General features: G+C 64.9%; 54 protein-coding genes (1 of these 54 only partly in view). 22 read left to right on the top strand and 32 right to left on the bottom strand.

Features of this window, described 5'->3' with window-relative positions:
* The first annotated feature begins 73 nt into the window (after window positions 1-73).
* Window positions 74-385: a hypothetical protein gene (locus AC5Y5O_RS26430; protein WP_005115655.1), complete on the top strand. Its 312-nt coding sequence runs from the start codon at window positions 74-76 to the stop codon at window positions 383-385.
* On the opposite strand, the gene AC5Y5O_RS26435 is transcribed toward AC5Y5O_RS26430, so the two are convergent.
* The 10 genes from AC5Y5O_RS26435 to AC5Y5O_RS26480 form a co-directional block, all read right to left on the bottom strand.
* Window positions 382-603: a hypothetical protein gene (locus AC5Y5O_RS26435; protein ID WP_005113639.1), complete on the bottom strand. Its 222-nt coding sequence runs from the start codon at window positions 601-603 to the stop codon at window positions 382-384. The genes AC5Y5O_RS26430 and AC5Y5O_RS26435 overlap by 4 nt on opposite strands.
* 408 nt (window positions 604-1,011) lie before the next feature.
* Window positions 1,012-1,470, bottom strand: coding sequence for a hypothetical protein (locus AC5Y5O_RS26440; protein ID WP_005113640.1), 459 nt, complete (start codon window positions 1,468-1,470; stop codon window positions 1,012-1,014).
* A gap of 31 nt (window positions 1,471-1,501) precedes the next feature.
* Window positions 1,502-2,380 carry a sce7726 family protein gene (locus tag AC5Y5O_RS26445; protein WP_005113641.1) on the bottom strand — a complete coding sequence of 293 codons (879 nt, stop codon included), beginning with the start codon at window positions 2,378-2,380 and terminating at the stop codon, window positions 1,502-1,504.
* Window positions 2,381-2,408: 28 nt separating this feature from the next.
* The gene (locus AC5Y5O_RS26450; protein ID WP_005113642.1) at window positions 2,409-3,134 is read right to left on the bottom strand and encodes a DUF5131 family protein; all 726 of its coding nucleotides are present in this window, start codon (window positions 3,132-3,134) and stop codon (window positions 2,409-2,411) included.
* Window positions 3,131-3,487 carry a hypothetical protein gene (locus AC5Y5O_RS26455; RefSeq protein WP_005113643.1) on the bottom strand — a complete coding sequence of 119 codons (357 nt, stop codon included), beginning with the start codon at window positions 3,485-3,487 and terminating at the stop codon, window positions 3,131-3,133. The genes AC5Y5O_RS26450 and AC5Y5O_RS26455 overlap by 4 nt, the downstream gene beginning before the upstream one ends.
* Window positions 3,484-3,762, bottom strand: a complete 279-nt coding sequence (locus tag AC5Y5O_RS26460; protein ID WP_232530484.1) for a hypothetical protein — start codon at window positions 3,760-3,762, stop codon at window positions 3,484-3,486. The genes AC5Y5O_RS26455 and AC5Y5O_RS26460 overlap by 4 nt, the downstream gene beginning before the upstream one ends.
* A gap of 147 nt (window positions 3,763-3,909) precedes the next feature.
* Window positions 3,910-5,340, bottom strand: a complete 1,431-nt coding sequence (locus tag AC5Y5O_RS26465; protein WP_005113645.1) for a coiled-coil domain-containing protein — start codon at window positions 5,338-5,340, stop codon at window positions 3,910-3,912.
* Window positions 5,337-5,993, bottom strand: a complete 657-nt coding sequence (locus AC5Y5O_RS26470) for a hypothetical protein (protein WP_050547105.1) — start codon at window positions 5,991-5,993, stop codon at window positions 5,337-5,339. The genes AC5Y5O_RS26465 and AC5Y5O_RS26470 overlap by 4 nt, the downstream gene beginning before the upstream one ends.
* A 31-nt stretch (window positions 5,994-6,024) precedes the next feature.
* Complete coding sequence (gene whiA / locus AC5Y5O_RS26475) at window positions 6,025-7,017, bottom strand: DNA-binding protein WhiA (RefSeq protein ID WP_232530493.1); 993 nt, start codon at window positions 7,015-7,017, stop codon at window positions 6,025-6,027.
* 2 nt (window positions 7,018-7,019) lie between these two features.
* Window positions 7,020-7,565, bottom strand: coding sequence for a hypothetical protein (locus AC5Y5O_RS26480; protein WP_005113647.1), 546 nt, complete (start codon window positions 7,563-7,565; stop codon window positions 7,020-7,022).
* Window positions 7,566-7,651: 86 nt separating this feature from the next.
* Here AC5Y5O_RS26480 and AC5Y5O_RS26485 point away from each other — a divergent pair, with 86 nt between their 5' ends.
* Entirely contained in the window at window positions 7,652-7,981 is a 330-nt protein-coding gene (locus AC5Y5O_RS26485; protein ID WP_232530483.1) for a hypothetical protein, read from the top strand.
* 290 nt (window positions 7,982-8,271) lie between these two features.
* Here the strand turns inward: AC5Y5O_RS26485 and AC5Y5O_RS26490 are convergent, their stop codons facing one another.
* Complete coding sequence (locus AC5Y5O_RS26490) at window positions 8,272-8,925, bottom strand: hypothetical protein (RefSeq protein WP_005113652.1); 654 nt, start codon at window positions 8,923-8,925, stop codon at window positions 8,272-8,274.
* Entirely contained in the window at window positions 8,922-9,686 is a 765-nt protein-coding gene (locus tag AC5Y5O_RS26495) for a hypothetical protein (protein ID WP_232530482.1), read from the bottom strand. Before AC5Y5O_RS26495 ends, AC5Y5O_RS26490 begins: the two co-directional genes overlap by 4 nt.
* A gap of 145 nt (window positions 9,687-9,831) precedes the next feature.
* Between AC5Y5O_RS26495 and AC5Y5O_RS26500 the strand changes: the two genes are divergently transcribed.
* The 5 genes from AC5Y5O_RS26500 (at window position 9,832) to AC5Y5O_RS26520 (ending at window position 13,501) form a co-directional block, all read left to right on the top strand.
* The gene (locus AC5Y5O_RS26500) at window positions 9,832-10,902 is read left to right on the top strand and encodes an ArdC-like ssDNA-binding domain-containing protein (protein ID WP_005113654.1); all 1,071 of its coding nucleotides are present in this window, start codon (window positions 9,832-9,834) and stop codon (window positions 10,900-10,902) included.
* A 21-nt stretch (window positions 10,903-10,923) separates the two neighbouring features.
* Entirely contained in the window at window positions 10,924-11,073 is a 150-nt protein-coding gene (locus AC5Y5O_RS26505; protein ID WP_005113655.1) for a hypothetical protein, read from the top strand.
* Entirely contained in the window at window positions 11,054-11,659 is a 606-nt protein-coding gene (locus tag AC5Y5O_RS26510) for a hypothetical protein (RefSeq protein ID WP_005115658.1), read from the top strand. Before AC5Y5O_RS26505 ends, AC5Y5O_RS26510 begins: the two co-directional genes overlap by 20 nt.
* Window positions 11,656-12,573, top strand: coding sequence for a hypothetical protein (locus AC5Y5O_RS26515; RefSeq protein ID WP_005113657.1), 918 nt, complete (start codon window positions 11,656-11,658; stop codon window positions 12,571-12,573). Before AC5Y5O_RS26510 ends, AC5Y5O_RS26515 begins: the two co-directional genes overlap by 4 nt.
* A gap of 94 nt (window positions 12,574-12,667) precedes the next feature.
* Window positions 12,668-13,501 carry a hypothetical protein gene (locus tag AC5Y5O_RS26520; protein WP_232530480.1) on the top strand — a complete coding sequence of 278 codons (834 nt, stop codon included), beginning with the start codon at window positions 12,668-12,670 and terminating at the stop codon, window positions 13,499-13,501.
* Window positions 13,502-13,520: 19 nt separating this feature from the next.
* Here AC5Y5O_RS26520 and AC5Y5O_RS26525 read toward each other — a convergent pair whose 3' ends face one another.
* The 3 genes from AC5Y5O_RS26525 to AC5Y5O_RS26535 all read right to left on the bottom strand — a co-directional run bounded on the left by AC5Y5O_RS26525 (window position 13,521) and on the right by AC5Y5O_RS26535 (window position 14,817).
* On the bottom strand, window positions 13,521-13,757 hold the full coding sequence (locus AC5Y5O_RS26525) for a helix-turn-helix domain-containing protein (RefSeq protein WP_005113659.1): 237 nt from the start codon (window positions 13,755-13,757) through the stop codon (window positions 13,521-13,523).
* Between the two features lie 182 nt (window positions 13,758-13,939).
* The gene (locus AC5Y5O_RS26530) at window positions 13,940-14,581 is read right to left on the bottom strand and encodes an Rv1815 family serine proteinase (RefSeq protein ID WP_232530479.1); all 642 of its coding nucleotides are present in this window, start codon (window positions 14,579-14,581) and stop codon (window positions 13,940-13,942) included.
* A 56-nt stretch (window positions 14,582-14,637) separates the two neighbouring features.
* On the bottom strand, window positions 14,638-14,817 hold the full coding sequence (locus tag AC5Y5O_RS26535; protein ID WP_005113661.1) for a hypothetical protein: 180 nt from the start codon (window positions 14,815-14,817) through the stop codon (window positions 14,638-14,640).
* A 409-nt stretch (window positions 14,818-15,226) separates the two neighbouring features.
* Here AC5Y5O_RS26535 and AC5Y5O_RS26540 point away from each other — a divergent pair, with 409 nt between their 5' ends.
* Complete coding sequence (locus tag AC5Y5O_RS26540) at window positions 15,227-17,083, top strand: ATP-binding protein (protein WP_101930862.1); 1,857 nt, start codon at window positions 15,227-15,229, stop codon at window positions 17,081-17,083.
* A 474-nt stretch (window positions 17,084-17,557) separates the two neighbouring features.
* Here the strand turns inward: AC5Y5O_RS26540 and AC5Y5O_RS26545 are convergent, their stop codons facing one another.
* From AC5Y5O_RS26545 to AC5Y5O_RS26625, 17 genes are all read right to left on the bottom strand, one after another.
* Complete coding sequence (locus AC5Y5O_RS26545) at window positions 17,558-18,421, bottom strand: ParA family protein (protein ID WP_005113665.1); 864 nt, start codon at window positions 18,419-18,421, stop codon at window positions 17,558-17,560.
* 697 nt (window positions 18,422-19,118) lie between these two features.
* On the bottom strand, window positions 19,119-20,705 hold the full coding sequence (locus tag AC5Y5O_RS26550) for a ParB/RepB/Spo0J family partition protein (RefSeq protein WP_005115660.1): 1,587 nt from the start codon (window positions 20,703-20,705) through the stop codon (window positions 19,119-19,121).
* A gap of 266 nt (window positions 20,706-20,971) precedes the next feature.
* A complete protein-coding gene (locus AC5Y5O_RS26555) occupies window positions 20,972-22,210 on the bottom strand; it encodes a C40 family peptidase (RefSeq protein WP_005113671.1) in 1,239 nt (412 codons plus the stop codon).
* A gap of 3 nt (window positions 22,211-22,213) precedes the next feature.
* Complete coding sequence (locus tag AC5Y5O_RS26560) at window positions 22,214-23,494, bottom strand: hypothetical protein (RefSeq protein ID WP_005113673.1); 1,281 nt, start codon at window positions 23,492-23,494, stop codon at window positions 22,214-22,216.
* Entirely contained in the window at window positions 23,484-24,917 is a 1,434-nt protein-coding gene (locus AC5Y5O_RS26565; protein ID WP_005113675.1) for a hypothetical protein, read from the bottom strand. The genes AC5Y5O_RS26560 and AC5Y5O_RS26565 overlap by 11 nt, the downstream gene beginning before the upstream one ends.
* A gap of 83 nt (window positions 24,918-25,000) precedes the next feature.
* Window positions 25,001-27,271 (bottom strand): type IV secretory system conjugative DNA transfer family protein, encoded by a 2,271-nt coding sequence (locus tag AC5Y5O_RS26570; protein ID WP_005113676.1) that lies wholly within the window; start codon window positions 27,269-27,271, stop codon window positions 25,001-25,003.
* On the bottom strand, window positions 27,268-27,480 hold the full coding sequence (locus AC5Y5O_RS26575; protein ID WP_242602968.1) for a hypothetical protein: 213 nt from the start codon (window positions 27,478-27,480) through the stop codon (window positions 27,268-27,270). The genes AC5Y5O_RS26570 and AC5Y5O_RS26575 overlap by 4 nt, the downstream gene beginning before the upstream one ends.
* 107 nt (window positions 27,481-27,587) lie before the next feature.
* A complete protein-coding gene (locus tag AC5Y5O_RS26580) occupies window positions 27,588-28,832 on the bottom strand; it encodes a hypothetical protein (RefSeq protein WP_242602969.1) in 1,245 nt (414 codons plus the stop codon).
* 39 nt (window positions 28,833-28,871) lie between these two features.
* Entirely contained in the window at window positions 28,872-29,681 is an 810-nt protein-coding gene (locus AC5Y5O_RS26585) for an ESX secretion-associated protein EspG (protein ID WP_005113681.1), read from the bottom strand.
* Between the two features lie 38 nt (window positions 29,682-29,719).
* Window positions 29,720-31,144: a C40 family peptidase gene (locus AC5Y5O_RS26590; protein ID WP_005113683.1), complete on the bottom strand. Its 1,425-nt coding sequence runs from the start codon at window positions 31,142-31,144 to the stop codon at window positions 29,720-29,722.
* Entirely contained in the window at window positions 31,141-32,364 is a 1,224-nt protein-coding gene (locus AC5Y5O_RS26595) for a hypothetical protein (protein ID WP_005114892.1), read from the bottom strand. The genes AC5Y5O_RS26590 and AC5Y5O_RS26595 overlap by 4 nt, the downstream gene beginning before the upstream one ends.
* Window positions 32,365-32,367: 3 nt before the next feature.
* On the bottom strand, window positions 32,368-34,488 hold the full coding sequence (locus tag AC5Y5O_RS26600) for a hypothetical protein (RefSeq protein ID WP_005114891.1): 2,121 nt from the start codon (window positions 34,486-34,488) through the stop codon (window positions 32,368-32,370).
* Window positions 34,485-37,046, bottom strand: coding sequence for an ATP-binding protein (locus tag AC5Y5O_RS26605; RefSeq protein WP_005113687.1), 2,562 nt, complete (start codon window positions 37,044-37,046; stop codon window positions 34,485-34,487). The genes AC5Y5O_RS26600 and AC5Y5O_RS26605 overlap by 4 nt, the downstream gene beginning before the upstream one ends.
* Entirely contained in the window at window positions 37,043-37,495 is a 453-nt protein-coding gene (locus AC5Y5O_RS26610) for a hypothetical protein (protein ID WP_005113688.1), read from the bottom strand. Before AC5Y5O_RS26610 ends, AC5Y5O_RS26605 begins: the two co-directional genes overlap by 4 nt.
* A gap of 27 nt (window positions 37,496-37,522) precedes the next feature.
* Window positions 37,523-37,774, bottom strand: coding sequence for a hypothetical protein (locus tag AC5Y5O_RS26615; protein WP_005113689.1), 252 nt, complete (start codon window positions 37,772-37,774; stop codon window positions 37,523-37,525).
* Window positions 37,775-37,834: 60 nt separating this feature from the next.
* On the bottom strand, window positions 37,835-38,728 hold the full coding sequence (locus AC5Y5O_RS26620; RefSeq protein ID WP_005113690.1) for a conjugal transfer protein: 894 nt from the start codon (window positions 38,726-38,728) through the stop codon (window positions 37,835-37,837).
* 764 nt (window positions 38,729-39,492) lie between these two features.
* Window positions 39,493-40,662, bottom strand: a complete 1,170-nt coding sequence (locus AC5Y5O_RS26625; RefSeq protein WP_005113691.1) for a hypothetical protein — start codon at window positions 40,660-40,662, stop codon at window positions 39,493-39,495.
* A gap of 256 nt (window positions 40,663-40,918) precedes the next feature.
* Between AC5Y5O_RS26625 and AC5Y5O_RS26630 the strand changes: the two genes are divergently transcribed.
* From AC5Y5O_RS26630 to AC5Y5O_RS26695, 14 genes are all read left to right on the top strand, one after another.
* Window positions 40,919-41,227 (top strand): type VII secretion target, encoded by a 309-nt coding sequence (locus AC5Y5O_RS26630; protein ID WP_005113692.1) that lies wholly within the window; start codon window positions 40,919-40,921, stop codon window positions 41,225-41,227.
* Between the two features lie 101 nt (window positions 41,228-41,328).
* Window positions 41,329-42,033, top strand: coding sequence for a helix-turn-helix domain-containing protein (locus tag AC5Y5O_RS26635; RefSeq protein ID WP_005115661.1), 705 nt, complete (start codon window positions 41,329-41,331; stop codon window positions 42,031-42,033).
* 344 nt (window positions 42,034-42,377) lie between these two features.
* A complete protein-coding gene (locus tag AC5Y5O_RS26640; RefSeq protein ID WP_005115662.1) occupies window positions 42,378-43,043 on the top strand; it encodes a WhiB family transcriptional regulator in 666 nt (221 codons plus the stop codon).
* A gap of 376 nt (window positions 43,044-43,419) precedes the next feature.
* Window positions 43,420-43,995, top strand: a complete 576-nt coding sequence (locus AC5Y5O_RS26645; protein WP_005113696.1) for a transcription elongation factor NusA — start codon at window positions 43,420-43,422, stop codon at window positions 43,993-43,995.
* A 322-nt stretch (window positions 43,996-44,317) separates the two neighbouring features.
* Entirely contained in the window at window positions 44,318-44,944 is a 627-nt protein-coding gene (locus AC5Y5O_RS26650) for a DUF1643 domain-containing protein (RefSeq protein WP_005125309.1), read from the top strand.
* Between the two features lie 28 nt (window positions 44,945-44,972).
* Window positions 44,973-45,896 (top strand): NUMOD4 domain-containing protein, encoded by a 924-nt coding sequence (locus AC5Y5O_RS26655; RefSeq protein ID WP_005113698.1) that lies wholly within the window; start codon window positions 44,973-44,975, stop codon window positions 45,894-45,896.
* A gap of 307 nt (window positions 45,897-46,203) precedes the next feature.
* Window positions 46,204-49,263, top strand: coding sequence for a DEAD/DEAH box helicase (locus AC5Y5O_RS26660; RefSeq protein WP_101930900.1), 3,060 nt, complete (start codon window positions 46,204-46,206; stop codon window positions 49,261-49,263).
* Window positions 49,260-50,339 carry an alpha/beta fold hydrolase gene (locus AC5Y5O_RS26665; RefSeq protein WP_101930894.1) on the top strand — a complete coding sequence of 360 codons (1,080 nt, stop codon included), beginning with the start codon at window positions 49,260-49,262 and terminating at the stop codon, window positions 50,337-50,339. Before AC5Y5O_RS26660 ends, AC5Y5O_RS26665 begins: the two co-directional genes overlap by 4 nt.
* A gap of 521 nt (window positions 50,340-50,860) precedes the next feature.
* Complete coding sequence (locus tag AC5Y5O_RS26670) at window positions 50,861-52,042, top strand: hypothetical protein (protein ID WP_180844028.1); 1,182 nt, start codon at window positions 50,861-50,863, stop codon at window positions 52,040-52,042.
* A 23-nt stretch (window positions 52,043-52,065) separates the two neighbouring features.
* A complete protein-coding gene (gene dnaB, locus AC5Y5O_RS26675) occupies window positions 52,066-53,436 on the top strand; it encodes a replicative DNA helicase (RefSeq protein WP_416046325.1) in 1,371 nt (456 codons plus the stop codon).
* A gap of 116 nt (window positions 53,437-53,552) precedes the next feature.
* Entirely contained in the window at window positions 53,553-54,314 is a 762-nt protein-coding gene (locus AC5Y5O_RS26680) for an HNH endonuclease family protein (protein ID WP_101930892.1), read from the top strand.
* 81 nt (window positions 54,315-54,395) lie between these two features.
* A complete protein-coding gene (locus AC5Y5O_RS26685; protein WP_101930891.1) occupies window positions 54,396-54,695 on the top strand; it encodes a hypothetical protein in 300 nt (99 codons plus the stop codon).
* On the top strand, window positions 54,692-56,587 hold the full coding sequence (locus AC5Y5O_RS26690; protein ID WP_101930890.1) for a hypothetical protein: 1,896 nt from the start codon (window positions 54,692-54,694) through the stop codon (window positions 56,585-56,587). The genes AC5Y5O_RS26685 and AC5Y5O_RS26690 overlap by 4 nt, the downstream gene beginning before the upstream one ends.
* A 2-nt stretch (window positions 56,588-56,589) precedes the next feature.
* On the top strand, window positions 56,590-57,249 hold the 5' portion of the coding sequence (locus tag AC5Y5O_RS26695; protein WP_101930889.1) for a hypothetical protein. The gene runs 69 nt beyond the window's last position; only the first 660 of its 729 coding nucleotides appear in the window; its start codon is at window positions 56,590-56,592; the stop codon falls past the right edge of the window.

Raw genomic sequence — 57,249 nt, forward strand, 5'->3', positions numbered from 1 at the left:
GGCGAAGATCAGCGCCTACCGATGAGCATAGCGTCCCGGCAGCGTTATCATCTGTTACCCAAGGAGGTTTCACGTGACTGCGGTCAGACAAGTGCAGGTCCACCATGTCGAACGGCACGCCAGCCGTGCGATCACACGGCGCTTGGGCCACCTTTATGCACCGGCGATCATCGCGGTAGTACGCGACTGCACACACCCAGGTTCGGTGATCCTGCATGTCAACTCCGGTGGCAATGCCCTAGCGGCAGAACGTGAGCTCCGGTTTCGCGGATACCGGGTCGACCACACCGAGTACGACCCCTTCGCGGACGGCCATTACGGCGTTCAGCTGCGGGTAAGCCCCAACGTTCCGCCCGCGGCGCAACCAAGCCCAATCGCTGGCTAGGGCGCGGCGACCCAGACCAGCGGGTAGTAGCCGTCCTGATCCTTGATCGGCGACACACCAACTACGAGGCCACAACTCGGGCCCAACGCCGGGTCGTCAGCGAGCACGATGTTCAAGTAGCCGGCCTGCTTTTCCGCGCTTGCGCGTTTGACATAGCCGAAGCCGCCGCCGACCGGGTCGCCCAGCCGAGGCGGGTTCAATGGAGGCGATACAGCCACCTTCCGCTCCTTATCTCTCAGTATCATTGGCGGGTTTAGTCCGGTAGTAGCGCAACGTCGGAACCCGCGGGCGTCCGATACACGCGTCCCGGCTCGAACGTGAATTGGGTGTAGGCCGGCACTCGACGATACGACGTGTGACACCGGGTTCCTCGTAGTTCCACCACGAGAATCCCGCAACAGGCGGGGGCGGACCGGCGGACAGCGTCTGCGGAAAGTCGCGGAACTCGCCGTGGCGGCATCTGTAGCGGCCGACGACCGGATCCACCGTCCAGTAGTTCGGCGGGTCCACGATTGACCACCTTGATTGCCGGGTCGTCGCATTTCGGCGATTCACACCGGCTGGCGCACCGCATGCACTCGATCAGCTGCTTCGACGAAATTTTCACTACTGCCATCGATCGCGTCCTACGTGCCGGCGTGTCCGCGTCGTTGCCGACGGCGGCGGGTGAGGTCTACAGCGCCTTCGACGCCATCGAGGTAGCCGTCGAACTCCGCTCGGTGTGCCTCCACGAGCGCTGCGATCGCGCGCAGCTCGTTGTTGGCTCGCACGGCCTCGGGGTCGGTCGGTGCGGCGTTGTGGCCGCTGTAGCCACGCACCCGGGTGAGTTCGCGGACAAGGACTGCGGCCGGGTTGGTGCGCCACCTGCTGGTATGCCGGGCGGTGGTCCAGCAGGTCATGCACACGGTGAAGCCAGTGCGTTGCTGGCCGTGGATGCGGATCCGTTCGTGGAGCTCGTCGGGTGTGATGACGCTGGCGACCTCGACGGCCAGGCGGCCGCATTCGGTGTAGCGGGCGTACGGGCGCCAGGGCACGACGTCGCGGGCGACATGATCTCGACGCTCCTGTATGAACTGCTCGGCCATCGCGTTGTCCTCTATCGTTCTCGGGCTGGGGTTACGCCGCCCAGCCGTGTGTGGTGTTGGCCAGTTGAGCCACCGGCTTCTGCAGGAGTTGCCCTAAGCGTTGCCACGCAACTGCAGAGAGGGTCAGGCCGGCGGCCGCGGCCGCCAAGGATGCAGGCAGTGCGGCGGCGGCGGCGGCCGCTCGTTGGCGCGCGTCACGGTGTCGGAGTTCAGTGACGAATTCCTGGTAGGCGGCGTCGAGGGGAAGGCTCGTGAAGAGTTCGGCGGTGCGCCGGTACAGCAGTGCGGAGGGGACATCGACCGTGTATCCAAGCCGCCGATGGAGCACGGCGAGCCGTTCACTTTGGCGAAGTACCCGGAACAGGGATACCGGGTCGAGTCGCGAATGTCCGCCGGAGGCGGGTCGTACCGTCGTCAAGGTGAGCGAGTCCTCGTCGAGGGCCCGCACGCCGACGTGCGCTGGCAGCGCATCGAGCACCCGGGCGGCTTTGGCTTCCGATGTCACGACATGGACGAATTCGAAACATCGTGAGTAGCTGAGCACTTGGAGCTCCAGGCGCGTGAAGCTGTCCAGGTCGGTTTTGATTTCGAACGCTGACGCGGCTTCGCCGGCCACCACGACGTCGGCGATGGAGAGGAAGACAGGTAAGCCCGTCATGGCGTGGGCGGACGGTTCGGTGGCTATCGCCTGTTTGATCACGGCCGATTTGTATACGTATTCGCAACGGTAGTTGCTGGCGAGTTGTTCGTGGGCGGCTTCGAACGCGAGGCGCAGTGGCACATCAGCGTCGACGAGTTCGGCGATCGGCACGATGCGCTCCTTCGCCCACAAGGCCGGGTGTGGCTTGGAAAGCTCGCGCACTACACGTGTCGAGAATGCCGAGGCCAGTTCGCGGGCCGTGGCGGTCATTGGATCTGCCCGCTCGCCACCACATGCCTCATCGGTGGGTGTGATGGATGTCGACGGGGATGTCGATTTCCTCGCCCTGGCTGTGGAGGTAGTTGATCCATGTCTCGTTGATGGGGCGGCTGTCGTCGATGGTCATGGTGACCAGGTCCAGTGGCGGCTGGGTGCAGGTGTGGGCCGTGGTCCAGCCGCGGCATGCCGGGCATCCTGCTGCACTCATCCAGGGCGCGAGGTCGACGGGTGTGGCTTGGTCGACGACGGCGAATCGTATCGCTGCGGGGGTGTCGAGCAGGGGCGGGATGTGTTGGTCGGCGTCGTGCTGGTTGGTAATGAGGACGCCGAGCCAGATGTGGCGGGGCGGGGTGCCGGCGCGGCGGCGCGCTTCGCGGGCGGCGGGGCTGCTTCGTCGAGTTGGTATCGGGTGATTGTCGAATGCGTCGGCGTAGTCGCGTTTGTGTTGTTCGCGATCGACGATGATGGTGCGCAGTCGAGTGGGGCGTGTGGTGATGACTTCGAAGACGTGTTTGTCCGCGGTTTCAGTTTCTTGGAAGAAGGTGTGGGCCAACCATTCCGGCGCGTCGGGATCCAGGAGCGTGTCGATGTCGACACGGACGCGGTGTGGTTGGCGCCATTCGGGGACATGGGGCCACCAGGTGATCGGGTCACCTTGATAATCCAGTTGCCACAGTGTGGTTCTCGTCGGCCAGTGCGTACCTGGCCGGTGCGGCAGGTGGTGGATGGTGGGCGTCAGGCTCACTGTGTGGACTCCATGGTGTCGGCGGCGTGGGCGGCGGCCAGCAGAGCGGTGGCGTCGTCGCGGGCGTCGTCGGGATGGTCCCAGGTTTGGAAGGTGTCGGAGTGGATGTGGCCGGGGGTGGCGTAGTACACGGTGTTGGCGCCGGAGTACGCGGTGTGGGCGCTTCCTTCGTTGTCGCGCAGTGGTGGAGGGAGTTTGACGAACGCGTAGCCGTGCTCGGCGAGGGCGGCGAACGCTTCGTCGGCGATCCGATGGTTGCGAGTGCCGTCTTGTCCGGTGTCGGCCTCGGGCATGTAGGTGGCCAGAATGTCGGCGACAATGGCTTGTGCGGTGCGGTTTTCGGTGTCGGTCATCGGTTAGGCTCTTTCTCTACTGCGGCGTTGAATGCCGTGTCGGTTTGATCGGCACTGTTGAGCTGCCATCGTGCGGCGCCGCCGGGTGGCCGTTCGGTTTGGGTGATGACGCCGATGCGTGCTAGGGCTCGAAGTTGGGGTCCGACGTAGGCGTGGTGTTCAAAGTTGTTGTATCCGGCGCGGTTACAGATCTCGGCGGTGGACAGGCTTGTGTCGGGGCAGGCGCGTAGGACGGCCAGGATACGTTTGCGCATGGTCGCTGTGCGGGTGCTCACCAGGGCCACACGACCTCCCAGTGGTGTGACTGCGTGGGGTGTGCGTTCACGTTGACCACGGTTTCGATCGTGGTTCGGGCTGTGAAGGGTTTCAAGAGGACCGCGCGGGCCCTCACCTGTGTCGGTGCAGCAGTTCTCGATGTAGCTTCAGCGCAGGGCTTGTATCCACGGGTTGGCGAGCATCGTCGAGACCGCCTCTATGATCGCGCCGTCCGGGCTCGACGAATCGTGGCCTCTGTGCAGCTTCGTGGCTGCCTCTATGCGCTGCAAGAACGCCTGATACGCGGCGCCGGCGGCACGGGCGTACGAGGCGGATGCCTCCATATGGGATTGATCGGTGAACCGCGCGGGCAGCTCAGCCAACTCGGATGACAGGGTCTTTGCCTGCTCCTGCACCCTCCATGTGAGGCTACGCACGAACTCTGCATCTGGCGGTGGTTGGGATCCAACGTCGGCCATACCGATCTCCAGCACGTAATCGATCTGATAGAGCGAGTCCAACGTGTCCTCAATGGTCCTGATTTCCGCGCGGACCTCTACCGGCGCAATGGGAATCGTGAGAATCCTTGGATCAGGGACTGTCGCCATCATCCGCGCAACATCGGCTTGTGCCTGCCGCATCACATCCTCAGCATGAGCACGCGCACTTTCGACCTCGGCTTGCGCGGCACGTCGCGCAGCAGCGACCTCAGCTTCTGCGGCTTGCCGCGCGGCGGCCACCTCACCACTGGCCTGGCCACGGACGGCCGCTATTTCAGCGGCTGTATCGGAGCGTAGCTGCTCACACTCGTTGCGTAGCCGCGCTACGGCTTCTTCTCCTGCCGCACGCTCCGCCGCCCGCTCTGCCATACGTTGCTCGGCGCGCTCATCCGCAGCACGGGCTTGCTCCCTCGCGGCGGCAACTTTGGCCTCGGCCTCGGCACGAACGGTGTCCAGCTGGCTCTGAAGCTCCTGCAGCGCTCTTTCTGCGGCCCTCCGCTCCGCAGTTCGCTCAGCTGTTCGCTGCTCGGCGCGCTCATCGGCGGCGCGGGCACGTTCCTGCCATGCCGCCGCCTCAGCGGCAGCATCGGAGCGAATCTGTTCAATCTCGTTGGCCGCTTCGATGCGAACTTGTTCAGTTTCGGCGCTCGCCAGTTGCACTGCGCGTAGATCAGCGGCCCGCTCACGGGACCGTCGTTGGTCCTTTTCCGCCGACTCGGCCTTGACTGCACGGACGCGTTCGCGCGCGTCGGTGGCGATGCGGGCTGACTCATCAGCCTCGGCCCGCGCCATAGCGGCCGCCGCTTCGGCATCCAGCCGGCCCTGGTGGGCGTCGTGCGCCCGCCGCTCGGCCTCGCGGCTTCGTTGGTCAGCCTCGACGAGCTGCATTACCGGAGATGGCCTCTTGTTGGCCGGCCCGTGGCGTTCGCGGTGTTGGACGAGTTCGCCCTCGGTCATCGCTGCTACTGCGACCGTTTCTGGCCGTGGGCGCAAACCCAGCCGCGTCGACGCCTCGATCGACTCCGCCGCCGCGCGCTTTGCCAACCTGGCCCATTTGTCGACGTCGAGATCCTCGATGTGCTGTCGCGTAGTGGTCATCGTCGCCGCCTCCTGCCCGCGGCTTGTTCGTCTGCGGCTGAGTGTGTTGCTGCGGTCGCCGGTTCTGGGGCAACGGCGGCGCTGGTATTTGATGCGGACTCGGGCCGGTTCCCTGGTGCACTCACCTCACCGGGGTCGGGTGTTGCTGCTTGTGTGTCTGGCGGGATCGAGTTGTCAGGTCCGTCTTTTCGTGTCGCCGCGCCTGCAAGCCTGGAAAGTGGGCCACTCTGCTGCATCAGCACCAGTAAGAGCTGCTCCTGATAGGTCGCCACCGTTTTGGCGAGGGCGTCATCGCCGAGTTGCTCAGCGTCATGAAGCAGTCCTCGCAAGAGCTCCAAGGTCACTTCCGGTCCAAGACCCAGGGTCGCGCCTTCGCTGGCTGCAGGCTCTAGCGAGGCGGTCTCCAGCACATGCCACCACCGCTCCCAGCAACGCGCCACCGACACCGCCCGCTGCGCATCCTCACGCAATTCCACGTGGTGACGTTCCCTCTGATCATGGTCAGCCTGGGCTCGCTTCCCGGCGCGACGTGAACCGTAGAGCACAGCGCACAACACGATAACCGCAGCGACTACTGCCGCGACGCCGCCAAAGCCGGCAGAGAGGATGAAGTCCCGCGCCGGCGGCAGATCCTGCAAACTGATTGCTAGCACTCGGTCAGTCTCCCATCAGGTGTCGTCGCGATCATGAAGGACGTTTGAGGAGATCAGGAAAGTGATCGAAGGTAAGGGCGTCGGTAGTGTCGGGTATTCCCGCGCGATGGGCGGCGTGGTCGGCGAGCCGGATGAGTCGACGGATTCGTCCGGCCACTGTGTCTTTGCTGATCGGCGGTTCGGCCAGCTGAGCCAGTTTATCGAGGGAGACCTCGGGGTGGGCGATACGCAGTTGTCCTGCGTCGGCGAGTAGAGCTGGTGCGCTGGGACCGAGGATCTGCAAGGCGCGCTGCGCCCGCGCGACGGCCTCGGCTGCGGCTTGACTGGAGCGGCGGCGATTAGCGTTATTGAAGTTGGCGAGGTGTTCCCCGGCGATACTGGCACGCGCAGGGCGCGCGGTGCGTGCGTCCCAGATCAGTCGGGTCCGGTGTGCGCCCATCCGGGATAGCAGTTCGCTGATGTCGTTGTCACGGATGGTGACGCGGTCCCGTTGCTGAATGATGCGCATCTTGGCGTGGACGCCGAGTTTGCGTGCGGCGCCGACGAGGGCGAGGGCGGCTTCGGGGCCGGGGCAATGGACTTCGAGGGCGGTGGTGCGGCCGTTGTCGACGAGGATGCCTCGGGCCTGAAAGGCGCCGCGCCACACAGATTCCGCGTCGGCGACCGTTCCGCTGACGATGTGCGGGGGCATGCCCCTCACGGGTGCACCGCGGCGGTCCAACAACCCGGTCCGCAGGGCCAACGGTTCGGCGTCTTTGCCGACATAGATGAGGTAGCCGGCGGCGGGCCGGGAGGCGCTGGCCGCAAGAACGCGCAGGATGGCGTGGCAGCCGTAGAGCTCTTGGATGTTGGACTGCAAGCGATGGGCGGTGCTGGCGAGGTCGAGCTCGGCGGCGATGACGAGGTGGTTGCCGGCGATGCGGAGGCTTTCGGTATAGCGCAACATGGCGGCGACTTCGGCCTTGCGGGCGTTGGTGTTGTCGACGTGGACACGGCTCAGCTCGTCTTTGGTGTCGGTGGTGATGCTCACGGTGCGGTCCGCCGTTTCTTGGGGAGTTGGTGCCACATGCTGATCGCGGTGGCGACGGTTCGGGTCGCGAAAAGCGTTGGCGTTGGAGAGAAGAGAGGCTTCGCCGACTTTGCGCGGTCGGTTCTTGTGCGGTCGGCTGGCCCGACGAGCAGATGTGGTGCCGGCCTGGCGGCGATGACGATCCCGGTGCCCAGCAGCGCGGGTAGCAGCAGGGCTAGGCCGGCGACTGGATGTCCCGCGGCGGCGACGATGAGTCCGGCCAGGAGCGCGGCGGCGACGGCGCCGCCGGTGATAGGCCAGCTGGCTGCTCGGATACCGCTTCGGTGTGCCCGCAGCCGCCATTCGGCGGCGATCGCGTCCGGGTCGATGATGCTCGGGGAGGCTAGCTGACCGGCGGTGGCGGTGCACCATTCGGCGAACTCGTTGGCTGTGTCGCGGGCGCGCGGATGGCGCTCGGCCCAGATGTGGGCCAGGTGCGCGTCCTGGCTAATCCAGTGATGCAGTTGCGTCCTGGTCGGGGTAAGGCTGGCTCGGGTTGCCATGCTCCGACGGTATGGGCCGATATTGGTGGTTTTCCAGAGGACCGCGGCAAGGTTCGGAGCTATTGAATCCGCCTATTCTGTGGTGTATGACGAGCGAGTCGATGGGGATCGTGGAGGCAGGTTCGTTGGAGCCGGCGCCCCCGTGCCCCCATCCTGCGGCGGCGTATTTCGCCGAACAGCTCAAGACCCTGATGGGCCAGTACCGCGTTCGCACGCCGGCAGGAAAGCCACGCAAGCTCACACCGCTGCGGCTGCAGCAGATGCTTTCCGCCCAATATCCGGGTTGGCGGCGGTCGCAGTCTCAGATGTATCGGCTCTACCGGGCCGAGAGCCTTCCGTACCTCGACGACATCTGTGTGATCGCCGAATTCTTCGGGGTGTCGCCGCGGTTGTTCGTCTGCGACCGAGCGCTGTAGCCCGTGGGGAGCGTTACAGACCAAATATTGGTCCGTTGGGCCGCACCAGCATCCTGGGATGCCAGCGCGGCGGAGATTCTGCTGTTCGGCGTCGCTTGGCGACGACATTCGCGATCAGATCGCTTATCTCGATTTGCCTTGGCGCGGTTGCGAACTCGCTGACGGGTTTGTCGCGATTGGTTCCGTTGTTCGCTTTATGCTGCTGACCGCGGAGGACTTGGAGCGGTCGTTTCTTGCGCTGGACGGCGCTCCGCTGATGGCAGCTGGCCGGTACCGACGGTGAACGCGTGTTACCGCCAGTAGCTGGGCAGCTGCTCGACGCTTTCGCGGTAGCTGGGTTCCAAGGTCATGAGGTCGAGTTGGTAGGAGCGTCGCTGCTTGTCGGGCCACTGGTGAACTCGTTCGAGCAGCCAGTCGTACCAGTCGACGTCGAGGCCGGCAGCGGCCATGCCGGCCCGGTAGGAGGCGGTGGCCAGGTCACGGTCGATGGCGGTTCCGATGATGGAGGTGGCGAGATTGATGCCGGTTTGGGTCCGAAGCCGCTGTTCTGTCTCGTCAGTGTCGGTCAGGCACTGCTTGATCGCCTCGAACCAAGCGTCGAGGGCGGCTCGCCAGCCCACGCCGCGGTCTGGTTCCCAGTCCGCGGGCGGGAGGTTGGCCAGTTCGGTAGCGGCGTCGACGCGGGCCTCGTGTTGCGCTGCTGGTAGGCCGTCGGGTGCGGCCAGGGTGCTGATGAGGTTGTCTCGCCAGGTGGGAGTGAGGGTGCCGTCGCGCGCGGAGAGCAGGTGCGCGCGCAGCAGGGTCAGACGCGTGATGTTGCGCTGGAATTCGGTGATCGCCGTGGTGGTCTGTGCCAGGCGGCCGGCGATGTCGACGTTCCACGTGGGTTGGGGCTCGTCGCCGGTGTCCTCGTCGTCGGCGTCGGGGCGCGGTGTTGTGGTCATCGCAGGGTGAACGCTTCTGCGGCGGCTGCACTGTAGGGCGGGAGGATGGCGTGGGCACGGCGAAGCGCTGTGACGATGCGGGCAAATGTCACGTCATGGTCGTCGCGGCGTCGAGGATGGCTGGTGTCGAATTGGGTGTCCTCGGGGGTGAGGCCGAGCAGGCTCGGCGCCAGGGCGCCGCGTTCGCCTGCGGCGCTGATGAACTCGATGCGATAGCGGCCTTGGTGGTCCCAGCTGGTGGGGCGGCCGTCAACGACGGTGGGTGTGCCCTTCCACCGCTGCGGTGAGTAGATGATGAGTTTCTCGCCGGTGCGCTGATGGACGAATTCGGCGCCGTCTGTGTCGAGGGTGGTCACGGGCAGAGGGTATTCGATGTCGTCGATGTTGTTGGCGATGATGACATCGCGGCTGCTGGTGATCGTCTCCGATTCGATCCACATGCTTGCGGCGTAGCGGGCGGCGTGCCACAGCAGCTCGGGTTGCGATCGGGCCGCTGGGGTGGCGGCGCCCTGGGTGTAGGGCGGTAGCTGGCGGACGGCTTTGGCGTACGTACGCAGTTCTGCTCTGGGGTGGCCGAGCTCCCGGGCGATGTAGTGGTCGCTGAAGCCGAGTTGACGCATCGTCAGGAACGCCAGGCCAATCACGTCGCGTTCGCTCTGTTCGGCTTCCAGCCGGTTGTGGCGGGCGTGGGCGACCGCTGTGGTGACCGCGTGGACGGCGGTCAGGAGATGACGCGGGACGTCTTCGCTGACAGTGGTCACATTCTGACGGTATGCGCGCAGATTGAGGTTTTCCACAGGACATCCGGGTCGCTCCGGCGAGAGGGAGTCCTCTTGAAGACGGCTCTTGAGCTGGCTGATGCTGGGGATCATCCCTCTTGTGAGCCAGGTGAAGGAGACGTGGCCAATGTGTCGGTCAGAACGTGACCCGGATGGTCCGCGCCGGTGCCCCGGCGATGCGCGTGCGGCTTATCACCGCACCGCGGTGGCGGTGCTGGATTTGGAGCATGCCGAAGCCGAGTTGATGCAGGAATTGGCCGCGATCGACACCGACGCCGGCGGCTCAAGTGGTGGCGTCTCCCGGCCGGTGGTGAGCTTCCCCGACAAGGAGACGCGCACCGAGGACATTCGGCGGGAGATCGACACGGCGATCAACGAGCTGAACACCGGTGAGAACTGGCGGCAATGGTTGGAATTCTCGGGAAAGTTTCACAAGTACTCGCTGAACAACCAGCTGTTGATCTATATGCAGAAGCCGGAAGCAACTCAGGTCGCCGGTTTCAACAAGTGGAAAGAGCTAGGACGCTCAGTCACTAAGGGCGAGAAGGCAATCTGGATTTTCGCTCCTATGGTCCGCAAGGTCCGCGTCGAGGATGCCAATGGCAACCCGGTGTTGGACTCCAGGGGCAAACCTCGGTACGAGCAGAAAGTCACCGGGTTTAAGACGGTGCCCGTGTTCGACGTGTCCTCCACCGACGGCGAGCCGCTCCCCCAGCCTCCCGTCGTGGAGGTCGACCGGATGTCGGGTTCGGCACCCGAGGGAATGCACGAGGATCTCACCGCACAGATCGAGGGACACGGATACCGCGTGGTGTACGAAGACCTCGGCGACGGACCTGGGATTCCCGACGGGCGCACCGTCCCGGACTTGAAGACCGTCACCATCAACACCCACTACAGCCACGCCCACCAAGGGCTGGTGCTTGCCCATGAACTCGCCCATATTGAGTGCGGCCACACCGAGCAGACCGACAAGTACCACACCGGTGCCGGCGGCGAGCGCTCCACGATGGAGGTGGAAGCGCAAAGCGTCTCCTACGTTGTCGGTCGCAGATGGGGGCTGACCGACAACGCGTCGTTCTCCTACATCGACGGCTGGGCCCACGGCGACAAGGAGAAGATACGTAAGACCGCTGAGTCCGTGATCAAAGCCACCGACCGAATCATGGCCCGCTCCAAGCTCTTACAGACCACATAACAATCTGAAGGGAAGTACATCATGCCTGCACGCATTCAGGTCGAGGTAACCGATCCGACCGACGGCGTGACTCACGTCTTCGAAGGATCCGACGACGCCGCCGTCGACCGACAGATCGACGCGTTCTTCGCCGTCGACGACGCTGAGCGACGTGAACGTGACGACCGCTGACTCGATCGCCGATAAGCGCCGGGCTCTGGCGTCGGTGCGCAAGCGTCTTGCGGCAGCCCGGAATCGGCTACGCCAAACACATATCGAGTACACGTCCACCCCGGACGGGGCCTGCGAAACCTATCGCCGATTCGAGCTGGCCGACGGCGAGGAGCGCGCCGCGCTGCGACAGATCTACTTGGCCGGTCTGTCCATGGCCGACCATGAATACCAGCGCCGCGCCGAGCTGGGCCACGCCAACGACTCGGACGGACCCCTGGAGGCCTTGCCGCTGGGCAGCCCGCAGGATCCACTGGTTGGGGTGCTCGTGGAACACCGGGTCATGGGCTGGGTGCGCAGCGGGCCCGCTGCCCTAGCGTCAGGGAAGGTCACTGTCGGCTTGATCCGGGTGCTTGCCGACGGAACATCACGCCGGCGGATCCGACTACGCTGCGCAGTTCACAGCGAGCTCGGCGTGTTCACCGAGACCCTTGCCACGGTGGTTCGGCAGGCCTTGGCGGATCCTCTCACACGCGAACGGCTCGACGAATTCCTCGGTGCGGCAGCAAGTCCAGCGATAGCCGCCGCGGCTCAGGTGCCGAAATGAACGTGACAGTCTGCGCCGTGACGGCGGCCGATGTGGAGACAGCGCAGGAGCGTGCAGCTCGCCGCGTCGATGAGTTGGCGCGGGCGGTCAGCGGCGTTCTGGAGGTTCTTGCGGCGATCTATCGTGACGAAGACTGGCGTTACCTTCGCGATCGTTGCGGGGAGCCGTACCGGGATTTCGTCGGGTTCGTCCGCGATAAGCTCGGCGGCTCCGAATCGAATGCCAGGCGTTACCGCCAGGGTGTGGAGACGTTGGTGGCGCCACTGCGGGAAATCACCGGTGCCGATGTTCGTATCCCGGTAACACCGAATGATGTTGCCGTTCTGGGCGTGTCCGGTGCCTCACGAGTGGTTGAAGCGGCCCCGGGACGGTTGGAAGGTGTCGGTAGCGCTGAGGAGCGCACCGCGGCGCTGCGCGAACTGATTGACACGGTGATCAATGAACGGCGTCGTCGTGACATCGCAGCCGACGTCGTTGTCGACGTCTCACCCTCCGATCCCGCGCCTGAGGCCTTACCGTCGGCGGCTGCCGACGAGCCTGCAGGCGGCGCTGCGACCGGTCCTGCAACCGTCGCTGGCCAAGGCGTCCACGTCTCCCGCGGCGAGGCCGCCGGAGGAGGCCTTGAGGGCCTCGGCGTCGGCGAGCATCCGCCCGATCGCCACGAGCCGACAGGCTCCGCGCCCAGCGTTGATGTGAGGGCCGCACGATTGCCCGCTGCGGCGCCCGCCGGGGCCCGCCGTGATACGCCCGACGTTGACGCGCTGCGCGCCGCGCTGGACGTGGTCTTGCGACTCGACCCGGCGCTGGCTGCCGACGGATTGGGAGCATCCGGCGACGTGTCCACCGCGGCGCGCGATTGCGCGACGGCTGCTCAGCGCTTGGCGCGGCTGAGTAATCTGCTCAACGTGCTGTAGCCGGGGCGCAAACGGCTGGGGAAGGCAACTAATGGCGGGTTCGAAGCCTGATGCGCAGGTTGGCCGCGCCGCCGCCTTGAAGGAGGGTAGCCGCGTGACGACGCCTGAACCCGCGGTACCTGCGGCACCTGACACCGCGGGTATGCCGCTGCGACGCGTCGTCGACGAGAATCCGCCCACCGACCCGATTCCTGTCGTCACTGAGGAGATGACGGCCCAGGTCGAGGCTTGCCCTGCACCGCCGCCTCATGAGGCGCCTACTGGCCGCCATGAGCCGATCGACCCGCCAGTCGATGCGTCCCCACCGGTGGCGGAGTCGTGGTCGGACCCCATCAACGCCAGCTTGGTTGTTGCACCCTCACGACGCCGACCCAGGGCTCCGATCGCCGCCGTCGCGGCAGGAACGGCGGCGCTGCTGGTGGTCGCCGCCGCGGCGTGGTGGATTCTGACCCCAGCCGACTCCCAGACGAACACGGCGCCTGAGCCCACGCCGCCCAGCGCCGCCGCCAGTCCGGACGAGCAGCTGTTGACGCGGCTCAACGCGATCTTCCCGCCTGGAGCCTGTCGCACCACCCCATCGGCGGACACAGCGGCCGCAACCGCGACTTGTGCGACCACCGACCCGAATTGGCCACCGACAGCGGCCTACACGCGCGCCCGTGACAGGGCCGCGATGGATCGGGAGTTCGACGCGATCATCCACAGCCTCGATGTGCAGATCTGCCCTGGCCGGATCCAGTCGCCGGGGCCGTGGCGTCGCCTGGCCACACCCGACCAGGCGGCCGGGACCGTGGTGTGCGGAATGCAGGCAGGCGTGCCAACCGTCGCATGGACCACCGACAGCGACCTGCTAGTCAGCACCATTCGTGGCCGAAATCCGGGTTGGACACTCGATCAGCTCTACGACTGGTGGACACGACACTCCTGATGATGATCCCCGCGGTTGGTCAGTGTTTGACGCGGACCTCGACCTGCAGGCCGGCCAGTGTGGCCATATTCAACAATGCATCAACGGTGAAACGTTCCGTCTGGCCGTTGACCAGATGTGAGATCCGCGGTTGCTTGACCCCGAGCCGCACCGCAGCTTCTGCCTGCGTCCAGCCGTTGTTGGTGATTTGCTGGTTGATCGCCTCGGCTAGCTGCTCCCGCACATCGTCGCAGAGGGCGTGTATCTGTCCAGGCATCTGTCGGCGGCGTCCTTCACTCGTCGGTGATTGCCGCTAAGCATATCCACGCCCCGACAGACAAGCCCGACCACTCAGACCGTCGGGCTACGCCCGGCACAACGAGATGGGCGCCTCCCCCGCACTGAAGTCCCGACGATTGCACACCAGAACTCGATTACCGAACGGTCTCGGCCTCGGCCTTATCCGTTGATAAGTGTGACAGCGTCATAGGCCGCCTGGCGCAGGGTGTCGGGCCAGCTGACGGCTGCGGTGCGGGAACCGTTGCGGCCCCGCAGGATTCCGACGATCACCGGTGTGGATCCGGTGGCGTCGGTGTAGGTGTAGACCGGTCCCCCGGAATCACCGTGGTCGCTGGTGAGGGTGCCGGGTTTCATCGTGAACCAGCCGTCGTGGACAGCGTCGATTTCGCCGCATGACGCGCCGGTCGTGGCGCCTCGGTGGCAGACCACCATTCCCGCCGTTGGTGTGACGCCGGGATGGGTGATGATGGGTCGCGTCAGGGCGGGGCCGAGCTGGCTGGTCAGCTCCGCATCGTCGTTGAGGCTGATGGTTTCGTAGTCAATGACGGTGTCGTCCGGTCCGGTGGAGGTCTGCCCGGCACGGTTGTTGTGGGATGCCATCACGGTGCCGATCGGGGTGCCGGCTTCGTCGGTCACGGTACTGCCGTCGTTGCAGTGCCCGGCCGAGTAGCCGATTCGGCGGATGGTGTCGATGAACGCGAGGGTGCACTTGGCACTGCCCTGGATGATGGTCATCCCGGGATAGACCAGGGTGTTTCCCACGCTGGCGGCCGCGGTCGGGGCCGGGCCGAGAGTCAGCATCACAGCGGCTATCAGCGTTATGGCCCCTGTGAGTATCCCTGCGGCTGGTCGGCGGATCATGGTGCTGCCTCCCGTGCCTTTTCCTCTTCGGCGATGAACTCTTCGATCTTCTGGGTGAGGACGCCGACGGCGGTGGCTTTCCTCTTCTGCCGTACCGATCGATACACCAGGGCGAGCTCGAACTGGCGCTTGAGGTCTGGATCCACCCTGAAGCTGATCTGGTCGTAGTCGGCCATACGCGCATCTCGTTTCGCGGGCCGGGATGGTTGCCCTCCCGGATTGCTTGCTTTCCTGCATGTGTACTCCCTATTTGGATTGATTGCTAGAGGACTCACACGCAGGTTTTCCTACTAACTACCTTACTGGCCTGCCTGGTTGCGCTCTTACTTGCTTACCACTTTTCCGTCTAATCAGTGTTCCATCTAACTAACTCTATCGCTTACAGGTATTCCTGCTCTCTAACTATCATGCTTACTTGACTGTTCTCTTCCTGTTTTTCTTACTAGCCTGCTTGCTAGCATTCCAGCTATCCGACAATCCATCAAGCCCTGGATCGAGTGAATCCACTTGCAACCGATCCAGACGACACCGAAGCTGATTTATGACCACCGCTGACCAGGGATGGGACGGACCGGGGAGCAGACAGTGAACAGTGCGCCAGCCCTCGACCTCGGGCGCTCCCCCATCACACCCGCACCTTCGGACACTTCGATCGAACGCAGCATCGTTCTTGCCGAGACGCTGATCCTCCCGCCGGAGGCGGTTACGGAGACTTTCGCCATCCTCGCGACACGCGGAAGCGGCAAGTCCGCTACCGCGCACCGTCTCGTCGAGCAGCTCTACCACGCTGGCCTGCCAACAGTGGTCATCGACGTCAAAGGCGACTGGTGGGGCATCCGATCGTCCGCCGACGGCGCCGGCCCAGGCTTGCCGTTCGTCATCTTCGGCGGCGATCACGCTGATGTTCCCCTCGAACCAACCGCCGGCGAGCTCCTGGCCGACCTGATCGTCGATGACCGGTTACCGGCCGTTCTCGATCTGTCGCACATGCGTAAGGCCAAAGCGCGCGCGTTTGCGACTGCTTTCGTGGAACGTCTCTACGCCCGTAACCGCGATCCCCTCCATGTGGTGATCGACGAGGCTGATGTTCTTATCCCTCAGCGTGCGACCGCAGACACCGCCCGCTTACTCGGCGCGATGGAGGATCTCGCCAAGCGGGGTCGAAGCCGCGGCCTCGGGATGACGGTGGCCACCCAGCGCGGACAAGAAGTCGCCAAGTCGGTGCTCGAACTGATGGAGACGGTGATCCTGCTGCGCACAACGGGACCGCGGTCTATCAAGGCCGCCCAGGATTGGATCAGCGTGAACGCCGATTCCACAGGGACGCGGGCCCGTGAGGTTGTCGAGTCCCTACCAACACTGAGGGTGGGCGAGGCCTGGGTGTGGAGCCCGGCATTCTTGGGCCTTCTCCGGCGTGTGCAGCTGCCGCTCTTCGAGACGTTCGACTCACACGCCACGCCGCGGCCGGGCCAGGCGCGCGTCATTCCCAAGACACGTGCCGAGATCGATCTGAAGAAGCTCACGGCGGAGATCGCGGCGACGGCTGCCAAGGCCGGCGAGCACGGCGAAGGCCGAGTGTCCCGCAGTAAGAGTGGTGGCGGGCCGTCGCCCGCTGATGACCTCGTTCTTGTTCGGGCGCGGGTTGGGGAGCTCGAACAGACGGTGCGTGAACGTGACGCTGAGATCGAGACGTTGCGTAGCCGCCTGGCCGAGCTGGACGCGGTGGTGTCTGGACAGGGGCTAGACGAGTCGCTGCGCGCCGCGGCAGGCCGTATCGCGGATGTCCTGCAGGTGATCGATCGGGCGCGGCCTGTCGTTGGGGAGGCCACCGTGCCCGCTCCGGATCGGCCGCCGCAGATCCGTGCCGGGGGCCGGCGGACGGTCGCTGCGGCGGACCCTGGAGAGACTCCGGCCGGGCGGGCTGGCGGTGTCCGGACGTTGGCGGGTGATGAGCCGCTGCGGTTTCGTGCGGGTGCGCTGCGGATGGTCGAGGCTCTCGGGCGGATGGCGCCGCGGCGCCTCACTAAGGCGCAGTGGGCGGTGGTCGCCAAGATGCGGCACACCTCGGGCACCTGGTCTACCTATTTCGGTGAGCTGCGTCGGGCCGGCCTGATCGACGAGACCTCGGAGGGTTACACGCTTACCGAGTCGGGGTTCGAATTCCTCGGTGGCCGGCCGGAGCCGATGAGCGGCGATGATCTTCGGCAGCACTATCTAGGGATTCTTCGAGCGGGTGCCGGCCGAATGCTGCAAGCGGTGATCGACGTGTATCCCGCCGGGTTGTCCCGAGAGGAGATCAGCGCGCGCGCCGGGATTGTGTCGTCGTCGGGAACGTTCTCGACGTACTGGGGCGAGCTGGTTCGTAACGGACTCGTCGTCCAGAACGGTTCGTCTTTGACGGCCAGCGACATCCTGATGCATGGCTCTGGAGCCGGTCATTGATTCTGGTCGGGTGCCCATTGAGACTCTCGGCGTTCGGGCTCAAGGACACCCCCTCACACATCAGTACATGTTATACATGTACTGATGTGTGATCCTGGTGACCGCCACCTGCACCACTCCCCTCCCCCACCGGTGTGCCGCCCACCCATCCGCCGGACAGCTTGTGACACCGACGTTTGGTCGCGATTCACCGTGAATCATCGCCATTCGTACCCGAGGGTGTCGTGGCCCTTTCGCCTGTGGTGGCAGCGAGGTCGGCTTCCGGGCGCGTTGGAAGTCGGGTGGCGTCCGGTCGTATCGGCCGCCCATCGTTGTACTCGTCCCAGATGAGCTTCAGCTGGGCGTCGAAGGCATCGCGCACAAATTGCGCGAGGGGGTAATCTCGCCCGGTCTGTCTGGCGACTAGCCGTACTGCGGCGCGGGCCATCTCGTGTCGATCATGGTCGACGTTGACAGTACTGTGCGGGCGCACCATCAGCTGGCCTTCACCTCGGGGAACAGTCCGATGGCGATGAAGTGGTCGAGCACTTTGATGTATTCGAGGGTTGTCTTACGGGCGTTGCGGAAGAGTGGGACCGGGGTGTAGAAGCTGTACGCCTCCGGGACGCCGACAGCCTGGTTGACCGACGGGGCTACCAGGTCGCCGTAGCCTTCTCGCAGGTCTGCGACGCTCTCTTGGTAGAGCTTCCTCTTGTTGGTTGGGACGTCGCAGACGATGATCCCTTTCAGTGTGATGGCCAGATCGCGATCCTCGTTGATGGCGGTAATAAGATTCTCCAGCTTGCCGATCCCTTCGATCTCCTTGGGTTTGGGCAGCGTGCACGTTAAGACACCGGAGGCACCGCTCGTCTGGTCTGCCTGGGTGGCCAGGATCGCCGACAGTGTCAGCGCGCCTTTTACGCCGGGTGCGTCGATCAGCGTGACGTCGACTGGTGGTGCTGCGGATATTGCCCGGCGTAACCGCGTCACTCCCCCGGTGATGTGGCCCAGGCGTTCCTTCATTTCGTCGAGGGTCGGGAAGTAGGCCGGTACCACGGTGAGGTTCTCAATGTCGGACTCGTCGTCGAAGAGGGGCAGTCCCTCCTCTGATATTCCCGCCGGCGCTAGTGCTGGCCTCTCCACGTCGGCGATCGTTGCTCCCTCGGTGAGCACGTCAGCCACGGTTAGCTCGTTCTCGTCGAGGTCTGCGTATCCGAGCTGTCGGCTGGCATTGGCCTGTGGGTCGAAGTCGATCACGCGGACGCTGGCACCTCGGCTCGCGCACAGCACGGCCAAGGAGGTGACGGTGGTTGTCTTGCCGGCTGACCCGGCGATAGTCGCGGTGGCATAGATGCTCACGATGTGGGGCCTTCCTTTGGAGGTTGTGATTCACGGTGAATCGGTATTGGAGTGAGTGGACGCGGCGGCTTCAATGCGACGTCGTTGGGTGCGGTGCGGTGGATCTGTCGGGCATCCGATTCACGGTGAATCGGCATTCTTGAGGGTCGGCAGTGCCGCCCGGCGTTGTAGGGATAACGAGCGATGTCCGGTGCCGTGCTCTCCCGGGATTGCGGGTGCCCGACATATCTGGGTATGGCCGGGGCTTTCCCCGTGGGCGATTCACCGTGAATCACGCTGCTCGATCGGTCCCGGGGCCCGTGGAGACCGGAGGGGGTCCGGTGGTGCGCAAACGGGCCGTACTCCCCCAGATTTGATTCACGGTGAATCAGATACTCGCGGCTCCGTCGAGATGATTCCCGACGACGAATCATGCCGCCTCTCCCGTCCGGACCCTGAGAACGGGGGCCTTCGACGGGCAGGCAAAGGGGTTGGCGATCGTGGCGGTTCGACGTGTGGTACGGCGCGACGACTCCCCCGGATTCGATTCACGGTGAATCATGAACCTTTGGCGCCGCGCCGACGATTCACGGTGAATCATCCCGCCTTGAGCGGTCGATATCGGCTTATCGCCCGGTTCGCTTGATTCACCGTGAATCAGGCCCCGACCGCCCTTTCGAGGCGCCCGTTGGTAACACCATTGGTGATTCACGGTGAATCAGTCCTCGGTGATGTTGTCGAGTTGCTCGCGCTCCCACGGCCCTGGCTCGTACTTGGCCCGGTCCCGGAGCAATGTGTAGTACAGCTTGTCGACCTCGCCCCACTGCGACTTGGCCCCCGCGTGGATCTCGTAAGCAGCCAGAGCTGTCGTCCAGGCTCGCGCTAGTCGCGCTTTGCTAGTCGTCGGTGCTGGCATGCTGTCGAGTCCCCAGCTGTTCGCGAGGGTCTCGACCGCTGCCCAGTCGACTTCGGCAGTGGCATTCAGTGCATAGAGATCGGCGAAAATCTGGAGCATGTCGGTCTTGGGTGGTGGTTCAAGCGCGATACGTTCCGCCGCGGCGCGGCGACTCTTCGTTGCTGCCGCCCGGCCCGCAGTCGACTTCTCAGTCTTCTGCTTCATAGCCGCCGGTGCCGCGGAGGGCTCCACTCCGTCCTGCTGGCCGGAGGGCGATGTGGACTCACGCCCCGTTGGTGCGGTGGGGGAGGGGAGTGGTTCTGGATCGACTGGCGTGGGTGCTTCGATGCTGTAGTAGGCCAGTGCGCCGGTATCGTCGATCGCCGCAACCACCGTGGTTGGATCTGTAACTGTGTCATAGATGCGATGTCGGCGTGCGGTTGCCGCATCTCCGAAGTGTGTCGCGGGGTCGACCAGTTCAATGCCTTGGTCGTTGGCCAGGGCGCGGGAACGCCGCTCTGCGATCACCCGGTCCGCGGCCTGGCTCATCAGGATGCCGCTATTCTGGGTGAGACTGAAGGCGCGGAGTTGTTCTTCCCGGCGCGCATCCGTGTCTTGGTCGGGGTCGGGGTCGTCTTGGAAGGACCGGACTGGTCCGTAGGGCAAGCGTTTGCCGAGGGTCGACCCTTCGGTGGGGGCGAGCTTCTTGTCGCGGACCGCGTCTTGCAGTGTCTTGTCGAGGAAGATCAGCGATAGCCTGCGGTGCACGGTTGGTTGGCTGATCCCGACCGCTTTGCCGAGCTCGCGTTGCGAGATGTGCAGCTCTTCAGCGAGTCTGGCGAGGAACTCCGCCTCAGCCAGTGGTGAGAGGCCTTCACGCGCGTGGTTCTCCTTGAACATCTCCAGGAGTCCACCGTCTGGTGTGTCGAGGATACCGTCGTCGACGATGACCGGCATTGCGGCGGTATCGGTGGCCAGCGCGGCCGCCCTGCGGCGGTGCCCGTAGATGAGGACGTACTCGCCGCGTGTGTCCCCGGTAAGTACGTGTGGCCACCGTGCGGTGAATGCCTTCCGAGTCACCGCGGCGGCTGCGATGCGGACACCCTTTTCCTCGACAGAGACAAGTAGCTCTTTCCAACCTTCATCGTCTTCATCGACGATGGAGCGACTCGCGTCGTTGAAAGGGTGGGGGATAAGGGCGGAGGGCTCGATCTGTACCACGCTCAGACCTTGCGCGATCGCCTCGTCTGGGGTGAGTCCGCTCAGCATTCCGGCGCGAGAGGCCGGTGTTGTGGATGCGTCTGCTCGAACGCGCGTGACGGATCGACGCGACGTGGTGCCGGCGCTGCGTTTGATGGTGCGGGCCTTCGGCAGTTGGATGTCGGCTGTCTCTGTTGAGTTGGTGGCCACAGGTTATCCCTTCAGCAATCGGTACATGTAGTGAATGTATCGGCGGTTTGGGTTGTGTTCCAGGGGACACGCCCACGGGGCGGTCGATTCACGGTGAATCATGGGCCGATTGGCGTGGCCGAACTGGCGAAAATGCCGTAATGGCCCCTGATTCGCTCGTAGGCGCATGTGCCGCATTCCCCGGTGGTATCTATTGCGAAGCAGCCCGATAGGCCGTCTGTGGCGGCCTGAGAAGCTTTGCGGGTCTGAGCTGCGGCGATGCAGCCTCAGACGACTCTCTTGACCACGATGGACCCTGTGGGTGCATTGCTGTACTTCACCGGCACGCCAGACTGCTGCGCCTCGATCACTTTCCCGTCGCCAGCATAGATCTGTACATGCTCCGGCACACCCGGGGAGGAGAAGTTCGAGAAGATCAGATCACCGGCCCGGGCGTCCGATGGGTCGACACGTTCACCGACATGGATCTGCTCATAGGTGGTGCGGGGCAGCAGGACTCGGCCGTCAGTCGCCTGCGCGACGGCGAACTGAGCAAGGCCACTGCAGTCGAAGCCACCGCCGGTCGGGCCGCCCGCCCCACCGCCGCCCCAGATGTAGGGCAGCCCCAGCGCGCGGTCGGCGTTCTTCACCACGCGCGCACCGGTGCTCGCATCGTGGTCGGGTTGGTCGGTTTCGTCGACGTCACCTTGCGGCGATGTGTCGGCGGCGCTGGCCGCGGTGGTTGCCGCCTGGGTAAGTGGTTGCAGTAGAGAGCTGAGTCCTGCTCCGCTGGGCATGCCGCCGCCTGTGGGCATGCCTCCTGACGGCATGCCCATGGGCATGCCGGGCGGCATCATCGGCTGTGTGGGCGTGCCGGCAGGTTCGGCAGCCATCTTGGCTTGGCTGAAGAGGGGATTTGCAGCCGGGGAGCGTGTGCCGGCGAGTAGGTCGTCGGTGTGATCGCCTTCCGAGTCCTCGCCCTGGTCGGTCAGGGGGTCGCTGCCGTCGTTGGGGTGTTCGTGGTCAGGATCGGTGGGGTCGGTCTCCGCGGCGTGTTGCTCGGTCTCGGGTAGGTTCGCGGTGGCGTCGTTGACATTGGCGGCCGCGTCGCCGTACTGGGTAGCGATATCGAATACGAGCGACTGGGTTTCTGCAATGCGTCCCTGGCCGGCGAGGGCGAGCGCGACCTTGCCTTCCGGGGTGCCGGCGAACGGTCCGAGTTGTTCTTTGTCGGTCTGCCAACCGGTTTCGATGGTGTCCAGACCGTTGTGGGCGTTCCTGGCGATATCGGGCCCTACTGACATAGCGGTGATGGCCGCCGTGTGTGCGTCGGTGAGCTTGCCTCGAAGCCCGTGTAGGCGAGTGGAGGTGGTTTCGGCGGCGCCAGCGGCCTGGCCGTTCCAGCCCTGGGCCGTCGCGGGAGCACCCGGTTGGGAAGGGGCGCTGGGGACTGCTCCTTGTCCGCTACCCAGGAGGGTGCGAGCTTCCCGGATGACGGCGTCCACAGCCTCGATGACACTGGTCACTGATCAGTAACCTCCGCCCTGGGAACGGGGGTTTGCCTGGGCGATCTTTGTAGCGAGGTCGACCCCGCTCGGAGACACGTGGTACTTAGGGTCGCTGATGACGTAGTTCATGGATGCGGCGATGTTGGCGACCGGGTCGAAGATGTCCTTGCTGGTGCCGGGCACCCAGAAGGCTTCGAAGGTGCTGGGTGTGACCTGCGCTAGGCCGCGGGAGGATCCTCGATGCCCGCCGTCTGCCATGATTGGACCGACCGCGTTCGAATCGCCGTTGGCGATCGCGTGGACTCTGCCGCTCGACTCGCGCTCGATCAGCGTCTGGTAGCCCTCTTGCCAGCGTTGGCGCGCTTGTGGATCGGTGATGCCGAGCGCGTCGAGGGCTCCGTCGATCGCCTCCCTGATCGTGCGTGGTTGTCCGGTGTGCTTGGCGGGTTGAGCACCGCTGCTCGGGATGTCCTCGGCGTCACCGGTTGCGGTGGTGGACGGCGAGGGGCTGCCGCCGGCGGCTTGCATGAACGGGCTGAGCATCCCGCCGAGGGGAGCCGCCCCCGCCGGGAGTGCGGAGGCCATCGGCATGAACGCTGCGGGCATACCCATCGCGGCCGGGATCATCCCGGCCGCCGCGGGCGCCATGGTGGACATTGCTGCCGCGGGTGCTGAATTCGCGCCGCCTACCGGCCCGTCCATAGGGCCGGTAGGCATTGGCGCACCTCCGGCCAGCGTCACATCGGGACCGGGAGTCGCTGGCGTTGACAGACCGGGCGAGGGTGGTGCGCTGCCGTCGCCGTCAGGTCCATCCGGGCGCTTCTGCGCCGGTGCGTGATTGGGCAGGTTAGCGGTGTGCTTGCGTACCTCAGCGGCGGCGTCGGCGTACTTGGCGGTGGTCGCCGAGATGAGGACGACAGCTTCGCCGATCGTCATCTGTGCTTGAGGCATCAGCGCGGCATCGCGCGGCCCGGGGGAGGGGAGTACGCCGGCGGCGGCCTTGGCGTGTTCCCATTCGCCGGCGATCACGTCGAGCTGGGTTATGGCGTCCCCGGCGATCCTGTTGGCCGATTCGGTGGCGGTGGCCACGCCGCCCGCGGCGGTGTTCAGGTTCTGTCGCGCCTGCTGCAGCGAGGTTCCAGCGGCGATCGCGGCGTCGTGAGCATTGCCTGTCCAGTCGGCGCTGGGGAATTCGGGCAGCGTCGTTGGTGACGGCGACGTCGGGGTAGTCGGTGCGGGTGTCGTTCCGACGATTTCGCGTACGCCTTTGAGGTAGTCGTCGACGACCTGCTCAACTGTCATGGTTGGGTTGGGCGGGCAGTCCGAAGCCGGGATCGCTCGGCGGCTTGATTGGTCCTGTGGTGGGCTTCGTGGTTCCCGGGCTGGCCATCACGGCCGACGCGGGCGTCGAGCTGCTCGGTTCCGAGCTGTGTGGGGCCGTCGGCGCTGTTGCCGGCGGGCTTCCCGGCGCGCCGGGTGTGGCGCCGGTCGCCGGGGCGGGTGCATCGGCGGTTGCGGTGGGATCGAAGAATCCCTTGAAGCCGGGCATGTCGTTGATGACGCCGAGTGGTTGCAGCTTTCCGTCCGGGCCGATCAGTTGGCCGTTGCCGGCAACGATCGCGGTGTGGTCGGAAAAGACCGCGATGTCACCGGGTTTGACGTCGGCGGGGTCGACCTTCTTGCCTAGGTCGGCGCCGTCGGTGGGAAGCTCCACACCGGTTCCGGCGTATGCGGCCGTCGCGACATCGCCGCTGTCGGGGGTACGGGTGAGTGCCTGACGTACCGCGGCTGCGCCTTGAGGTGTTCGTGCGGTGACTACCTGGCCGCTGGGCAGCGTGACCTCCTTGCTCGCGGGCGCATTCCCAGCAGCATCAGGTGCAGGCTTGGCTGGTGGCGGGGCAGCACCTGCTGGGCTCGGTGCAGCGGGGCCGGGCGCGGCTCCGGCTGGCGGCGGAGCGGCGCCGGTACCAGCCGGTGACGCCGCCGTCGGCGGTGGCGCCGCTGGATCGGTCACCGGGGCAGGCTTGAGCGCATCGCTGGGCTTGGACAGGTCCGCTGGCTTCAGGTCGTCCTTGCGGGCGGGGGAGCTCAGCGGAGGAGGTGCACCAAGACCTGCCGGCGCACCGAGGCCCCCTCCGCCCAGGCTGGGCATGCCCAGGCCGGGCCCGCCGCCGAGTGCTGGCATGCCCATTCCAGGCATTCCCATACCCAGGTTGCGCAGGCTGTCAGCGATGCCGTCGGCGTTGCCGGCCTTTTCCTGCACGTTCTGTTTGAGTTCGTCGAGTTGCTGCTGCAGCGCTGCGAGCCGACCCGCATCGGCTTCCGGGGTGCCACCTTGTGCCGCGAGCGCCGGACCCAGATCGCCGCCGCCGCTGAGGATTTGATCATGCGCTGTCCGGCCGGCATCGGAATTGTTCCCGGTCTCGTCGGCGGCAGTCTCGCCGGCCTTGTGCATCTCCTCAATCTGCTTCTGCATATCGGCGAGCACCTGGTTGATCTTGTCGATCTGCTCCTGTGTTGGCCCCTGCCCGTTGGGCGGCGGCGTAGGTGGTGGCGGTTTAGGCGGCGGCGGCATCTTCGGATGGTCACCCGAGCCGAAAAGTTCGCGTCCGATGTCGAACAGTTCCCGGAACACGGGGCCCATCACCAGCCCGGCCGGCCCAAACGGCGCCCCAGCGGCGACGCTCAAGATGTCGCCCGGATCGAGCAGATCCTCAAAAGACATGAGCTGCGAGCGCCCCTTTCCTGGTCCCCGCCAGCGAATACGGCAGGTTTGGCTACGACGCTAAGGCCGTATGCAGGCGGTTCTCAAGAGGAGTTGCGCTGGACCGCCAGACGGCTGTCTGGCGAAAGACTGGATACGCAGAGGCGGCCATCGTTGTCGTCCTGCCACATCACGGTGACCACGCCATCGTCGGCGACATCAATGCCGTCCACCTCACCGATATGGCCGTCGTCGAAGGACACTAAGTCCTTGGGCTGCAGATCTCGCGGGGCCAGCACCAGTTCGTCCATTCCCTCGTTTTCGGCTTCTCGGATGATCTCCGCGACATCGAATCCGAGGCGTGAATCTCCGTCGAATGAGGTGACTTTGCGGAAGAAGTTGGTGGGATCGAGGTCGGGCCGCTCCGACAGTGGGAACCACGGCGCATCCGCAATCTCGTTCCACGAGACGCCGTCGAGCATCAGCGGTAGCTCCGGCACGTACCGGGGGACGAGTGTCACGGGTGGCCGGAGTTGTTCGATGACGGCGGCCTCCTCAGGGACCGTGCTGTTGGCCGCTGGCGTGAAGTAGTACTGGGTCTCCCGTGGATCTTGGTGTGTGCCCGTGGACATGCCGCGGCCCTTGATCCGTGGAATGTAGCGGCCGACATAGCTGTCGTCCCAGAGCATTTCGGCTGCGATCCGTGATATCGGGCCCACCGATACCCGGTTGCCGAAGTTGTCGCGGGCCTCGGTGTCAATGAGGGTGTGATCCGGCCGTTGCATACCGACCACAAGGTGCATCCGCGCGGTGCGCGCAAGACGCGCCAGTTCGCCGAGCTCGGTCAGTGTCGGGCATTCCTTGGCGCCGTTCTTCGGTTTCAGGTTGGCCCACAGCCGTTCGAGTACGACTTTGAACTGGGCGGCCTCGTCGACGACGATGAGGTACGGCAGGTTGTGCTCCCATTGCGATTGGTCCCAGCGAGCGCGCGCGTTGCGGTCCTCCATGAGCATGTACATGCGGTGGATGGTGGCGATCGACTCGAAGGGGTCGCTGCTGATGATGTGGACGTTGGGCCAGCCCACGAAGTCGGAGTACGAGCCGCCCTTGAAGTCGACGAGCACCACTGCCCAGCCGCGCAGCGCGGCCATCATGATCAGGCCGCGGAGGTAGACCGTCTTGCCAGCGCCGGTTTTTCCGCTGACGAGGGTGTGGGGCGAATCCAGCGGATCCCATTCCTGGATGCCCAGGTCGAGGTCGACGCCGTAGGCGAACCGTGTCTGGCGGTATTGGCCGATCGCTTCTTCGATGGTTCGGACAGCGGGAATCGGCTTAGTGAACAGCGGGAATTGCAGCACCGGTTTGGGAGTGAACGTCACGGTCGATGCCGGCATGTCCCATTTGACCCGCCACGTGCCGCCGACAAGTTCGGTGAGATTCTGTTCGGCCACCCGTTTGCGGAAGTCGCCCATCAGTTTCTTGGCGATTGCGTGCTTGATGGTGAACCCGTCGGCGAGGGTTCCGGTCACGGTGGCGGACGATTCGAAGATGTCGCGGGCCTTGCGGGTGAGGTCGGCCAGTTCCTCGTCCATCTGCTCGGGGACGAACTGTGTGGCGGTGAATACCAGCGCTGACGGGTCGGCGCTGACGCGGTAGTGGGCGTCACAATGGGTGCGCAGGGCGCGGCGGATCGTGGTGGCGGGATCGAGGCGTCGGGCGGTCGCGGTTGTCGTGCCGATGCCGTCGTCGAGTTCGAGTCGGTCGTCGCTCGTCGAGGGCAGAGTGGCTGTCATCGGGCGGCTTGCTCGGATGGTGATCGTTTGGGGCGCTGTGTCTTTGGCGTCCCATGTCGTCTGCGGGACGACCTGCAGTGAGGGTTGCTTGTGGCCGAGGGGGGCGTACAGCGCCTGAATCAGGGTTCCGCGTAGCTGCAGGCGGGCGCACCGCAGGCGGTAGGGCTCGATGGTGAAACCGGCGGTCGCGACGCCGGCGGCCAGGGCGATTCCAATCGCGGTGACGAATGGCATTGCGAGAAGCCAGCGGGCGAGGGCGGTTGTCGCTGCGAATGCCGCCGATGCGGTGCCGATAGTCGCTGGGCCCACCGGCAGTGTGAGCGTCCATTTTTCGGGTTCGGCCGCCGACGGCTCACCGGGACGTGCGCCGTGCCAGACGATGCCCGCAGTAACGAGGGCAATGAGTGTTGCGCCGATGACCGCGGCCGCAGTCGGGATGTCCACGGAGGCTGCCAGGTCGGTGTTCTTCCGCAGGTACCGGTATCCGAGGTAGCCGGCACCACCGACGATGACCAGGATGCCCAGCAGCACAGCTGCTGGGTTCTCCTCGTCCGCGGTCTTGCGGGTTTGGCCGCTGGTCACCTCGGAGGAGCCTCGCTGGGGCGGAATACGGCGTCATGGGCGGTGCGGTCCCAGGTCACCAGGTAGGTAGGCGCACTGGGGTGGCGTAACCGGTCAAGAACCTGCTGGGGGAGCTGCTCTGCGGGTACGTGGAATTCGCGGACCGGCTTGGGCCGCGGACGCGGCGAGTTGGCGACGGCGGCGAGGCGAGCGAACAGCGGTGATCTCACCTCATCCACTGTTGAGGCCGATCGCGCCGTTCTCAAGAGGACCAGTTCACCCGGCGTTATAGATTGTCCTGCAGCGGTTTTGGGCTGCAACGCTCTGGCACGACCGGTCAGTACAGCACGGCGGGCCTCCATTGATCTGTTCCGGCTTGTTGCAGCAGCGCATGTCGCCCGCTGGAACCTAGTGGACACCAGACGAACTGTGGATGTTGGGAGCCGGTGGCGGTGAGCGCCGTGTCGTCCAGGACGAAGTTGCCTGTTCTCCTGTCGTTGAGCACGGCTGACACCGCGTCGATCATGGTGGGGTCGCAGAACCACAGTTGTGGACCGGGTGCATTGTTGTTGTCATCGGCGTCCCACTCGACGCGGCGATAGTCGGCAGTGTTGAGAGCCCATGTGAGCTGCGCGTCGCCGGGGCCTGGGATGAAGTGCAGGCCGCTGGCGGCGAGCCATTCTTCGACCCACGGCAGTAAATAACGCTGGGCAGTGCTGAGCACATCGTCGAGGGTGACAGTGGTGGTGACTCCAGTGTCAGCGTGGATCTGGGTCTTGAGGTTCGTCCACCTGCTCCGTTCACCAGGGTCCGGGGAGAACACGTTGATCCACGCCTGCAGCGGGCTGGTCCCTGACCGTGCAGCGGCGCCGTTAGCCAGCAGAACGGCCCATGCCAGGCATGTGCGATCGGCGCCGGTGGCGCCCAGCGCGGCCGCCCGCAGGTGGGCGTTCTCAAGATCAAATACGCCGCGTAGTGGGTCCATCAGTACGCGTGGGAAGCCGTTGTTGGACGGAATGCCAATGCGGTATGTGTGGTGGCTGGGCCACGGGGCCCCGCTGGTGAAGTTGTTGGCTAACGCCACAGGCCACGGCATCACGGTTATTGCGGTGTGGCGGGTAGCAATTCGGCTGGCGACGTGTGTGAACGCGGTTGCCCCGCCCGCGAGATCTGCGAAGGTTCGGGCGCAGAGGTCGCGGGCCGCGGGGAACACCAGGCTCCCCGCGGTTATTGCCGCCTCCGGTTTGGCGAGGTCGCCGAGCATGAACCCGGCGCCGGGATAGAGGGGTGCGTCGTCCCATCCGAGTTCCGGCGTGACTTGGGCCCCTCTGAACACCGAGCAGGCCGCCTCGAAGAACGTGCGGGTGATCGGTACGCTTCTGGTTTCCCGTTGCTGCAGGAAGTTGCTGTACTGATCGCACGTGCGGTCGGTGATGGGCATGTTCTTGCCGGACTCGACGTCCTGCTGTTGCCGTTCGGACGGGCCTCCCATGTCCTCGACGCTCTTACGTGAGACCGAAGTCAGCGACCGAATCGTGGTGATGAATTCGCCGAAGTCCGGCGAATTGGTAAACGCTGCCATGTTCTGCATGATACCCGGCAATACGCGGCAAAACACGTTTCAGCGGTCGTCAAGTGAGCCCCATAGCGCGCGGAGTGCGCCATCGAGGCGCTGGTTGGACATCGGGGCGTAGGTCAGATGGGTTTGGCGGTCTACGCCGACGTGAGGCCAGGCAAGGACGCGTCCGTAGTTCTCGGTGTCGAGGAGGGACACTGCCGTTTTGGTGCGGCGGGTGACGTCGTCGACACGGCGCATTGCGGTGATTTCTGTGACGACGTCGGGTTTGGACGAGGCGTTGAGGATGGCGGCGTCGTGGGGGTCGAGGCCGTGTTCGATGAGTCGGTCGGTGGCGTGGCCGGGGGCTGTGTCGGCGATGCGTGCTGCTTCTGCGGCGGTGAGCTGGATGAGATCGCTGAGGGGAGCCGGTTCGATGGTGCCTAGGTTGACGGCGAGGACTGCTGTGGTGGCGGTGAGCCAGTCGGCGGCCGGCACCTGTTGGACCAGAAAGATGTGGCGGGTGCGGCTGGCGACGACGTACTGGCCGAATCGGGTGGCGATGGCGACGCGCAACATAGTGTTGGGCTCGTGGAGCGGGATGATCCGGATGGCGAGTGTTTCCTCAGCGTGCGCGATGGTGCGAACCAGGTTGGCGACTTCGGGCAGTGTTCCGTTGGCTGTGAGGATGCCGCGTTCGGTGAGGCGATCTCGTTGGAGCTGTTTCCACGGTTCGGCGAGGTCGGGGCCGGTCATGGGGTTGTACAGCGCGAGGACTTCGGGCAAGCGGCCACTGAGGTCGAGGTGTTCCACGAGGTAGGCGCCCTCGTCGACGCTGATCTCGAATCCGTCCGTTGTGGTGTCATTAGCCATCATCTAGACAGTCTTTCCTGAGGTCAATGCGTTCTGTTCTGTTATAGAACGCGGCGGGCTTGCGCGCCGGAAGGCAGGTTGCTGATGTGCACGGGGACGCCTCGCTGTGGGGCTTCGATGACTTGCCCGTTTCCGATGTAGATGGCGACGTGTTCGGGGACACCCGGCGACGACCAGTTGGAGAAGACCAGGTCACCTGGGGCGAGTGCGTTGAGCGGCACCGCGGTTCCGGCATGAATCTGCTCGTAGGTGGTCCGGGGCAGGATTACGCGGCCGCCGGATGCGCGGGCGACGGCCCACTGGGTGAGACCGCTGCAGTCGAATCCGCCCCCGGTGGGCCCTAGTGCGCCGCCGCCGCCCCAGACGTAGGGGAGGCCGAGCGCGTCGTGGGCGATGCGTGCGGCGTTGGCGCCAGCGCCGCTGCCGGCGACTCCTGCGTGTAGCGAGTCGGTTGAGCCGGCTGCTGCCAGGTAGTTGTGGATGAGGGATCGGACGAACTGGGCGTCGGTGAGTTTGTCGCGTGCGGCGGAGCTGACCACGCTGCCGGCCTCGTCGAGCGCCTTGCGCATTGCCGTCATGACCGCGGTTTGTGCCTCGGGGGTGTCGCCCTGGACGCCGGCCGACATGAGGGCGGTTTCGACGTCGTCGATGACGCCTTGGATTTTCGCGCGATCTTCTTCGGTGCGGGCCGACGACAGGCCCAGGATCTCGCCGAGTTGGCGTTCGACGTCGCGCATCGCGCCGACTTGGCGGGCCAGGGCCTCGTTTTTGTTACGGGCTGCGTCGGCGGCGGGGCCTTCGCCGACCAGGGAGCCTAGGGGGCCGGCGAGACTGTCGGCGCCGCTTGTGTTGACGCGGCCCGAGGGGGTTCCGGGGGGCGCGCCGGTGCCGAGTTGGTTTGCGAGCGCGGCGAGTTGGGGCATGACGGCTGATGCGAGTGCCGGGATGAGGCTTCCGGCGCCCTGGAGTGCGGCGGCGGGGATCCCGGTGGCGGCGTTGATGAGCGGGCTCGCCAGCTGGGGGCCGAGATTGGCCAGTTGGCCGAGGGCGTCTGGTGACGGACCTGGATCCGGTGGAGTGTCGGCTGATGCGTCGCTGTCGGAGTCGCTGTCGGTGCTGTTGTGGTTGCCTTTGTGGTCGGCTTCCGAATCCGAATCCTCTTTGCCATCTTCAAGTTTGGTGTCGCCCGTGGTGGTTGCAGTGGTGGCCGGGACGGTTCCGGTGCCATTGGGGCTGTGGCCGTTTGGTGTCGTGGCGCCCGGCGCGGCGGGAGCGGCAGTAGTGGTGGGAGGTGGTGTCGTGCCTGGCGCCGAAGTGCCGGGCAACGGTGGTGGCTTGACCGGCACCGGGCCCTCGGACTGACCGGTGGCCTGCGCGGGGTGTGGGGGATTCGCGGTGGAGGGATTCTCGGCCTCGCTGGTGGCCGGATCTTCGGCGGTGGCGATGGGCGCGGAAGGTTGAGTCATGCGGCGGGGCCCCCTTCGATGCGGCGGATCACCCGATTCGGCCCGATGCGGGTCCATTCCGGCGCTGAGTGCCCGGGCAGCACCGTGACCATGGTGTCGGGGTCGACGGCGATGCCGGCCAGGTGTGGGCCTGCGCTCCCGCTGATGTCGATGTAGACGGCGTCGCCGGGTTCGGGGTCGGCGACCACGCGGTATCCGATCTGCAGCTGTTCGGCGATGGTGGTTGGAATCGGGGTTCCTAGGGTGCTTGACAGGATCGAGGCGACGTATTCGGCGGAGTCGGTGATGTTGGCCGGCGGCGTAGTTGGCTGCGCGGGGATGGGCTCGTTGGTCGCTGGTGTGGTGGGGGTGGCGGTCTGGTCGGTCCCCACACTGCGCTGGGCAGCGGCGGCGATGTCAGGTCCGGCGGGGTTGTGGCCGGGTGCAACGGTCGGCAGGGGCGTGGTCAGTGCGTGTAGGCAATTCGCGGCGGCGGGCGCGGTGGACATGGCCGAGCTGGCCTGGTCCGGGTTGAGCACGGTGGTTGCCGTTGAGGTCGCGGCAGTTGTGGTCGGGGGTGCGGGTTGGGTTGTCCGCTGAGTGGTGGTCGGGGCGACTGAGGTCAGTGCAGTGGCAGCGGTGCTGGAGGTTTCGGCTGGCGCGGGCAGTGTCCCAAGGCGGGCTTGGGCGTCGGCGACGTACTGGGTGAAGTCTTCGGCCGTCAGTCCCGTGATTTGTGCGGCCAGCTGGCTGGGATCCGTATCGCGCCAGCGGGGTTCCGTGTCGACCATGTGGTCGAGGGCCAGTGCGGTGGACACCTCTGGGGTCATGAGCTCGGCGGCGTTGCCCCAGGACAGCGGCAGCCCAAGGGCGCCGGCGCCGTCGTTGAGAACTGCGCTATGCGCATAGCGCTGCGTGTCGGCGTCGCCGGCGTTTGCGGCGTTAGCCAGCCCAGTTGCACGCATAGCGATCGCCACGGTCACGGTTGCCCCCTGTCTGCCAAATCCCAGTGTTTCGGCGGTCTGCTTGATCTTCAACAGGACTTCCTGCGCAGATGGGGCGTCACTGGGAGGGTTTGCCACGATCGCCCCACGGATGCCGAGCGCCGCGGTGCAGGTCGCGAAGAACTGCTGGGTTCCCTGACCTGGCAGGGCCATCATGGTGATCGCGATCGGCAGGGCGAGCATGCACAGCAGCGCGGTAACGGCCGCTGCCAGGGCCATTTTGACGGGGGTGGTCATCTCTTATCGCCGTCCCATCAGTTCGCCTCTTATGTCGGCGTAGAACTCCGGCATGGCGTCCGGATCATCGATCACCGGCGCATCCTGACTGCTGGAGCGGGCGAGGGCGGCGATGGCCGGGTGGATCTGCGCCGGGGCGCGGCCGGTGTCGCGGGCGTGGTGTGGGCACGAGCCTGCGGCGTTGACGCAGTAGTCGCCGCGGGTGGTTCTTTCGCCGCACAGGTGCGGGAATCGCTGGCGGTGCTCGGCAACACTCGTTGGCCACTCACCGCGGTGGGGCGGGCGCTCAGGTGGACCGGCCACTGTGGTGCCGCTCGCTGTGGGCTCCCCGCCCTCCGCCACGGCCGGCGTCGGGGTGTTGCCGTTCTGGCCGCCTGAGGCGATGACCTGGTCGACGATCGACCTCTGGCCGCTGACGATGCGGACCGCGGCGCCGGCGCTCGTCCTGACCTCCTCGATCTGATCGAAGGGCAGCCGATCGTCCAGGTTGACCAGCCGCACGGACTTTTCGTTGACCTTGCCGATGACGTCCCAACCACCCGAGTAACGGATCCGGTCGCCTACCTCGACGGTTTCTGCGTCCCATGCTGGCGTCTCAATTTCTGTGGCCGCAGGGGTTTCCTGCGCTGGTGTGTCGGTCTTGGCTCTGCGTGATCCCTTGAGGTTCTTGATGCTCTCCCTGTTTTTGAGTTGGTCCGCGGCGCCGAGGAACGGGGCGGCCTCGGGGGCTGCGGCGGCGATGCCGAGTTTGGCGGCGGTGGTGGCGCCGTGGCGGGCGAGGCTGGTGACTCGGTTGGTCGCGTTCGGGATTGCGGTGAGCGGGTCGAGGCGTTCGAGAATGTTTGTGGTTCCAGACATTTCGCCCGGGGATCCGTTGAATCGTTGTAGTGCTCGGACAGTGCGTTCGCGGGCTTTGAGGATGCCTTTGCGGACCTTGCGCAGGGCGATGAAGATCGCGACAAGCATCAGCGAGACCAGGGGCATGGCGACGACGAGGTCGCCGCCGGCCGCGGAGAACATGGCGCCGGCGAGTGTGCCGGTGAGACCCACGATGGCGACCATTCCTGTCATGCCGGCGAAGGAGAACACCGCATCGAGGGCGGCTTTGAGCGCGAGGTTCTGGCTGGCGCCGGGGATCCATCCGGTGATGAGGGCGACGATGCCGACGATGGCCCAGAACACGGCCGATAGCGCGAGGATGACGACCTGGACGCACAGGTAGGTGAAGACGATCGCGACGGCCAGCGCGAAGATGATCGCGACGAAGGCGATGATTTTCCTGCTGGTGGGATCACTCATGGCGTAGTCGTGGAGGTCTTGGCCACCCGGGCAGTTCTGGGCGACGGCATCTTTGACTTTGTCGACGGGTCCGCTGGTGATGGCTGTGGACCAGGCTTGGCCGCAGTTGTAGGGCGGTGCGTCCAGGTCTTGGCCGAAGTTCCAGATGAGGGTGGGGGTGCGGGCGAAGTGGTCGGCGAGCGACTGCGACAGGGCATCTACCGCTTGTTGACCCTCTAGGGGCTTTCCGGACAGCTCACTGCTGATTTCGACGCCGATGTCGCGGCCCATCGTCAGCCCGCCGTTCGGGCCGAGCAGTTCGCTGACCGGTTTGTTGGCCAGGGCGATCGAGATGTAGGCCAGCAGGATGGCCGTGGTGATCTGCGCGGCCGCTTTCCCGACTTTGCCGAGCGCGAAGGTCACCGCGATGATGGACGCGGCGATCAGACCGATTGCGGTCAGCACCACAGGGTTGTGCACCATCACGGTCAGCTGGTGGCCGATGAAGTCGAACGGCTGTGAGATGACCTTGAGCCACTTGAACGACAGCACGTTGTTCACCAGCCAGATCGGTGTGGCGATGATGCCCAGGAACAGGCTGTAGAACCAGTGCATGCTCAGTGCTGGCGGTGCGGCGGCGGGATCGGTGAGCGAGCCGTTGTTCAGCGACAAGCCGTAGGAGCCAAGTGGCACGTGCGCGCTGTCGGTGACTCCGATCCACAGGATTGCCGCGGTCGCACCGGTGCCGGCCCACGCGGGTGCGGCGTTGATGATGCTCATCGTCGCAGGAGTCAGCAGCAGCACGACGCGGCGCCAGGCTCGGGCGGCGAAGCGGAAAGGGTTCATGCGGCCGCCCCTGGGGTCGTGTTCACCGCGGCGGCGCGGTCGCCGCGCGCCGGCAGTTTGACCTTGATCTCGACGAGGCGGCCGCGGATGTCCTTCATCAGGCATTCGCCGCGACGTTCCGGAGGGGTTTCGCCGTCCTCGCCGGTGCCGGGGCTGGTTTCGGTCATCAGTTGCTTGACCAAGTTCCGGTCGCGTGCGGCGTCCTTGCTGGCCATGCGCAGTTCCTCGGTGGCGAGCGTTTCGTCGACTTGGCGGAACAGGAACAGGGTTGGGATGAGGTGGGTGAACCGTCGGAAGTGCGCGGGATCCTGGGAGGCCAATCCGATCGCGCAGTCGTGCTTGCGCCCATCGATGACGAAGTCCTCGATGATCCCGTCCCCGATGGCCGACCGGGTCAGATGGCGGGCCTCGTCGAGCAGGAAGAGGCCGAAACGCGGATCCGGGTCGTCAGGCTCTGAGAACAGCACCTGCCGGGCGATGGTGGCGAACAGCGTGTAGATGACGTCGCCGAAGAGCTTGGTGGGATCGTCGGCCAGGCTGCTCTTCTCGTCCGGTAGCGAGAGTCTGTTGGTGCGCAGCACCACGAACGGGGCGTCCAGCGGCAGTGGTGGCAGGTCGTTGGCGAACAGGACACGGGCGTAGGTGCGTTGCGACCAGAAGCGCAGTTGGGAGGCGACTTTCGCGATCACTGCGGGTGCGGCATCGGCGACGGCTCCGGTGGCCAGGCTCGGGTTACGAACCAGGTTGGCGGTGTGGGTGACCAGTTCAGGCAGGCCCTTGATCTTGTGCCGTGCGCGGTAATTCGGCTCGATGAGGTCAGACAGCAGGGTGGATTCCGGGCTGCCCGATGTGATTTGGAACAGGCGCATGAGGACGGGCAGGATGCGCTCGGCGACGTCGGCGCCGGGGACCACCCGCAGCAGGTCCAGGGTGTACTCGGGGTTGGTCGGATCGATGACGACCGCGTTGGCGACCGATTCGGCGAATGACACGTATTCGCCCATGGGGGAGCGGTCGATGGCGAACACCTGGCCGCCGTGGTCGACGGTGAGACCGCCGAAGACTTTCAGCAGCACCGACTTGCCCGATCCGAGGTCGCCAACCAACGCGAAGCTGGCGGACTTGTTCTTCTCCGTGACGCCGAGCAGATCGAAGTACACGGGTTCGTGGAACCCGGAGAGCCGGCACTCTCCGATGCAGGGTCCGGCGTCGTCGCCGATCTTGGCGGCCGTGATCGGCGTGAACTTGGAGAAGTAGTCGGTGGCGGTGACGTGGGTGTAATCGGCGGTCACCCGCTGCGGGGTATACCCGGGTTGGCAGGCGGCCCAGGCTTCTTCTTGGGCGCCGGCGGGGTCGACGAGCTTGATTGGGATGTCTTTGAACGTGCGGTGCACGTCTTGGACGCGGTCGCGGAGTTCCTCGTAGCTGGGTGCGGACACCGCGATGATCGGGCAAAAGTGGATCTCGGTCTCGGCCGGATTGCCTTCCAGGTGAGTGTTGTACTGGGCGAGCTGCTGGCCGCGCGTGACAAGGAAGTTTTGAGCGAAGCTCACCTCGCTGTCGCGTTCGTCCATCTGCTCGGCCAGCTGCTTGAGCGAGCTCGCATTGTGCGCGAGGGCGTCGGCGCGGTTGCGGACCCAGGTGTGCAGGGTGTAGTCGATGCCGGCGCCTTCGAAGTGATTGAGCAGCGCGAACACCTGGTCGGCTACTCCCGGCCAGGCCAGCTTGGCGGGAAAGTCATCTACGAACAGGAATGTTTGGTAGCTCGGGGGGATATCGCTGTCGGGAAATCCCACCTTGACCGCGCGTGACAGCCTTGGGTCCACTTCCCCGTCGAGCCGAAAGCCGCGTCGCCGGCGTACCGAGTGCGGCCCGGCGGCGCGGTGGGGGAAAGGTCGCGGTGCCGACGGATTGGGTTCGGATCCGTTGAGCGCCTGCAGGTATGCGCGGTAATCGACGCCGCGGGTGTGGCTGCGCTCCCAGAGCCAGTGCATCTGATGCTCGTTGACGCGTTGGGGTCGGAAGATCCCGGGGATTTTGCGCTGGGTGTCGGCGGCGAGCGTGGTGAAGGCTTGGACATCTTTAGCGGTGGGCTGATAGCCGTCGGGGAGGTCTCCGCCACGGGCGGGACCGCACAGTGGGACTGACAACCAGTGCAGTCGCTCGGCCGGAGGCGGATCTTGGATCTCGATCTCGGCGAGCCGCGCGGAGGCTTCGATAGCGGCGTCGGGGAACAGGGTCAGGAAGTCGCTTCGTTCCGGGGGATTGGCGGTGGAGCGGTGGGCGGACGTGTAGCGGTGGGCGGCCCGCCGTGCCGAGGAGGTGATCTTTTCGGCGATCGTCGGGATCGCGATCGGCGCCACCACGCTGGTAAGAATCGTCGTGCCGAGGTCGGAGAACAGGTGCCGGTGCTGGTTGTCGATCCGGGTTTTCTCGCTGCGTTCCTCATGCCCGTTCGGCAGCGCTCCGAGCAGCCACTCGGCGTAGACGACCCCGCTTCGGGTCCAGCGCAAGTTGTCGGTAACGGCCAGGGTGGGTTGCTGCAGGGTCACGATCATTGAAGGAACTCCAGGTCCAGGACGTGGCCGCTTTTCCCGGTGGTGGCCGGGCGTTGGTGTTTGTGCGGTGGGCGGCCACCGGTGCTCAACGGGGCGCGGTACAGGCGGGGTCGCACAAGCCAGATCAGCCGTGAACTGGTACGGGCCATGGAGAACCCGATTCGGCGAGCCAGGATGACCGAAGGGATGGTGATCGCAGCTCCGACGAAGAGGGTGGGCAGGATCGGCGGGTCCAGCAGCTTGAACACCAGCAGGATGAGCCCGGCCGCCGCGACGAGGACGCCGCATTGGATGCGCGTGAACGGCCCGAACGGGATGGGTTGTCCGTTGGGGAATTTCCCGATCAGTTTCGGGAACTTACGCGCCAGGGTGTAGATCGAGACGAAGATGGGCGGCTCGCGGCGCTCGGCAGTGTCGGCGTTGCCGCGGGGTGACTCGTCGGAGCTCATGCGGTCCTCTGGGGCCTGTGTCGGGTGTCAGTAGCGGCTGGTGATACCGGTGAGTCCGCCGGTGTCGCTGGCCGAACCGCGCAGCAGGTCCGGGAGGATGACGACGATGATCACGGCGCCGATGGCGCTGGCGACCACCACGATGACCTTGGTGATCGAGCCCATGCTCTTGGCGTAGAGCAGGGCGATGAGTCCCAGGGCGACCAGTGTGATGACCAGGATGATGGTCGTCTTGCCCTGAGTGATGGTGTTCAGGAGCACCTGGTTCAGGTAGTTCATTTTCTACCCTCCTTTTCTGTTCTCGGGATCGTGGTTCTTTTCCGGGGTCAGTTGTTCCCGTTATCCGGGGGCATTGGTGGATGTGCTGGACGGAGGCTGCGTCGTTTCAGTTGGCTTGGCGATACGGCCGGCAATTTGAGGCGCTGGGTCGATATCGGAGATAAACCATTTGTCGCTCTGCCGCACGAGGACGAGTGGGTACGTCAATGTTTGATTTGACTTGTCATTTATTGACCCTTCTGCGGTAACCAGAATTTTTGTGGTGAATCCGTTTTGTGCGGCGCCCGGGATGTCGGCTTGCGCGTTGATCGAGTCGATACCGATCTTTGTGAATGGAGCGTGGTCGAATGGCCGGATTTGTGGAGAAATGCTGTAGCGGCTGATATCGCCGCTCGCGGGATGGCTGGCCGTTCCTTTCAGCCAGGTGTCCAAGAAGTCGGCAACGGTTTTATAGGCGTCGGAGTCTTGCGAGACCTGGGATGGGTAGTTCAGGTCGATGTCATATCCGATGTCGGGACCGTTGACGATGGCTGGGGCGGTCGTGATGCGTGGGTTTCCCTGAACGACGGCGACAGGGACTTGATAGAAGCGCAGTTCGGGCGCCTTGGAGATGGGTTTGACGAACGCACCGATGATCACCGACCAGTAGTCGACGTTGGCGAATCCGCTGGGCTGACGCGTCACCGACCAAGGAGCGGTCTTGATCACGCTTACCGGCACGGCCGTAGGGGTGATGCGGGCACCGGTAAAGGCGGTCAGAGCGCTCGCCGATGTCGTCGTCAGATAGACGTTGACGTAGGCGTCGGCGAAGCCGCTGACCGACGTCCCGCGGTTGAGCGTCGTGTCGAGTTGGTCAACGGTGACCGTGTGGTCGGGCGCGCAGCTTGTGGCGATGGCGTTGACGCCGCCGAGGGCGCCGAGGGCCAGGCAGGCGATGACTCCGGCCCGAGACATGGTGCGTCGACTAGGGCGGTGTTGTTGGGTCCAGTGGCGGACCCTGTCGCCGGTGCTGGGGCGGAAACTCACAGGTCAAACGATGCAGAGGCGAATCCCCGTTTTCCAGAGGACCGGCTCTGAGGTGCAGGAACGCCCGCTTCGAACCCGGTTGAGGGGTGTTCGGGGCTGCTAGGGGTTTTTTGCGGTCCGATCAGCGGGGGGTTGCAGGTCGTTCGGGATCTATCCGACCCGGATCTTTCTTTGAGCCCGCCGCGCGACCGTCGAGTCGCCGTGCCCCGACGGGTGACCGGGGAGGTGATCCATCGGCTACCCCGCCCTGATGGCAGCGTCGGGATTGGAGGGTTGCTCTGGGCGACCGGGTTGGATGGGAGACATTGTTCAGGCCTGTGAGCTGGGTGTTTCGCGCTCTTGTGAGCGGTGCGGAGGGTGATACCAGCGGCGGTCCGCCGAGTGGCGCCCCTACACGACTTTGCTGTGGTTGACAACCCCTGCTAGACTCGGCGCGACGACTCGTCAGACCAAGGACGCGCCGAGAGGTTCGCTAGGAAGATTTGCTGATAACTTGCTAGCTTTCTGAGTAGGTAGCGGTGCCTGCAAGTGGGGTTGTCAGGGGCCTAACTTGGGTGTCCGCTGGCATTCCAGCCCTGCTATGCAGCTAGCTGACCAGCAGCGATAGGTTGTTACCAACATGGCTTCCACACAGAAATAGCCTGCTACCAGATCAGCGTGGTAGCAGGCTATCCAGATTGCGGTAGGAGGCTTCAGCCGCCCGATGGGTGCCCGACGATTTCGAGGTGGCTTACCGCGAAGGCGGTGTAGTCCGCATTGGCACTCGGATCGCCGGCGGGTGTTCCCACGGAGTTCGGGTTAGACGGTTGATCGGTGTGGCGGATCGTGATCGTCACAGAGCTGGCCACTACCGGCTGCCAAGGCCCCTGGTGGTAGCAGTTCGCCGCGTTGATCTCCAACGTGGCTGTCTTGCGCTCGTTACGGGTGTCCTGATCGCAGTTGGTCCTCCCGACATCGTTGAACGACCAGTTGAGCAGCTGGACTGTGCGGAACTTAGCCCACTGGTCCTCACCGCCCTCTTCGCTGTCAGCGCCCGGCATGATCGAGACCGCTGAAATCACATACGCCTTGTCGAAGGTCACCACCAGGATCTGGCCATCGATCCCCCACGCACGCACGCAAATCCATGGCTGCGTACTTTCCACGCGCAGAGCGTTCATCGGATCCGAGCTCGGCGCCGGGCAACGCGCGGTCGCTGCGGATACCTGGATCGGAGCATCCGCCGGCACCGCCGGCACCGCCGGCGCTGCCGTACGGCTAGTCGCTGGTGTGGTCAGTTGCGCTGTCGGGGCTTGGGCGCCAGAGCCTTGCACCATCCACTGCCCGAGGACCGCCACGGCGATAACCGAGGCCGCTGTTATACCCAGTGTGCGGGGACTCTTCCAGTTCTGGCCTTTGACCCATTGTCCGACAGCGCCGACGCCGGAGGAAAAGGCATTGCTCTTGGCGGCAATATCGTCGAACGCCAAAGCCGCTTCGTTGTTATCTGCCGAATCTTGGTTTTCGCCGTTTTCGGCAACTGCCGAATCGGCCTCAGATTTCGAATCTGCGGTCGCCTCCGCAGCATATTGGTCGTCTTTGGCGCGTTGGCCGGCATCAACAGCATCGTCGCCAGCCGGCGGCGGATCGAATCCCAGCCGGCCGAACTCCGCGTCGCCGGATATTGGATCACCTGGAGCGGTCTGATCGATGTATGACCGCAATTTCTCAACGGCCAATTCGTGGTCATCGGATGCGGCTCCGGTCATGTGCGACGGCATTTCTTCGGGCGACTCACCGGGGTCGCCCGTCGCCGGCGTGGTGAATCGCGGCCATTCAAGCAGCTCCGGGTCGGCCAGGAGCTTCTCCAGCAAATCGGTCATGAATCAATGCTGGCAGCAGCTTTTATTGTTCTCCAGAGCCTTCAGGTAGGAGCCGCGGTAAGGCACCTGGTAGTGCACCACCCTGCGTCGCCTCTGAGCGCCCTTTTATGCCTCTGACCTGCACTGATAGCGCGGTAGTCACACTGGTTACCGCGCACCGGTGCCGCCGTGTGGAGCCGCAGCCCATCCCAGCCAGTACGCGCTGGATCAAGTGGTGGTCTTGCTCGTCCTTCCACTGCCGCTATACCCTTTTGACATGGCACTACGGGTAAACGAGGACGAGATCCTTCAGTTCGCTACCGCCAACGACCGAGTCGCAGGCGAAGTTGAGGCAGGCTGCCAGCCCGATCCTGATCTGCTCGAACAGATGACGACCGGCTACGGACCAGTCGGCGCCGAGTTCACCGCCGCCGTTGCTGAATTTCAAGCAGCGTTCCACCAGTCCGGAACTGCCCTCGCGGGCCGCTACTCGTCGCACGCCCAGGATCTGCGCAACGCGCACGGGCGGTACGTCGGCGCCGACCAAGCCGGGGCGGAGGGTGTAGCCGGCAGCACTTCGGTGTGACGTAGGCGATTCCTGCGTGGCGCCCCCATCGGTGGTTGGCCGCCGCCGAGCGGACGGCGCGATCTGGTGTGTGATGCCGCGGCCTCTCGATTCGGATGGCGATGGCTGACAACACCGCAGACTTCTTTTCCGCCAAGGCATTCCGCCTTGCGTGCGAACAGGCTGGGATAACGAAGAAGGCCATCGCGGCCCAGCTTGGCGTTACCCCAACAACCTTGAGCAGTCTGCTCAACGGCCGGTCCACCCCGTCGATGAAGTTGCTGACCCGGATGGTGGACTTCTTCGGCGGCAGTCTGGCCGATTTCCTGGAAATGCCGCCCCGACAGCAGTGGGAGCTCAAGCACTACCGGGTCGCAGCTGGTTTCACCCAGGCCGCGCTTGCCCAGGAGCTGGGAGTTACACCGTCGGCCGTGTCCGGCTGGGAGCTGGGAAAGTATCCGCCGGGGCCCGCACTTATGCCACGGATGGCTGAATTGTTCGGCATATCTGATGAGCAATTGCGTGCAGTGCTGGGATCGTCGCCAGCGGCTGCACCGGCCGCCGCCGCCTCGGCCAACGAGACCTTGTCCTTAGCTGAGACTCTCGCCGAGACTGTCTTGGGTTTCGCGGCCAGCGCGGAAGCCATGGCCGAGTCGCTCCCCCCAGCGGCCCGCGATCAGATGGACACCGAGATCCGCGAGCGCTCCGAACAAGCGCTAACACTTTTGTCTACTTTGATTCCGCAGCTGCCGCCCGAGACACGTTCGAGGGCTGTTCGCCTGGTCGGGCGGTTGGCGGAAGTACACGAGGCGGCAAGTTCAAAGTAAATGTTGTCTCAAGTCGAGACTCCATGTTACTTTGACTCTGTCAGGCCGCCCCGTATTACCACTGGGCCTACCCGGAACGAAGGGAGCCACCCCTGAGGACTTACCAGTAACTGCACCCGGCGGAGCCGGCACCGGCGACTACAACTCGCGCAGCGCCCAATTCGCCACTTTGGTTCCGTAACTTCATCTTTCGTCCCCCGCAGTGCCTACGACGCACGAGGGCAACAGGCTTTCCTTTCGCGGCACCGCGAACCAACCCACCTCCGTTGCGTGGGTCGTTGCTGCGCTCACTCATCCACTGCCGGTGAGTTCCCACACTCGTGACACCTTTGAGGAGTAGTTCTGTGTCTATTTCCCGACTGACCCCGGAACAGGCCCCGCCGAGGGCATCAGGACACGCCGGGGGCCGCGGACGTCCCCCAGGCCGTCCCCATCAAGCGGTTCTTCCGAAACTTCACGACGAACCCGAGCGGCCCACGCCCTGCTATTACGACCCCGAACTCTGGCATCCCGACGAGCAGAAACCCAATCCTGAGGCCATGGCCGCCTGCTGGGGGTGCTTCTTCCAAAGACAGTGCGCGATCAAGGCTTTGAAGACCAATGCCGAGTTTGGCATCTGGGCCGGTTACCGGCTCGCCCCCGGTCCGGGGCTGGAGGTCAGTCGGGCGCAGCTGTCTATCATCGCCGGCCGGGAAATGGGGCCTCCCCTCTCGCCTGGCCCTGAAACCTCTGCTGTTCTGGCAGGCGAAAGGGTCGAAGACCCAGCACCTGAGGGTGCCACGCTCGCCGGAATCACGCGCGACGAGATCAACATCAAACCGGACATCACGCCAGCGCCGGAATCCGTCTGCGATGACGACGACCTCGACGTAGAAGATGACGACTTCCGCGACGATCAGTCCGCGGTCATCTCGCTGACCAATCGGCACACGCTGGTGCGCCAGTGCTCCAACTCGCCCGTTCAGCTGGCGCTGGCATTCGGTCACCTCTCACCCGCCCACGCCGGATAACGCGTTCCCTCTTCGCCGCCCCATACAGATCGGCCTTGTCTCCCATGAGCGTATCTTCGAACGACCCGTCGCCACATCCGCGCTTCGGCGCCGAAACACGGCGATTACTACCAGGTTCAACGACCGCGGAGTTGCGGAATTTTCTCGCGATTCAACTGCAGTCCACTGATCGCGCTGTCACCACATCAGAGCTTCGCCACCGAGCTGGCGAACACGGCTTCTCCGACGCGCATATCGAGGGCACCTATCGGCTCCTCGTCACCCTAGAGCGTCGTGGCGTGGCACGGCGCGTCGCTAGCCGAGGACGTTCGGTCTATTGGGTCAACAACGCCAGCACGAACCGCCACCCTGCCGCGGCTATCGAGAGGCTCATCTCATGACCAGTTCCCGAGATCCCGCATACCGCGACAGCATCGGATCCGACCGCGCGTTCTTCTCCGCCTTGTTCGCACGCCGTATCCCTGAGGTCGCCAACGGTGCTATCCGGGTGGTCGATGCCGTTCGCGACCCCGGGCTCTACGCAAAGGTCGCGGTGGCGGCCACGGTTGGTGGCATCAATGCCGCCTCGACATGCATTGGGCAACGGGGCGTCCGTGTCCACGAGGTGGAAGCCCTGATTCCTGGTGAACGCATCTCTGTCGTCAACTACGACTCCGACCCCGCCCAATATGTCGTCAACGCGCTCGCCGTCGAGATTGAGTCGGCCGACGTAGTCTCCACCGCCTCACGCGATATCCGCGTCATCGTGTCCGTCCACAACTTCGCCACAGCCATCGGGCGCGACGCCCGCAACGTGCGTTTAGCCAGCGATCTGACCGGCTGGCGTATCGCCATCTGTACGGCGCGCTGCACAGCCCGCCGGCACATCCATCCACGATTCGACAGCGCAGCTGGAGTGTCGGTGTGGGAGACATCAACCTTGTCCGGCCGCACAGCAAGGAGCTCGTTGTGACATTTCCAACCACTCAGACCGAGCCGACGTTGATAAGTCGGCACGCGGCAGCAGGCCACGGCGCTCACACGGAAGACATCTCCGTTCGAGCCCTTCATGATCCGGTCGGCGTCTATGAACAGTGCCGTTGCGATCCGGCCGAGATCGATTATCTGGAAACGCATTTCGTCATCGACGGCGTAGGGCTCACCTGCGAACGGGGACTCTTGTTTCATGTGTGCGCGATCTGCTGCGCCGATGAGGTCACGTGCTCACAGGAGCATTCTCACGGACCCGCGGCGCCGGCCTGCCCACGCACCCGGACCCCAGTGGCGGTGGCATCATGACCCTGTCTCTGGATCTGCATCTACCCATCTGGCACGTCACGGGGGTTGGCGGGGCACAGTTCTCGGCTGATCGGTCTTACCGATACCAGCTGCACCGACGCTGGAATGACGGGCCATCTCTGATGATCATCGAATTGCGGCCCTCGGAGGCCAACGAGCACCGCGATGACGACGCCTCCCGCCGCGCGGCAGCGTTCGCTCGTGGATTTGGCTACGGCGGCTACACATCGCTCTGCCTGTACGCCGCGGTTGCGTCGGACGACGCGCATCAGTCGACGAGCACCTCCGACCCAGTGGGCCCGGACAACGACTGGTGGATCGAGCAGGCCGCCTACTGCCATGACGTCATCGTCTTCGCGTGGGGTGGCGACGCTGCGGCCGACAGGGCCAATGCGGTGGCTAGCCGGATCTGGCAGATCTGCCAGGAAACCAGCGCTGCGGTAGGGGTTGTGGGCTGGACCCCTGAAGGTCAGCCCTGTGGTTTGCCGGATCGACACCGTTCTGGGCTCGTCTGTCCTCACACCATGCTGTCCACGGTCACCGCGCATGCCCACACCGATTTTGGCGATGTCGATCCGCGCTGGTCGTCCCTGCTCGCCGATACCCATCATCTGGTCGCTTGAACCGTCGCCGAAGAGGGGTGCGATTTCTATGACCGTTGACACGTTGAAATGCCCGCCGACACTTGCCAATATCCGCGAGATCTGGCGGCCGGTCCTCGGCCATGAGGGCCTCTACGAGATTTCTGACCACGGTCGGGTGTGGTCGCTTACACGCCTGGCCCTGCTGACACCGATCAAGAGCGACGAGTATCCACAGGTCTCGCTGTTTCGGAACGGATCCCAGAAGCGCCGCCCTATCGCCGCGTTGGTGCTGGAGACTTTCGTGGGCCCGGCACCTGAGGGCTATGTTGCGCGTCCCAAGAACGGCCGGCGCAACGACGTGCGTCTGACCAACCTGATGTGGGCGCCTCGCACCAACGGTCCTTTATCCCTCGACAGTGGAGATAAGGGCCCGGTGCACCAGCCCGCTGCGGCGCCCGGGAGTGACGTGCGGGTTCGCGTCGCCGCCGACCCAGTCACCAAGCACCTCGTGACCCGCGTCGAATTTCGGGGCTGGGCGGTTGATCTCGCCGGGGCGACTCTGGTCCTCCCCACTCAGGCCGTTCCAGTAGGCGGCTCCGTCGCCGATCTGGAGGTGTGCCTGAACGCCGCACGTGCCCTGCTGGCCCAGCGTCGCACCGCTTCCCGAATGCCCGTTGCTCTCTCCGCGGCACCTGATGTTCCTGGCGCCGACAGCGACGATGCGCTCATCGAGGTGCTGAGGCAGGCGCGCGGGTTGGCCGCCCAGTCGTGGCATTGGCAGCGCTTCAATGTCTACGAATGCGTCAGTGAGGCATGGAAGACGACCGGGCTCCAGCTACCGCACCGTCGGGTGATCGAGGCGCTACACGCCGTCATTCCTGACGGAAAAGGCCTGATGGAGTTCAACTTAGGTGCGACGCGGGATCAGGTCTGCGCCCTCTTCGACAGCGCGATCACCGCGGCCCCACGTTCGGACAGGGGTGCGGCATGACGACGCCTCACACCGATCGTCTGGGCCTGCAACAGCGCAAAGCCCATGCGGTTTCCGAGCCCCCAGCAGTCAGTGCAAGCGATGCTAGCCTCCTGCCGCCCGATGGTGTGGTGTCGGTATCGCGATGGGGATGGCGGTGGCGCGGCCACTGCACATGCCGCCGATGGACGTTTCGCCGGCGCGTGCTGCGCTCCGTCGCAGTCCTCGATGCGCTGGCCCATGCCGCGCGCTGCGGGTGTAAGCCTGCGGTCCCACTTGTCGCCCACAGTTCTGTCCGGGCTTATCGCGGTGCGCGGTCATGACTGGCATGCAGACATCAGCGTTTCGGGCGCCTAGGGACCATCAAGTCGAGGCGCTCTCGGCGTTGGACTGTGCTCTGCAGGGGCAGGACCGTGCGCAGCTGGTGATGGCATGCGGCACTGGGAAGACACTCGTTGGGCGATGGTATGCCGAGCGCGTTGGCGCCGCTGTCGCCGTCGTGGTGGTGCCATCGCTGAGTCTGGTTGCCCAGACGCTGCGCGAGTGGAGATCGGGTGGTGGCTGGCCATTCCAGGCACTCATCACGTGCTCGGACCCGAGCACCGCAGACGGCGTGAGCGAACGGGCTGATGGTGACGGGCAAGATGTTTCCGAGTCCTTCTGGACACGGCTTCGCGCGCGAGTGACCACCGACGCTGCGGTGGTCGCCGCCCGGCTATCCGGGCACAGCGCGCTGCAGCCGTTGGTGATTTTCTCGACCTATCACTCGTTGCACGTGGTCGCCGAGGCTGCCCGCTCGGCGAAGGTGGCTGTCGACATCGTGATCGCTGACGAAGCGCACACGCTGGCGGGGCAGTCGCGGGAGGACTTCCGCGTCGCCCTCGACGAGAGACTGCCAGCGAAGCGCCGCGTCTTTATGACCGCCACCCCTGTTGTTTCTTCCAACGGAGATGTAACGCAGGAGCATTCAGCCTCACTGTCAATGGACGACGCTGCGCGGTTCGGGCCAGTGGCTTATCGGCTCGACTTCGCCGAAGCGATTGCGCGCGGCCTGCTGGTCGATTACCGGGTAATGGTCTATGAGACACCCCAGGCAGGGACTACGCCTGATCCCATCGCTGCTCTGGCAGTCGCGGCCCGTCAGGGTGTCGCCAGTGTGCTGAGCTTTCACGGCCGCGTGGCCAAGGCCCGTGCCTTTGCCGATGCTATCGACGGGCATCGTCTCGAAGACGGCCGCACCGTGGTGGCACGCTCGGTCGCCGGGGCAGACCCCACCACCCAGCGTGAGGACGCGTTGGAGCTGCTGTCGTCGGCGCGTCCTGATCAGCTCGTCGTGATCAGCAGCGCGCGCTGCCTGAGCGTTGGGGTCGACATTCCCGCCGTTGATGGCGTGCTCTTCGCCGACCCGAAGAACTCCGACGTCGACGTTATCCAGTCGGTAGGCCGCGCGCTGCGCGCCGCCCCGGGCAAGAACGTCGGCATGGTGATGATCCCGGTATGTGTTCCTGCAGGGCTCGACGACGACACGGTGCTGTCGAGCGGCGATTTCGCCGCGGTCTGGCGCATCCTGCGTGGGCTGCGCAGCATGGATTCGCGGCTGCGCGCCGAGATGTGTGAGATCGCACGGCAGCGGTCGAGGCGTGGAGACTGTGATGGGTCGCGCGCCTCTCACATCGAGTTTGACCTTCATTCCCTGGCCGAACCGGAGCGGTTTCACGCCCGCGTTGTTGAGTTTCTCTCGCCAGCATGGGATTTGGTGCTTTCAGAGGTGCACCAGTTCATTGCCGAGCACGGCCATGCCCGGCCCGGTCGTGGTACGCGGCTGGGGGAGTGGTGTGAACGTCAGCGGCGGGCCTACCGGCGTGGGATGCTTGCTCCCGGGCGCGTAGATCAGCTGTCTTCTCTTCCCGGGTGGACATGGGATCTGGCTGAACAGCGCTGGTTGGATCAGTGGAGGCAGGTCCACGAACTGGCCGTTGCTCGCCAGAGTTTGGACGTCGACGATCCGCAGGTCGCTCAGGTTGCCCTGCTTCGAGTCGAGCATCGTTCGGCGGTGACCACGGTTGGTCGGTGGTGCGCGTGGCAGCGGCAGTTGGCGCGGCGCGGGGAACTCGATGACCGTCGGCGCTTGCGTCTTGATGAGATTCCCGGTTGGTCCTGGAGCGTCGTCTCCGCCGAGGATGCCCGCGCGGTTGACCTGCTCGGTGAATACGTGGCGTGGAAGGGGCACGCGAATCCGCCGGCCGATGTGGTCGAGGACGGCGTTGCACTCGGTCAGTGGCTCAATACCGTCCGCAGGCGCCGCGTTACCGGCGCCTTGACGCAGGGTCTGCTCGATGAGATTGAGTGCGTCACACCGTCGCGTGCGGCCGAGGGGGCTCTGCGTTGGTACCGCGGTGCAACCCTGTGGTTGCTCGGTTTGGAAGCGTTGCGTCAGTTTGTGGCACGCGAAGGTCACTGCCGTCCACCATATTCGCACTACGAGGATCTCCCCGATTTCTCCCTCCCGCTGTATGACTGGTGCACGCGGCAACGGCATCTGTACCGGCACGGCCATATGGTCGCTGAACGTGCCCGCCTGCTCGCCGCAGTCCCAGGCTGGCAGTGGGAACGTCAGCCCACCCCGCGTGTTCTGCGTGATATCGGCGACGTCCGTCATGGCACGCGCACCGGCTACGTCAAGGGCTGCACATGCCAAGAATGCACGGACGCCAACCGCGCCAAAGAGGCCGAACGTGCCGCCCGCGCCGCCGCCGGCGGGCCTACCACGGATCTGGTTGATGCAGGATCCGCTCGGACGCACCTTGAACGACTAGTGGCCGCCGGGGCCGCCCAGAAAGCCTTGGCACGGGCCTGCAACCTCAACGTCAAAACGATCGTCGAGATCCTGTCCGCGGAGACGAAACGCATTCTCCCGGAGACCGAGACGGTGATTCTGGCGGCCACTTTGAACGACGTGCGCACGGCGGCCGCGCCCGGTACTCGCGTCGATGCCGGCCCCACCTGGGAGCTGCTCGACGACATGATCGCGCGGAACTGGCCGAAGTCGTGGATCGCCCGTGAAGCTGGCCTCGGCGCGTCCCTTCAGCTCCGCCGCGACACGATCACAGCCGCTAGTGCCGAGCGCATCGCCAGGCTCGCGGAGCGCCTCGGGACACGTCGCGCGCCCGCCAAGAGGTTCCGCCAGCCGGTACCCACGCTGAGTGAAGTGCTCGCCCAGGAGGCCACCTCAACGCAGGCCGTTGATCCGGATTCCTATTCCTGGGCGCGTTCGCTGCTGGAACAGGGCTACCGCATCGACCGGGTCGCACAACGTAGCGGTCTGCCGGTGGACGTAGTTACTGCGTTGGCGGACAACGACTTTGCTGAGGCGCAAGTCGCGTCATGAGAGGAGTAGGGGCGGTGACTACTGCTGATATCGGGGCAGCTCAAGTGCTGCCGATCCAGACCGCGGTCGCGCCGTTGCGAGCAGGGAGCCGCGGCGACAGGGCAGTGGGCTCAGCGGCCGGGGTGCCGCGGTCGCGCCGGGAACCACGGCAGCTGTCTGTGCGAACGGACGACGGTGTGACACTTCACCTCACGGTGCACGGCCCGCGCAGCGCCCCCTGCACCGTGGTGTTTCTCCACGGACTATGTCTATCCCAAGTGTCGTGGGCACTCCAGATCGATTCGGTTATAGACAGTTTCGGGCCGATGGTGCAAGCCGTGTGCTATGACCATCGGGGCCACGGGCGGTCGATGCCCGGCGCGGCCGACAGCTATACCATCGACCGTCTTGCCGATGACCTCAATGCGGTCTTGAACGCGGTAGCCCCGGCCGGTTCAGTCGTGGTGATCGGTCACTCCATGGGGGCCATGGCCGCCATTACTCACTGCGCCCGCCGTGCGAGTCCTCACACGAGGCGCGTCGATGGGCTTGTCCTCGCTGCGACCGCAGCCGGGCACCTCACCCAGTTCGGGCTTGGCCAACTCTTGACGGCACCCGGGGTGTCGACGCTGTTGCGACTCCTTCAGAGCGCTCCGGGACCAACACTATGGCCGTTGCGGAGGCTGTTGGCCGGTCCCGTCTGCCGAGGTGTATCTCATTGGCGGGGTTCATGTTCCGGGCGTGTGTTGGCCGAGGTGGCCGCTGATGCGCTGGCGACGACGTCACTGCGCACTGCCGTTGGATTCTTGCCGGCACTGGCGCAGTTTGACCAGTACTCCGCGCTGGGTTCTATCCGGGCTAAGACTGTCGTGATCAGCGGTGGCGCCGACCTCCTGACGCCCGCCGTACTGGCGGAGGATATCGCCGCGAGGATCCCGGGTAGCCGCCATCTGCACCTGCCGCGCTGCGGTCACATGGTGCAACAGGCCCGCCACGAACTCGACGCCGCGATCGCCTCGGTCATCAGAGACGTGATCTCTGAGGGCCAACGGGTGGCTGCCACGCCATCGGTGCGTCTGGCGGAGGCACCTGCGTAATGGCAACGCTGCGCACGAGTGATACGCGAGGGCGTCCATGGACAACGTTGTGGCCCCCTGCATTCGGCGACCGATCTCGTCGCACTGAATCCCGCCACGGGGGAGAGGAGCTGCCGATCGCGACCTAGCCAGGCCCGTCAGGGCTGTTTGCTGACAACTCCATACCGGGACTCGACGAGGACAGAGGTACCCCCCATAAGGGGGGCTCCGATTTAGAAGAAACGAGATCCGCGGAGGACCAACTCCGACTCTCTCTCGCGTGAGACCGAAGGACCAACTTCGATCTCGGGTCCCCTCAATGTGAAGGGAATACCGTGCCAGGTAGCTCTCATACTAGCTTGCTGTCTCAAACAGGGGCAAGACCAGCTGGAGGCCCGTGTGTTGCACACCCACACCGCGGTCACCAGACTCCTTCTCCCGCAAGTGTCACTACCGGCTGCCAGCCGAACACCGGCGCCAGTCGGCCAAGTGGACATCGCGAACGGGTGCTGTTCGCTGACGCCCAACGTGTCATCAGCAGAGTGCAAAATGACGTCGCCGCCCAGGGCCTACGGGGTGCGCCGCGGCTCGTGCTCGCCGCGGTGCTGGCGATGCTGTGCGAACGGTGGTCCAGGGTCACCGACGATCGAATGCGACTCACACAACTCGCGCAAGAGATCACCTCGCGTGGCGGCCGCCGCTATCACCTCAAGACGGTAGGCCGGGCGTTGGCTGGACTGGCCGCCCTTGAACTTGTCACTTACCGCCCCGCGCAAGGGCGTGGGGGATTTGCTGGCGTCGCGATTCACCCGCGGTTCCTGCACGACATTGAGCCCCTGCAGCGGGACGGCGAGGGCCGCGTCATCACCGAATCCGTCACCTTTTCCGAGCTGCATCCCTCTATAAGCCAAAAATCTAACCTCCCTACCCTCCGCAGTTCCCGTAGCGCCACCGCCGACCACTCTGCCCGACCGACTGAGGTGGAAGTTCGCCCGGACGAGGTTCGCTACGTCCTTCGCGAAATGCCAACGATGCTGCAGCAGCTTCCTTCGCATCTGCGGTGGAAGCTTGGTGCTGCGATCCGGGTGCGGTTATCTCGTGGTTTCACCCCGCAGCAGATCCTTGCTGTTCTCGGTGCTGAACCTCCAGCGGGATTGCAGCGACCGTGGAAGTTGGCCATGTGGCGGCTGACACAGAATCTGATCGGCTCAGGGCCGCGGCTGCGGCCGCTGCAGGCCGCGTGGGACCGTCGTGAGTTGCAGCAGTCCCGCCGCGCCGCTGACGCGAGGGACGCGCGCTGGCACCGCCAGGTTTGCGCCGTGACCACCGACACCGAACGATCGCGGCTGCTGCGCGCTCATATGACGTTCTTCGGATGCAGCGCTGTCGACATGCCCGTTGCGGCACTGGCTGGAGCGGGTCGGCGGGCGAGCAGACTATTCCCTGGTCTGGATCTGAAGATCGCGTTGATCCGATGGGCCGATGACGTGCTCACCCGCAGGGTCACGCCTGCCGCGGCACCCGTCGAGGTGTCGGCACCGGCACCTGCGCTGAGCGGCCTGGTGGCGGAGCTGGTCGTTGCCGGCTGCTGCATTAAGTGTGATTCCCAGCCTGGGACATTGCGTTCGAGCATGCCGCTACCCCTGCCGGTGTGCGATGCGTGCTGGGAAGGCGTCAAGGCCGAGTTCGACGCTGCCGCTGATGAATTTAAGGAGGTCGCGTGATGACAACGATGCACGAAAGGCCCGTGCGTCGAGGATCAGGGAAGCGGCCGGCGCCCGCACCAACTGAGGGTGAGACACGGCTGCCTCCGCAGGATGAGGTGGCAGAACAGTCAGTTCTGGGCGGCATGCTGCTCAGCAAGGATGCGATCGCTGACGTGCTGGAGAGGCTGCGGCCTGGAGACTTGTATCGGCCCGCGCACCAGGTGATATTCGACGCGATCTTGAGTCTGTACGGCCGTGGTGAACCGGCGGATGCCGTGACCGTGGCCGCGGAGCTCGATCGTGGCGGTGTGCTCCAACGTATCGGTGGCGCACCGTATCTGCACACACTGATCGCCACTGTCCCGACGGCGGCCAACGCGGGTTACTACGCCGACCTCGTAGCTCAAAAGGCGGTACTGCGGCGGCTGGTCGAGGCGGGAACACGCATCGTGCAATACGGGTATGCGGGCGTTGACGGAGCGGATGTCGCCGAGGTGGTGGACCGCGCCCAAGCCGAGGTGTATGACGTCACCGAACAGCGACGCGGTGACGACTGCGTTGCCCTTGAAGATCTCGTGGGGCCGACTCTTGATGAGATCGACGCGATCGCTTCCGGCGGGAGCAGCCGCGGTGTGCCGACCGGTTTCGCTGACCTGGACGACGTCACCAACGGTTTGCACCCTGGTCAGTTTGTGATCGTCGCCGGCCGTCCCGGTCTCGGGAAATCGACTCTGGCACTGGATTTTCTGCGATCGTGCAGCATCAAGCACAAGATGGCCAGTGTCATCTTCTCGCTTGAGATGAGTAAGTCCGAGATCGTGATGCGGCTGCTGTCTGCTGAAGCGCGTATCAAGCTGCAGGACATTCGGTCGGGGAAGATGAGCGACAACGACTGGGCCCAGATGGCACGTCGGCTCGGGGAAATCAGCGAGTCACCGCTCTACATCGACGATTCGCCCAATCTGACGATGATGGAGATCCGGGCCAAGGCGCGCCGACTCAGGCAAAAAGCTGACTTAAGGATGATCGTCGTCGACTATCTGCAGCTGATGAGCTCAGGCAAGGCCTATGAGTCCCGGCAGCAGGAAGTCTCTGATTTCTCCCGTTCCCTCAAGCTGCTGGCAAAGGAGCTGGAGGTGCCCGTCGTGGCGCTGAGTCAGCTAAATCGCGGGCCCGAGCAGCGGGGCGACAAGAAGCCGCAGCTGTCTGATCTTCGCGAAAGTGGAAGCCAGGAACAGGATGCCGACATGGTGATCCTGCTGCATCGCCCCGATGCGTTCGAACGCGACGATCCCCGCGGCGGTGAAGCAGACCTGATTCTGGCAAAACATCGCAATGGGCCCACGCGGACGGTGACCGTCGCGCACCAACTGCATCTATCCCGTTTTGTCGACATGGCGCGACCAATCTAACCCCCCCTCAATCTATACACGTAGTTAGATTGAGTGCTACACTGAGCGCAACCGCGGAACCGAAAACGCTGCCTGACGACGCAGGCATAGGCCGCACGGAAGAACGAGGGATTTGAATGAAAGTGGTTCGGCGAGTACTTGTTCTGGGCGTCGTAGCGATCGCCGCGGCGACTGCTGTTGGGCATCCTTGGTCAGCCGAGTCGTTCACGTCGGCGCTGAAGTCGATGTGGGCGACGATCGACTCCACCGCGGCCCCGGCCACCACGCCCCTGGACCCGTCCGAGACGGGCAACGTCATCGCCGGCCTCCTCGACCAGGCTCACGTCGTGGACAGTTTGCCAAACGTGCCCGGATACGAACGTGGTTGTAAGCGCGGGCAGGCCTGCTCGTTTGGACCGGCTTGGAATGATCCGCAAAATCACTCCGGCTGTGACACCCGATCGCTCATCCTGCAGGCTCAGTTGACCGATGTCATCGTGAAGCCGAACACCCATAATTGCAAGGTACTTTCGGGCACTCTGCATGATCCCTACACTGGCCAGGTCATCGCCTACGACGCCGGGCGCGACCCGTCCGCTGTGCAGCTGGACCACGTGTTCGCCCTCGGGCGCAGCTGGGACGCCGGCGCATCCCTCTGGGATGAGGCCAAGAGGGTGGCGCTTGCTAACGACCCCGTGAATCTGTTCGCAGTCTCAGGTCCGGCCAACCGCGACAAGTCCGATGCAGGACTTGAGTGGTTACCCCCGAACCGAGACTTCCAGTGCACCTACATCGCACGGTACCTCGCGGTGGCGGTGACCTACGACCTGAACATCACCACGAACGACCGGGACATCGCGGTCCGACAGTGCCCGGCGATCCCCGGCGGTGCGGTGTGATCCACCGGCCGAGACCTCATTATCACCACGTGCTTAGAGTGAGGGCATCGTTGACCATGGCAGCCGCAGGAGGATCCATCCATGCCAGAGGCACCGAAACGCACCCCGGCCGAGCGGCGCAGCTACACCAGTCGGCGCGCCGAACGGACGGCGTCGACCGCGCTCAACACAAAGATGCGCTGGACAATCACCGACGCGCGCGTGGCGCTGGATCTCTCACTGAGCGTGCCAGAAGCCGCGGTCCAGGTAGGGCGCACCGCGACAGCCGTCGAGAACCTGCGCAGGAAATGGCGGCTTGGACAACTTGCCGCCGGGCTCGCCGACCAGGTGCCACCACCACCACCACGCGCCCCCACACGAGGAGAGGCCACTGAGCGATGAGTAATTATGCGATCACGCGTGACGGGACAACCTGGCAGCTGCGCGATGACCCGGATGGCGAAATCGCCGACCTGCTGAACTGGATCATCGACGAGAAGTGCCACCAGAGCGCGGACGGCCCGCTGTTGGCGCTGTCGCGCCAGCAGATCGTCAGCCGACTCGGCAAGGGCATGCCGGCCGATTTCCCGGAACACGACGTCGTCACCGGTGATCCCGAGCAGGGAGGGGTGCGCGGTTGGTGGGAGACGACGGTACAGAACTACCTAGCTGGCGTGCGCACCTCCGCGGCCGCACCTGCTTATGAAGTCGACGACGAGCCCGCCGGCCACCACGCGCCCGGGCGAGCAGATGCCTGGCCACTACGCAGCCGGCAGTGGGACGATGTGGAGTACTCCGGCGCCGACGATCGCGTGCTCATCGTCACAACATTCGGCATCGTGAATCCCGCCGGCGCGGTGGTCAAGCCCCCGCTCGGTGAGCCCGGCAATCTGCTGAAGCTGGCCGTCAAGTATCCGTGGGCATCCGGAGAGGGCGAGGCCGACCCACAGATCTGGATCACCGGGCAGGCGCTGCGCGAGCTCGACTTCCCGGTACCGGGCCCTGGCTCGACCGCCAAACTCGAGGACATCGTGGGGGACTTCTTCGGCTGCGACGTCACCTACCAGAAATCCGGCTTCTTCACCTGCGCGTTTCCGACACCGGATCCGACGAACTGGCCGGACCGCAAAGTCGACGTCGTCCTGATGCCCTACACACACTCCGAGCCCTCGAAATCACGGCCCGACGACCGCGGGGTACTGGGCATTGTCGGAACACCGACGATCCTGCCGGCAGATGAAGCCGAGGCAGCACATCTGCTAGGCGATCGCATCGCCTGGCTGTACGGGCTTGAAGGCGCACTGCCGGGGCCGCGATGGTCTCGCGTCGGCGGCAAGATCGCCAGGGTGCGGATGGGCAAGGCCCGCCCAACCATCAAGAACGACCCCGGCGCGAAGCTCGTGCCGTGCCCACTGCCGTCACGCCTGTCCAAGAGCGGCAATCTGCCGTACGCCTGGTGGACTAAAGACAGCTGGAACCGCAAGCACCGGGCCAACAGTCCGGGCGTCGACGTCGAGGTCGATCAGCAGGCCGCGTATCTGCCCTCCGCTGAGGGTGTCTATCTCGGTTGGGGGACACCAGAATTCGTGACACCTGATCCCGCGTGGTTTGACCAGCAGCGGCCACCTTTTCTGGTAGCCCAGATCACGGTGCCGCCGGCGAACAAGTGCGACGGGATCTCCCCGAAACTGCCGGTACCGCACCCGGGTATGTCCTGGACGAAGGAAGCAACTTTCCCCGCGACCACCATCGACATTCAGCAGCTGCTCGCCCCGGTGGAAAACGGTGGCGCCGGGCTGACCGTCGCTGAGATCGACTTCCACGTTGCCTACGTGTGGCCAGAACAGCACCAGTGGCTCAAGCAGTTCGCAATCCTGTTGCGCACCAAGCTTGCTGAGGCGCGGGCCGCAGACAGGCTCGACTATCAGCAGATGTGTCAGGCGCTGTACAAGAGCGTGTTCGGCCGGTGCGCCGCTGTGGGGGATAGCGCCTGGAGCTATCCATATCTGCAGCTACAGCAGCCGGCATGGTTCGGCGCGATCGAGGGGCTCACGCGGTGGCGCGCGATGCGATACGCATGCCGTATCGCGCGCGACTTCAACCTCTACCCCACCGAGTGCATGGTCGACGCGTGGTTCTACCGCGTGCCAGAAGGGTTCAAACCGCACCAGTTGGAGGATCCGCTCGACGAGAAGACCGGTCTCCGCAAAAACGGCAGCTACCGGCTCAAAGCCCTTCCACCCGCCGCAGCGACCCCTGACGGCCCACTGGACCCTGAAGCCGACGGCTCGTGAGCATGGAGTTCTGGGATCTGCCTGGTGACAGTTCCCAGCCCGAACCCGAAGGAGAGGGCTTCCGCGACGCGCTGGATGCCCTGACGCAGCGCCGGTTCAACGAGCTCGGTGCGGGATGGCGGCTGCTACCAGAGCGCCTACAGAGGGCCGAAGCCGGTCGTCGAGCTCGTCGCGAAATGTCTCGTCGCGTCGCCCAGCACACAGGTAAGAAGCCGCTATCGGAGCGGACGATCGCCCGACGCGCTCGACAGGATGATCCGCCCCCCGGCGTGGACAAGGCGTGGCTGGACAGATGGGCGGCGATCGACAGGGCCGGTGGGATCGAAAACCTCGCCCGCCAGATCGGCGCGAGCGAAGGACAGGTACGGCGGTGGCGGGACTCACCAGATCCCGACGCAGAACTGCCGATCGGGAAGCGCCGAGGCGCGCCCCCGATCCCAGCCGCCGGGATCGTCGTACGGATCAGGGTGAAGGGGTTTGTGGTGATCAACGGCAAGGAATATCCGAAGGACATCCCAACCAACCCCGACGCGGACTACGACACCATCACAGTGGATCCCGCAGGAGAGCTGATGCAAGCGTTCTTCGACGGGGACGAGGAAAAGCTGAAGGAGCTGCTCGGGGAGGAGATCGCGATGCAGATCATCATCCCGACGTGGTCC

Source organism: Mycobacterium sp. NGS40 (assembly GCF_059812735.1).

Bases quoted from the DNA above. Each gene is read 5' to 3' on its own strand.
- AC5Y5O_RS26440 (WP_005113640.1), bottom strand. From the start codon at position 1,470: ATGGCCGAGCAGTTCATACAGGAGCGTCGAGATCATGTCGCCCGCGAC.
- AC5Y5O_RS26445 (WP_005113641.1), bottom strand. From the start codon at position 2,380: ATGACCGCCACGGCCCGCGAACTGGCCTCGGCATTCTCGACACGTGTA.
- AC5Y5O_RS26455 (WP_005113643.1), bottom strand. From the start codon at position 3,487: ATGACCGACACCGAAAACCGCACCGCACAAGCCATTGTCGCCGACATT.
- AC5Y5O_RS26465 (WP_005113645.1), bottom strand. From the start codon at position 5,340: ATGACCACTACGCGACAGCACATCGAGGATCTCGACGTCGACAAATGG.
- AC5Y5O_RS26480 (WP_005113647.1), bottom strand. From the start codon at position 7,565: ATGGCAACCCGAGCCAGCCTTACCCCGACCAGGACGCAACTGCATCAC.
- AC5Y5O_RS26485 (WP_232530483.1), top strand. From the start codon at position 7,652: ATGACGAGCGAGTCGATGGGGATCGTGGAGGCAGGTTCGTTGGAGCCG.
- AC5Y5O_RS26490 (WP_005113652.1), bottom strand. From the start codon at position 8,925: ATGACCACAACACCGCGCCCCGACGCCGACGACGAGGACACCGGCGAC.
- AC5Y5O_RS26500 (WP_005113654.1), top strand. From the start codon at position 9,832: ATGTGTCGGTCAGAACGTGACCCGGATGGTCCGCGCCGGTGCCCCGGC.
- AC5Y5O_RS26505 (WP_005113655.1), top strand. From the start codon at position 10,924: ATGCCTGCACGCATTCAGGTCGAGGTAACCGATCCGACCGACGGCGTG.
- AC5Y5O_RS26515 (WP_005113657.1), top strand. From the start codon at position 11,656: ATGAACGTGACAGTCTGCGCCGTGACGGCGGCCGATGTGGAGACAGCG.
- AC5Y5O_RS26525 (WP_005113659.1), bottom strand. From the start codon at position 13,757: ATGCCTGGACAGATACACGCCCTCTGCGACGATGTGCGGGAGCAGCTA.
- AC5Y5O_RS26530 (WP_232530479.1), bottom strand. From the start codon at position 14,581: ATGCTGACTCTCGGCCCGGCCCCGACCGCGGCCGCCAGCGTGGGAAAC.
- AC5Y5O_RS26535 (WP_005113661.1), bottom strand. From the start codon at position 14,817: ATGGCCGACTACGACCAGATCAGCTTCAGGGTGGATCCAGACCTCAAG.
- AC5Y5O_RS26560 (WP_005113673.1), bottom strand. From the start codon at position 23,494: ATGACAGTTGAGCAGGTCGTCGACGACTACCTCAAAGGCGTACGCGAA.
- AC5Y5O_RS26565 (WP_005113675.1), bottom strand. From the start codon at position 24,917: ATGTCTTTTGAGGATCTGCTCGATCCGGGCGACATCTTGAGCGTCGCC.
- AC5Y5O_RS26580 (WP_242602969.1), bottom strand. From the start codon at position 28,832: ATGGCAGCGTTTACCAATTCGCCGGACTTCGGCGAATTCATCACCACG.
- AC5Y5O_RS26585 (WP_005113681.1), bottom strand. From the start codon at position 29,681: ATGATGGCTAATGACACCACAACGGACGGATTCGAGATCAGCGTCGAC.
- AC5Y5O_RS26590 (WP_005113683.1), bottom strand. From the start codon at position 31,144: ATGACTCAACCTTCCGCGCCCATCGCCACCGCCGAAGATCCGGCCACC.
- AC5Y5O_RS26595 (WP_005114892.1), bottom strand. From the start codon at position 32,364: ATGACCACCCCCGTCAAAATGGCCCTGGCAGCGGCCGTTACCGCGCTG.
- AC5Y5O_RS26600 (WP_005114891.1), bottom strand. From the start codon at position 34,488: ATGAACCCTTTCCGCTTCGCCGCCCGAGCCTGGCGCCGCGTCGTGCTG.
- AC5Y5O_RS26605 (WP_005113687.1), bottom strand. From the start codon at position 37,046: ATGATCGTGACCCTGCAGCAACCCACCCTGGCCGTTACCGACAACTTG.
- AC5Y5O_RS26610 (WP_005113688.1), bottom strand. From the start codon at position 37,495: ATGAGCTCCGACGAGTCACCCCGCGGCAACGCCGACACTGCCGAGCGC.
- AC5Y5O_RS26615 (WP_005113689.1), bottom strand. From the start codon at position 37,774: ATGAACTACCTGAACCAGGTGCTCCTGAACACCATCACTCAGGGCAAG.
- AC5Y5O_RS26620 (WP_005113690.1), bottom strand. From the start codon at position 38,728: ATGTCTCGGGCCGGAGTCATCGCCTGCCTGGCCCTCGGCGCCCTCGGC.
- AC5Y5O_RS26625 (WP_005113691.1), bottom strand. From the start codon at position 40,662: ATGACCGATTTGCTGGAGAAGCTCCTGGCCGACCCGGAGCTGCTTGAA.
- AC5Y5O_RS26630 (WP_005113692.1), top strand. From the start codon at position 40,919: ATGGCACTACGGGTAAACGAGGACGAGATCCTTCAGTTCGCTACCGCC.
- AC5Y5O_RS26635 (WP_005115661.1), top strand. From the start codon at position 41,329: ATGGCTGACAACACCGCAGACTTCTTTTCCGCCAAGGCATTCCGCCTT.
- AC5Y5O_RS26645 (WP_005113696.1), top strand. From the start codon at position 43,420: ATGACCAGTTCCCGAGATCCCGCATACCGCGACAGCATCGGATCCGAC.
- AC5Y5O_RS26650 (WP_005125309.1), top strand. From the start codon at position 44,318: ATGACCCTGTCTCTGGATCTGCATCTACCCATCTGGCACGTCACGGGG.
- AC5Y5O_RS26655 (WP_005113698.1), top strand. From the start codon at position 44,973: ATGACCGTTGACACGTTGAAATGCCCGCCGACACTTGCCAATATCCGC.
- AC5Y5O_RS26660 (WP_101930900.1), top strand. From the start codon at position 46,204: ATGCAGACATCAGCGTTTCGGGCGCCTAGGGACCATCAAGTCGAGGCG.
- AC5Y5O_RS26665 (WP_101930894.1), top strand. From the start codon at position 49,260: ATGAGAGGAGTAGGGGCGGTGACTACTGCTGATATCGGGGCAGCTCAA.
- AC5Y5O_RS26680 (WP_101930892.1), top strand. From the start codon at position 53,553: ATGAAAGTGGTTCGGCGAGTACTTGTTCTGGGCGTCGTAGCGATCGCC.
- AC5Y5O_RS26685 (WP_101930891.1), top strand. From the start codon at position 54,396: ATGCCAGAGGCACCGAAACGCACCCCGGCCGAGCGGCGCAGCTACACC.
- AC5Y5O_RS26690 (WP_101930890.1), top strand. From the start codon at position 54,692: ATGAGTAATTATGCGATCACGCGTGACGGGACAACCTGGCAGCTGCGC.